The organism is Pinisolibacter aquiterrae, assembly GCF_019160155.1.
GTDB classification, from domain to species: domain Bacteria; phylum Pseudomonadota; class Alphaproteobacteria; order Rhizobiales; family Ancalomicrobiaceae; genus Pinisolibacter; species Pinisolibacter aquiterrae.
Window position 1 is genome coordinate 113,924 of sequence record NZ_JAFNIH010000030.1, and the last position, 55,798, is coordinate 169,721.

The 55,798-nt window shown below is 70.0% G+C and carries 56 protein-coding genes (2 of these 56 cut by a window edge); 20 read left to right on the plus strand and 36 right to left on the minus strand.

The window, feature by feature from the left end; all coding sequences use genetic code 11:
- From J3S89_RS12460 to J3S89_RS12475, 4 genes are all read right to left on the minus strand, one after another.
- Positions 1-136 carry the start of a D-amino acid dehydrogenase gene (locus J3S89_RS12460; RefSeq protein WP_217927878.1) on the minus strand. Its footprint begins 1,121 nt before the window's first position, so only the first 136 of its 1,257 coding nucleotides appear in the window; the start codon lies at positions 134-136; the stop codon falls past the left edge of the window.
- A gap of 29 nt (positions 137-165) precedes the next feature.
- Positions 166-1,356: an alanine racemase gene (gene alr / locus J3S89_RS12465; protein WP_217927879.1), complete on the minus strand. Its 1,191-nt coding sequence runs from the start codon at positions 1,354-1,356 to the stop codon at positions 166-168.
- 205 nt (positions 1,357-1,561) lie between these two features.
- Entirely contained in the window at positions 1,562-3,097 is a 1,536-nt protein-coding gene (locus J3S89_RS12470; protein WP_217927880.1) for a sigma 54-interacting transcriptional regulator, read from the minus strand.
- 143 nt (positions 3,098-3,240) lie between these two features.
- A complete protein-coding gene (locus tag J3S89_RS12475; protein ID WP_238481844.1) occupies positions 3,241-4,737 on the minus strand; it encodes a CoA-acylating methylmalonate-semialdehyde dehydrogenase in 1,497 nt (498 codons plus the stop codon).
- A gap of 127 nt (positions 4,738-4,864) precedes the next feature.
- On the opposite strand from J3S89_RS12475, the gene J3S89_RS12480 reads away from it, so the two are divergent.
- Positions 4,865-5,752, plus strand: coding sequence for a LysR family transcriptional regulator (locus tag J3S89_RS12480; protein WP_217927881.1), 888 nt, complete (start codon positions 4,865-4,867; stop codon positions 5,750-5,752).
- A gap of 86 nt (positions 5,753-5,838) precedes the next feature.
- On the opposite strand, the gene speB is transcribed toward J3S89_RS12480, so the two are convergent.
- Genes speB through J3S89_RS12515 form a run of 7 tightly spaced genes read right to left on the minus strand, consistent with a single transcriptional unit; the run spans position 5,839 to position 11,642 of the window.
- Positions 5,839-6,795, minus strand: a complete 957-nt coding sequence (gene speB, locus J3S89_RS12485; RefSeq protein WP_217927882.1) for an agmatinase — start codon at positions 6,793-6,795, stop codon at positions 5,839-5,841.
- An 11-nt stretch (positions 6,796-6,806) separates the two neighbouring features.
- Complete coding sequence (locus tag J3S89_RS12490) at positions 6,807-7,592, minus strand: creatininase (RefSeq protein ID WP_217927883.1); 786 nt, start codon at positions 7,590-7,592, stop codon at positions 6,807-6,809.
- Positions 7,589-8,296 (minus strand): SDR family NAD(P)-dependent oxidoreductase, encoded by a 708-nt coding sequence (locus J3S89_RS12495; protein ID WP_217927884.1) that lies wholly within the window; start codon positions 8,294-8,296, stop codon positions 7,589-7,591. The genes J3S89_RS12490 and J3S89_RS12495 overlap by 4 nt, the downstream gene beginning before the upstream one ends.
- Positions 8,290-9,045: an SDR family NAD(P)-dependent oxidoreductase gene (locus J3S89_RS12500; protein ID WP_217927885.1), complete on the minus strand. Its 756-nt coding sequence runs from the start codon at positions 9,043-9,045 to the stop codon at positions 8,290-8,292. Before J3S89_RS12500 ends, J3S89_RS12495 begins: the two co-directional genes overlap by 7 nt.
- On the minus strand, positions 9,042-9,815 hold the full coding sequence (locus J3S89_RS12505; RefSeq protein WP_217927886.1) for an ABC transporter ATP-binding protein: 774 nt from the start codon (positions 9,813-9,815) through the stop codon (positions 9,042-9,044). Before J3S89_RS12505 ends, J3S89_RS12500 begins: the two co-directional genes overlap by 4 nt.
- 7 nt (positions 9,816-9,822) lie before the next feature.
- On the minus strand, positions 9,823-10,602 hold the full coding sequence (locus J3S89_RS12510) for an ABC transporter permease (protein WP_217927887.1): 780 nt from the start codon (positions 10,600-10,602) through the stop codon (positions 9,823-9,825).
- A gap of 38 nt (positions 10,603-10,640) precedes the next feature.
- Positions 10,641-11,642 (minus strand): ABC transporter substrate-binding protein, encoded by a 1,002-nt coding sequence (locus J3S89_RS12515; RefSeq protein WP_217927888.1) that lies wholly within the window; start codon positions 11,640-11,642, stop codon positions 10,641-10,643.
- A 137-nt stretch (positions 11,643-11,779) separates the two neighbouring features.
- Here J3S89_RS12515 and J3S89_RS12520 point away from each other — a divergent pair, with 137 nt between their 5' ends.
- A complete protein-coding gene (locus tag J3S89_RS12520) occupies positions 11,780-12,766 on the plus strand; it encodes a LysR family transcriptional regulator (RefSeq protein WP_217927889.1) in 987 nt (328 codons plus the stop codon).
- On the opposite strand, the gene J3S89_RS12525 is transcribed toward J3S89_RS12520, so the two are convergent.
- Positions 12,736-12,879 carry a hypothetical protein gene (locus J3S89_RS12525; protein ID WP_217927890.1) on the minus strand — a complete coding sequence of 48 codons (144 nt, stop codon included), beginning with the start codon at positions 12,877-12,879 and terminating at the stop codon, positions 12,736-12,738. The two genes, J3S89_RS12520 and J3S89_RS12525, sit on opposite strands and share 31 nt — an antisense overlap.
- 290 nt (positions 12,880-13,169) lie before the next feature.
- Positions 13,170-13,658, minus strand: a complete 489-nt coding sequence (locus tag J3S89_RS12530; protein ID WP_217927891.1) for a hypothetical protein — start codon at positions 13,656-13,658, stop codon at positions 13,170-13,172.
- A gap of 283 nt (positions 13,659-13,941) precedes the next feature.
- Here J3S89_RS12530 and J3S89_RS12535 point away from each other — a divergent pair, with 283 nt between their 5' ends.
- Together J3S89_RS12535 and J3S89_RS12540 are read left to right on the plus strand one after the other, a co-directional pair.
- Positions 13,942-14,196, plus strand: coding sequence for a hypothetical protein (locus J3S89_RS12535; protein ID WP_217927892.1), 255 nt, complete (start codon positions 13,942-13,944; stop codon positions 14,194-14,196).
- Positions 14,197-14,233: 37 nt separating this feature from the next.
- Positions 14,234-15,199 (plus strand): MvdC/MvdD family ATP grasp protein, encoded by a 966-nt coding sequence (locus J3S89_RS12540; protein ID WP_217927893.1) that lies wholly within the window; start codon positions 14,234-14,236, stop codon positions 15,197-15,199.
- A 57-nt stretch (positions 15,200-15,256) separates the two neighbouring features.
- Here J3S89_RS12540 and J3S89_RS12545 read toward each other — a convergent pair whose 3' ends face one another.
- The 7 genes from J3S89_RS12545 to J3S89_RS23400 form a co-directional block, all read right to left on the minus strand.
- The gene (locus J3S89_RS12545; protein WP_217927894.1) at positions 15,257-17,632 is read right to left on the minus strand and encodes a molybdopterin-dependent oxidoreductase; all 2,376 of its coding nucleotides are present in this window, start codon (positions 17,630-17,632) and stop codon (positions 15,257-15,259) included.
- Between the two features lie 137 nt (positions 17,633-17,769).
- Positions 17,770-20,148 carry an FAD:protein FMN transferase gene (locus J3S89_RS12550; RefSeq protein ID WP_217927895.1) on the minus strand — a complete coding sequence of 793 codons (2,379 nt, stop codon included), beginning with the start codon at positions 20,146-20,148 and terminating at the stop codon, positions 17,770-17,772.
- 19 nt (positions 20,149-20,167) lie between these two features.
- Positions 20,168-20,668, minus strand: a complete 501-nt coding sequence (locus J3S89_RS12555; protein ID WP_217927896.1) for a DUF2271 domain-containing protein — start codon at positions 20,666-20,668, stop codon at positions 20,168-20,170.
- Entirely contained in the window at positions 20,665-21,207 is a 543-nt protein-coding gene (mobB, locus tag J3S89_RS12560; RefSeq protein WP_217927897.1) for a molybdopterin-guanine dinucleotide biosynthesis protein B, read from the minus strand. The genes J3S89_RS12555 and mobB overlap by 4 nt, the downstream gene beginning before the upstream one ends.
- 58 nt (positions 21,208-21,265) lie before the next feature.
- On the minus strand, positions 21,266-23,722 hold the full coding sequence (locus J3S89_RS12565) for a molybdopterin guanine dinucleotide-containing S/N-oxide reductase (RefSeq protein ID WP_217927898.1): 2,457 nt from the start codon (positions 23,720-23,722) through the stop codon (positions 21,266-21,268).
- A 105-nt stretch (positions 23,723-23,827) separates the two neighbouring features.
- Positions 23,828-24,448, minus strand: a complete 621-nt coding sequence (locus tag J3S89_RS12570; RefSeq protein ID WP_217927899.1) for a TorD/DmsD family molecular chaperone — start codon at positions 24,446-24,448, stop codon at positions 23,828-23,830.
- A 90-nt stretch (positions 24,449-24,538) separates the two neighbouring features.
- Positions 24,539-25,675, minus strand: coding sequence for a NapC/NirT family cytochrome c (locus tag J3S89_RS23400; protein ID WP_274383153.1), 1,137 nt, complete (start codon positions 25,673-25,675; stop codon positions 24,539-24,541).
- A gap of 162 nt (positions 25,676-25,837) precedes the next feature.
- On the opposite strand from J3S89_RS23400, the gene J3S89_RS12580 reads away from it, so the two are divergent.
- On the plus strand, positions 25,838-26,566 hold the full coding sequence (locus tag J3S89_RS12580; protein WP_217927901.1) for a response regulator: 729 nt from the start codon (positions 25,838-25,840) through the stop codon (positions 26,564-26,566).
- On the opposite strand, the gene J3S89_RS12585 is transcribed toward J3S89_RS12580, so the two are convergent.
- A complete protein-coding gene (locus tag J3S89_RS12585) occupies positions 26,539-29,289 on the minus strand; it encodes an ATP-binding protein (protein WP_217927902.1) in 2,751 nt (916 codons plus the stop codon). The two genes, J3S89_RS12580 and J3S89_RS12585, sit on opposite strands and share 28 nt — an antisense overlap.
- A gap of 160 nt (positions 29,290-29,449) precedes the next feature.
- Positions 29,450-29,737, minus strand: coding sequence for a fumarylacetoacetate hydrolase family protein (locus tag J3S89_RS23515; protein ID WP_217927955.1), 288 nt, complete (start codon positions 29,735-29,737; stop codon positions 29,450-29,452).
- On the opposite strand from J3S89_RS23515, the gene J3S89_RS12595 reads away from it, so the two are divergent.
- Both J3S89_RS12595 and J3S89_RS12600 read left to right on the plus strand, forming a co-directional pair.
- A complete protein-coding gene (locus J3S89_RS12595) occupies positions 29,649-29,999 on the plus strand; it encodes a hypothetical protein (protein ID WP_217927903.1) in 351 nt (116 codons plus the stop codon). The genes J3S89_RS23515 and J3S89_RS12595 overlap by 89 nt on opposite strands.
- A gap of 30 nt (positions 30,000-30,029) precedes the next feature.
- A complete protein-coding gene (locus J3S89_RS12600; RefSeq protein WP_274383163.1) occupies positions 30,030-30,452 on the plus strand; it encodes an autotransporter outer membrane beta-barrel domain-containing protein in 423 nt (140 codons plus the stop codon).
- Positions 30,453-30,622: 170 nt separating this feature from the next.
- On the opposite strand, the gene J3S89_RS12605 is transcribed toward J3S89_RS12600, so the two are convergent.
- The 5 genes from J3S89_RS12605 to J3S89_RS12625 form a co-directional block, all read right to left on the minus strand.
- Positions 30,623-31,531, minus strand: coding sequence for a TauD/TfdA dioxygenase family protein (locus tag J3S89_RS12605; protein WP_217927905.1), 909 nt, complete (start codon positions 31,529-31,531; stop codon positions 30,623-30,625).
- Between the two features lie 119 nt (positions 31,532-31,650).
- Positions 31,651-32,472: an ATP-binding cassette domain-containing protein gene (locus J3S89_RS12610; RefSeq protein ID WP_217927906.1), complete on the minus strand. Its 822-nt coding sequence runs from the start codon at positions 32,470-32,472 to the stop codon at positions 31,651-31,653.
- On the minus strand, positions 32,469-33,335 hold the full coding sequence (locus J3S89_RS12615; RefSeq protein ID WP_217927907.1) for an ABC transporter permease subunit: 867 nt from the start codon (positions 33,333-33,335) through the stop codon (positions 32,469-32,471). The genes J3S89_RS12610 and J3S89_RS12615 overlap by 4 nt, the downstream gene beginning before the upstream one ends.
- Positions 33,336-33,355: 20 nt before the next feature.
- Positions 33,356-34,321: an aliphatic sulfonate ABC transporter substrate-binding protein gene (locus tag J3S89_RS12620; RefSeq protein ID WP_217927908.1), complete on the minus strand. Its 966-nt coding sequence runs from the start codon at positions 34,319-34,321 to the stop codon at positions 33,356-33,358.
- A gap of 18 nt (positions 34,322-34,339) precedes the next feature.
- Positions 34,340-34,546 carry a hypothetical protein gene (locus J3S89_RS12625; RefSeq protein WP_217927909.1) on the minus strand — a complete coding sequence of 69 codons (207 nt, stop codon included), beginning with the start codon at positions 34,544-34,546 and terminating at the stop codon, positions 34,340-34,342.
- 528 nt (positions 34,547-35,074) lie between these two features.
- Here J3S89_RS12625 and J3S89_RS12630 point away from each other — a divergent pair.
- Positions 35,075-35,641, plus strand: coding sequence for an RBBP9/YdeN family alpha/beta hydrolase (locus tag J3S89_RS12630; RefSeq protein WP_217927910.1), 567 nt, complete (start codon positions 35,075-35,077; stop codon positions 35,639-35,641).
- 78 nt (positions 35,642-35,719) lie between these two features.
- On the opposite strand, the gene J3S89_RS12635 is transcribed toward J3S89_RS12630, so the two are convergent.
- The 8 genes from J3S89_RS12635 to J3S89_RS12670 all read right to left on the minus strand — a co-directional run bounded on the left by J3S89_RS12635 (position 35,720) and on the right by J3S89_RS12670 (position 44,223).
- The gene (locus J3S89_RS12635) at positions 35,720-36,805 is read right to left on the minus strand and encodes a sulfate/molybdate ABC transporter ATP-binding protein (protein WP_217927911.1); all 1,086 of its coding nucleotides are present in this window, start codon (positions 36,803-36,805) and stop codon (positions 35,720-35,722) included.
- Positions 36,806-36,814: 9 nt separating this feature from the next.
- Positions 36,815-37,708 (minus strand): sulfate ABC transporter permease subunit CysW, encoded by an 894-nt coding sequence (gene cysW / locus J3S89_RS12640; protein ID WP_217927912.1) that lies wholly within the window; start codon positions 37,706-37,708, stop codon positions 36,815-36,817.
- Complete coding sequence (gene cysT / locus J3S89_RS12645; protein WP_217927956.1) at positions 37,708-38,553, minus strand: sulfate ABC transporter permease subunit CysT; 846 nt, start codon at positions 38,551-38,553, stop codon at positions 37,708-37,710. The genes cysW and cysT overlap by 1 nt, the downstream gene beginning before the upstream one ends.
- A gap of 120 nt (positions 38,554-38,673) precedes the next feature.
- Positions 38,674-39,744, minus strand: coding sequence for a sulfate ABC transporter substrate-binding protein (locus J3S89_RS12650; protein WP_217927913.1), 1,071 nt, complete (start codon positions 39,742-39,744; stop codon positions 38,674-38,676).
- 244 nt (positions 39,745-39,988) lie between these two features.
- Positions 39,989-40,429 carry an RrF2 family transcriptional regulator gene (locus J3S89_RS12655; RefSeq protein WP_217927914.1) on the minus strand — a complete coding sequence of 147 codons (441 nt, stop codon included), beginning with the start codon at positions 40,427-40,429 and terminating at the stop codon, positions 39,989-39,991.
- Positions 40,430-40,581: 152 nt separating this feature from the next.
- Positions 40,582-42,027, minus strand: a complete 1,446-nt coding sequence (hydA, locus tag J3S89_RS12660; RefSeq protein ID WP_217927915.1) for a dihydropyrimidinase — start codon at positions 42,025-42,027, stop codon at positions 40,582-40,584.
- A 49-nt stretch (positions 42,028-42,076) separates the two neighbouring features.
- Positions 42,077-43,444 (minus strand): amidohydrolase family protein, encoded by a 1,368-nt coding sequence (locus J3S89_RS12665; protein WP_217927916.1) that lies wholly within the window; start codon positions 43,442-43,444, stop codon positions 42,077-42,079.
- Entirely contained in the window at positions 43,441-44,223 is a 783-nt protein-coding gene (locus J3S89_RS12670; protein WP_217927917.1) for a GntR family transcriptional regulator, read from the minus strand. Before J3S89_RS12670 ends, J3S89_RS12665 begins: the two co-directional genes overlap by 4 nt.
- Positions 44,224-44,395: 172 nt before the next feature.
- On the opposite strand from J3S89_RS12670, the gene J3S89_RS12675 reads away from it, so the two are divergent.
- Genes J3S89_RS12675 through J3S89_RS12700 form a run of 6 tightly spaced genes read left to right on the plus strand, consistent with a single transcriptional unit; the run spans position 44,396 to position 49,913 of the window.
- On the plus strand, positions 44,396-45,400 hold the full coding sequence (locus J3S89_RS12675) for an ABC transporter substrate-binding protein (RefSeq protein ID WP_420801297.1): 1,005 nt from the start codon (positions 44,396-44,398) through the stop codon (positions 45,398-45,400).
- A 21-nt stretch (positions 45,401-45,421) separates the two neighbouring features.
- The gene (locus J3S89_RS12680; RefSeq protein ID WP_420801298.1) at positions 45,422-46,228 is read left to right on the plus strand and encodes an ABC transporter permease; all 807 of its coding nucleotides are present in this window, start codon (positions 45,422-45,424) and stop codon (positions 46,226-46,228) included.
- A 3-nt stretch (positions 46,229-46,231) separates the two neighbouring features.
- Positions 46,232-47,005 (plus strand): ABC transporter ATP-binding protein, encoded by a 774-nt coding sequence (locus tag J3S89_RS12685; RefSeq protein WP_217927918.1) that lies wholly within the window; start codon positions 46,232-46,234, stop codon positions 47,003-47,005.
- 27 nt (positions 47,006-47,032) lie between these two features.
- Positions 47,033-47,761, plus strand: coding sequence for a maleate cis-trans isomerase family protein (locus tag J3S89_RS12690; protein WP_217927919.1), 729 nt, complete (start codon positions 47,033-47,035; stop codon positions 47,759-47,761).
- Between the two features lie 14 nt (positions 47,762-47,775).
- Entirely contained in the window at positions 47,776-49,158 is a 1,383-nt protein-coding gene (locus J3S89_RS12695) for an amidase (RefSeq protein ID WP_217927920.1), read from the plus strand.
- Positions 49,155-49,913, plus strand: a complete 759-nt coding sequence (locus J3S89_RS12700) for an aspartate/glutamate racemase family protein (protein ID WP_238481845.1) — start codon at positions 49,155-49,157, stop codon at positions 49,911-49,913. The genes J3S89_RS12695 and J3S89_RS12700 overlap by 4 nt, the downstream gene beginning before the upstream one ends.
- 24 nt (positions 49,914-49,937) lie before the next feature.
- On the opposite strand, the gene J3S89_RS12705 is transcribed toward J3S89_RS12700, so the two are convergent.
- Positions 49,938-50,645: a GntR family transcriptional regulator gene (locus J3S89_RS12705; protein WP_217927921.1), complete on the minus strand. Its 708-nt coding sequence runs from the start codon at positions 50,643-50,645 to the stop codon at positions 49,938-49,940.
- 274 nt (positions 50,646-50,919) lie between these two features.
- Here J3S89_RS12705 and J3S89_RS12710 point away from each other — a divergent pair, with 274 nt between their 5' ends.
- The 6 genes in view from J3S89_RS12710 to J3S89_RS12735 are tightly spaced (at most 1 nt apart) and all read left to right on the plus strand, a layout consistent with a single transcriptional unit that may run on beyond the window.
- On the plus strand, positions 50,920-51,966 hold the full coding sequence (locus tag J3S89_RS12710) for an ABC transporter substrate-binding protein (RefSeq protein ID WP_217927922.1): 1,047 nt from the start codon (positions 50,920-50,922) through the stop codon (positions 51,964-51,966).
- 1 nt (position 51,967) lies between these two features.
- On the plus strand, positions 51,968-53,044 hold the full coding sequence (locus tag J3S89_RS12715) for an ABC transporter ATP-binding protein (protein ID WP_217927923.1): 1,077 nt from the start codon (positions 51,968-51,970) through the stop codon (positions 53,042-53,044).
- A complete protein-coding gene (locus tag J3S89_RS12720) occupies positions 53,041-53,877 on the plus strand; it encodes an ABC transporter permease (RefSeq protein ID WP_217927924.1) in 837 nt (278 codons plus the stop codon). Before J3S89_RS12715 ends, J3S89_RS12720 begins: the two co-directional genes overlap by 4 nt.
- A complete protein-coding gene (locus J3S89_RS12725; RefSeq protein ID WP_230488954.1) occupies positions 53,874-54,674 on the plus strand; it encodes an ABC transporter permease in 801 nt (266 codons plus the stop codon). The genes J3S89_RS12720 and J3S89_RS12725 overlap by 4 nt, the downstream gene beginning before the upstream one ends.
- Positions 54,674-55,621, plus strand: coding sequence for a polysaccharide deacetylase family protein (locus tag J3S89_RS12730; RefSeq protein ID WP_217927925.1), 948 nt, complete (start codon positions 54,674-54,676; stop codon positions 55,619-55,621). The genes J3S89_RS12725 and J3S89_RS12730 overlap by 1 nt, the downstream gene beginning before the upstream one ends.
- On the plus strand, positions 55,618-55,798 hold the beginning of the coding sequence (locus tag J3S89_RS12735; protein WP_217927926.1) for an aspartate/glutamate racemase family protein. The gene runs 467 nt beyond the window's last position; 181 of the gene's 648 nt are visible here — the first part of the coding sequence; it begins with the start codon at positions 55,618-55,620; its stop codon lies beyond the right edge, outside the window. Before J3S89_RS12730 ends, J3S89_RS12735 begins: the two co-directional genes overlap by 4 nt.

Consider the following 55,798-nt stretch of genomic DNA (forward strand, 5'->3'; position numbering starts at 1 on the left):
CGCCGGCATTGGCGAAGCTCGTCTCCAGCGCCGGGGCCGGCTGGCGGTCGATCACCTCGACCTCGTGTCCGGCACGGGCGAGATACCAGGCGGTCGTGGTGCCGACGACGCCGCTGCCGAGAACGATGACCTTCATGGGCGTGATCCTTCGAAAAGACGATCGAGTCAGAATGCGGAGAGGTGGGAGATCCAGCGGCGCTGGTAGCGCGCGCCGAGCGAGGTCAGGATCTCGTAGCCGATGGTGCCGGCGGCCCGCGCCAGCCGGTCGATGTCGTCGGCATGGCCGCCGATCACGTCGACGAAGTCGCCCTCGCGGAGCGCGCCTTCGGCGAGCGCGGAGACGTCGACGGTGATCATGTCCATCGACACCGCCCCGACGATCGGCAGCTTCACCCCGGCGAAACCGGCGTTGGCCTTGCCCGCGAGCGCGCGAAGGAACCCGTCGGCATAGCCGACCGAGACGGTGGCGATGCGGGTCGGGCGGGAGGTGACGAAGCGTCCGCCGTAGCCGACCGGGACGACGGCCGGGAGATCGGCGAGGCGCAGCACCCGCGCCGAGAGGCGCACCACCGACATCAGCGGATTGGGCGCGTCGGCGCGCGGCGCGACGCCGTAGAGCGCGGCACCGGGGCGCAGGAGATCGAAATGCCAGGGCGCGCCGAGGAACACGCCCGAGGAATTGGCGAAGGAGGCCTTGGCCTTCGGAAGCCGCGCCCGGAGCCGCTCGAAGGTCGCGCGTTGGCGCTCGTTCGACGGGTTCTCTGGCTCCTCGGCCGAGGCGAGATGGCTGAGGACGAGGTTGAGATCGAGGCCGGCGAGCCGCGTGGGCTCGGCCGCGAGGGTCTCGACCTCCGCTTCCGAGAGGCCGAGCCGGGTCATGCCGGTGTCGAGGTGGAGCGCCGCCGGCAGGCGCTCGCCCACCCGCTCTGCCTCGTCGTGCCACGCGGCGATCTGATCGAGCGTGGAGAGCACCGGGGTGAGGTCGTGCGCCCGCATCGCCGCCTCCGCCCCGCGCGCCAAACCGTGCAGCACGTAGACGGTCGCGCCCGGAACGGCGGCGCGCAGCGCGATCGCCTCCTCGAGATGGGCGACGAAGAAATGCGCGCAGCCCGCCCGCGCCAGAGCGGCGGCGACCGGCGCGGCGCCGAGCCCATAGGCGTCGGCCTTGACCACGGCAGCGGCGGGAACCCCGCCGGCGGTCGCCGAGAGCAGCCGCCAATTGGCGACGATCGCGTCGAGATCGACGTCGAGGATCGCCCCGATCCCGGCGCGCGGCGCAGAGGCGCCGATCTCGAAGGTCGCGGCCGTGTCGGCGCGCGTCGCGGCAAGGGGGAGGCGGGGCAGGGGCTTCGTCATGGCTTCGATCCGTTCGGCGGCGGGACGGCGTCTCGTCCGCACGGATCGTGCCAATCGAAAAAGTCAACGAATACAAAGAGATGATTCGGTGTGGCTGGCCGATCGTACGAAATTCCTTACGATCGGCGCAGGATCGATGAAAAATCCCAATGAAACCAGCGCCGAAAGCCTATTGTAAGAAATTTCGTACGTCGTTCGAAACTGCTTACGCCTTCGTCAGGCCGTAGCGCCGCAGCCGGTCGGCGATGGTGGTGTGCGAGACCCTGAGACGCGCCGCGAGTTTGCGGCTCGACGGGAACTGCGGCAGCAGCCGCACCAGGAGCGCCTTCTCGAAATCGCGGATCGCGCCGTCCCAATCGTCGATCTCGCCCTCGATCACCGGCCCGCCGAGATCGGCGGGGCTGCCCGCCTGGAGGAGATCGGCCGGCTCCAGCACCGGCTGATCGGACATGGTCACGGCGCGGAAGATCACGTTCTCGAGCTGGCGCACGTTGCCGGGCCAGAGCTGGGCGAGGAGTTCGGCCTCCGCCGCCGGCGACAGCCTCGGCTCGGCGCGCCGGCATTGGGCCGAGGCGCGGGCGACGAAGTGGCGGGCGAGCCGGACGATGTCGTCGCCGCGCTCGCGCAAGGGCGGCAGCTCGAGCCGCAACACGTTGAGCCGATACCAGAGATCCTCGCGGAAGGTCCCGGCGGCGACCATCGCGGCGAGATCGCGGTGGGTCGCCGAGACGATGCGCACGTCGACCCGGCTCTCGCGATCGCCACCGACCCGGCGGAACGATCCGTCGTTGAGGAAGCGCAACAGTTTCGATTGGAGATAGGGCGACATCTCGCCGATCTCGTCGAGGAAGACGGTGCCCTTGTCGGCGAGTTCGAGGAGCCCCGGCTTGCCGCCGCGCTCCGCGCCCGAGAAGGCCCCGGAGGCATAGCCGAAGAGCTCGCTCTCGGCGAGGTTCTCCGGCACCGCCGCGCAGTTCAGCGCCAGAAACGGCGCCTTCGAGCGCCGGCTCATCTGATGGCAGGCCTGGGCGACGAGTTCCTTGCCGGTGCCGGTCTCGCCGAGGATCAGGATCGGCGCGTCGACGTCGGCGACGCGGGCGGCGCGTTTCTTCAGCGATTGGATCGCCGGGGACGCGCCGAGGATCGCCTCGAGCCCGCGTTCGGGCAGGCTCTGGAGGCCGCGAATGTGTTCGCCGAGCCGGTGCGGCGACAGGAGCGTCACGACGCCTCCGGCCGGAACCCCGTCGTCGAAGACCGGGACGACGTCGAGCTGGAACGGCACCCCGCCGAGCATCGCCTCGCGCGGCGCCGACCGAAAGCCCGAACGCACCAGCTCGACCTGGAGCCGGGCGTCGGCGAAGAGATCGCCGAGCGCGAGCCCGCCGATCTCCTCCGCCCGCCGCCGCGACACCGCGACGGTCGCGGCATTGGCGACGAGAATCGTGCCGTCGGCATCGAGCAGCAGCACCGGATCGGCCATCGCCGAGAGCAGCGCCTCGAGATGCAGCCGGTCGCGCGAGCCCGGCAGAATGTCGACGCGCGCCGCCGAGCGCGTGCCGGCGACCGCCAGCAGCGCCTCGCGCAGATCGACCCACGCCTCCTCGGCGAGATCGGGCGCGTCGACGAAGACGTGCGGCGGCGCGACCTCGACGGCGGTGACGTTGAGGCGTCGCTCCGCCAGAACCGCGAGGATCTCGTGGGCGATGCCGACCCGGTCGTGAAAGACGACGTCTATGCGCATGATGTCTCGATCGAACGCGTTCGAACGCGGCCCGTCGGCCCTCGGGCCGGCGAACCGCGTCCAGTCCTTCTGAGAATAGACCGACCTCGTCGGTTCTCCCAAGGGCGAAGGCGAGGGGGAGCCCCGCGTTCGCCCCGGGATCGTCACTTCATCGTCGGCATGACGAATTCGGCGCCGGCGCGGATGCCGGTCGGCCAACGGGTGGTGATGGTCTTGAGCTTCGTATAGAAGCGCACGCCCTCCGGCCCGTGCATGTGATGGTCGCCGAAGAGCGACGCTTTCCAGCCGCCGAAGGAGTGGAACGCCATCGGCACCGGGATCGGCACATTGATGCCGACCATGCCGACCTTGATCGAATGGGCGAATTCGCGCGCGGCGTCGCCGTCGCGGGTGAAGATCGCGGTGCCGTTGCCGAATTCGTGCTCGTTGATGAGCTTGGCCGCCGTCGCGTAGTCGGGCGCGCGCACCACCGACAGGACGGGTCCGAAGATCTCTTCCTTGTAGATGGTCATGTCCGGGGTGACCCGGTCGAACAGCGTGCCGCCGACGTAATAGCCGCCCTCGTAGCCCTGGAGGCTCTGGCCGCGCCCGTCGACGACGAGTTCGGCGCCTTCCGCGACGCCCGCGTCGATGTAGCCGACCACCTTGTCGCGATGCTGCGCGGTGACGAGCGGCCCCATCTCGCTCTCCGGATCGGTGCCGGGACCGACCTTGAGGGCGCGCACGCGCGGCGCGAGCTTGGCCATCAGCGCGTCGGCGGTCGCTTCTCCGACCGGCACCGCGACCGAGATCGCCATGCAGCGCTCGCCGGCCGAGCCGTAGGCGGCGCCCATCAGCGCGTCGACGGCCTGATCGAGATCGGCGTCGGGCATGACGATCATGTGGTTCTTGGCGCCGCCGAGGGCCTGGCAGCGCTTGCCGGTCTTCGCCGCGGTCTCGTAGATGTAGCGCGCGATCGGGGTCGAGCCGACGAAGGAGATCGCCTGCACGTCCGGATCGGCGAGGAGCGCGTCGACCGCCTCCTTGTCGCCGTTGACGACGTTGAAGACGCCGTCGGGCAGCCCCGCCTCCTTCAGCCATTCGCCGAGCAGGATCGCGGCCGACGGGTCGCGCTCCGAGGGCTTCAGCACGAAGGTGTTGCCGCAGGCGAGCGCCACCGGGAACATCCACATCGGCACCATCGCCGGGAAGTTGAACGGGGTGATGCCGGCGACGACGCCGAGCGGCTGGCGCAGCGCGTGGCTGTCGACGCGGGTGCCGACGCTCTCGGTGATCTCGCTCTTCAGAAGGCTCGGCGCGCCGGTGGCGAATTCCACCACCTCGAGGCCGCGCTGGATCTCGCCGATCGCGTCGGAATGAACCTTGCCGTGCTCGGCGGTGATGACGCGGGCGAGCTGGTCGATGCGATCCTCGGCGATCCGGAGGAAGGCGTTGAGGATGCGGGCGCGCTTCAGCGGCGTCGTCTCCGCCCAGGCCGGCGCGGCGGCGGCGGCGGCCTCGACCGCGGCGCGCACGTCCGCCCCCGAGGCGAGCGCGACCGATCCCGTCTGCTTCCCCGTCGCCGGATCGAAGACGGCGGCCGAGCGGCCGGTGCCGGCGACGCGGCGGCCGCCGATGAAGTGGGGGATGGTCTCGATCATGCTCGTTCCTCGCCGTGGCGTTCCGGTCCCGCGAGCGCGGGGGCCGTTGTGGATCGGGCGATCTTGCTTTATCGAAAGATGCACAGCAATTTCAGATCCACCGCAATGGATGTGCGGAAATCGAACAATGGATTGGGATCATCTCAGGGTCTTCCTGGCGGTTGCGCGCAGCGGCCAGATGCTCGCCGCCGCCACCCGGCTCGGGCTCAATCACGCCACCGTCGCGCGCCGTCTCGACGCGCTCGAAACCTCGCTCGGCTGCCGCCTGTTCGATCGCCGTCCCGCCGGATCGGTGTTGACCCAGGCCGGCGAGCGCCTGCTGCCGGCGGCCGAGCGGATCGAGACCGAGATGCTCGCCGTCCTCGACGCCACCCGCGAGACCGAGACCTCGATCTCCGGAACGGTGCGGATCGGCGCGCCGGACGGGCTCGGGAACTATTTCCTCGCCGCCGAACTCGGCCGCTTCGCCGCCGATCACCCGGATCTGGTGATCGAATTGGTGCCGCTGCCGCGCAGCTTCTCATTGTCGAAGCGCGAGGCGGATCTGGCGATCTGCCTCGATCCGCCGACCGAGGGGCGGCTGATGATCTCGCGCCTCGGCGACTATTCGCTCCACGTCTACGTCGCGCGCGCCTATCTCGAGCGCTGCGGCGCGCCGGCGGCCGTCGCCGATCTCGCCGCGCACACGATCGTCACCGGCGTCGAGGACTACGCCTATGCCTCCTCGCTCGATTATGTCGGCACGCTGGAGCGCCACGCCGGGCGGATGTTCCGCTGTGCCGGCGTGGTCGGTCAGATGGAGGCGGTGAAGGCCGGGGTGGGCATCGGCATCCTCCACGATTTCGCGGTGCGCGATGCCGGCGATCTCGTACGGGTGCTGCCGGACGTCGTCTTTCGCCGCAGCTATCACCTGCTGGCGCACCCCGATACGCATGCGCTGCGCCGCATCACCGCCTGCCGCGACTTCCTGGCGCGCCGCTTCCGCGAGGAGCGCGCGCGCTTCCTCCCCGATTGAGCGGGCGGCGAGGCGGGAGCCCGCCTCGCGCCGTCATGGGAGTGCCGTCATGGGAGCGCCGCCCGAGCGTCGGACGGCGCCCGCCGTCAGCCTTCCGCGACTTTGTTCGCGGCGATGACGCAGAGCAGCTCGAACATCATCGTCGCGCCGACCAGCGCGGTCATCCCCTGGACGTCGAAGGGCGGGGCCACCTCGACCACGTCGGCGCCGACGATGTCGAGGCCCTGGAGCCGGCGCAACATCAGCTGCGCCTCGCGGGTGGTGATGCCGCCGATCTCCGGCGTGCCGGTCCCCGGCGCCATCGAGGGGTCGAGACTGTCGACGTCGAAGGTGACGTAGGTCGGGCCGGTCCCGACGATCGCCTTGGCCTCCTCGATCACCGCCGCCGGACCGCGCTCGGTGAACTCCTCCATGTAGACGATGCGGATGCCCTGCGCGTGCGCCCAGGCATGTTCGCCGCGCTCGTAGATCGAGCCGCGAATGCCGATCTGGACGACCCGCTTCGGGTCGAGCAACCCCTCCTCGATCGCCCGGCGGAAGGGCGTGCCGTGGGTATAGGGGTTGTCGCCGAAATAGGTGTCGTTGGTGTCGGAATGGGCGTCGAAATGGATCATCCCGACCGGGCGATGCTTCGCGACGGCGCGCAGGACCGGCAGCGTGCAGAGATGATCGCCGCCCGCCCCGAGCGGGATCGCGCCGGCCGCGACGATTTCCGCGACGCCCGCCTCGATCCGCTTCAGACTGTCGAGAAGATCGATCGGATTGACCGAGACGTCGCCGACGTCGGCCACCTTGACCACCGAGAAGGGCTCGAGCCCGGTCACGTGATGGCCGCTGCGCATCAGGCTCGACAGGTTGCGGATCTCGCGCGGCCCGTGACGGGCGCCGGCGCGATTGGTGGTGCCGCCGTCCCAGGGCAGGCCGTAGAGCGCGATGTCGAGCCCGGCCGGCGAGGCGACCACCGGCAGGCGCATGAACGAAGCGATGCCTGCGAAGCGCGGCACCACGGCCGCGTCGACGGGTTGAAGATCGGCGATGTTCATCGTGAGACGTCTCACTTCCTCGGTTCGAGTGCGAATTCGCGAACGACGGCGGCCGTGAGCCCCTCGACCACGTCGTCGATCAGCCAGTGGCCCTTCTCCGCCGAGGAGCCCTCGGTCATGGAGAGCACGCCCGACGCCGGCACCTCAGGCGTGGCGACGCCGTAGCGCTCGTAGCGGACGAACTTCGCCGGTCCGTCGTGGACCGCGCGGGAGAGGTCGACCAGCTCCGGCCGGAGCGCCATCATCATCGAGGTCTCGATGACGCTGGCGTGCTCGAGTTCGATGCCGGGATAGCCGTCGGGGAAGATCCGATCGATCGTCCCCGGCTCGATCAAGTCCCAATGGTCGACCCGCAGCACGATCAGCCCGTCGGTGCGGTCGGGACCGATCGCCTCCAGCGCCAGTTCGATGCCCTCGATCGCCGGCCAGATGTTCTCGTAATGGCCGTTGACCACCACGATCCGCCGGACGCCGTGGCGGAAGAGCCCGAGGACGACGTCGCGCACCACCGCCGAGAGCGTCGAGGCGGCGAGATCGAGCGTGCCGGGAAAGCCGCGTCCGCCGCCGGTCTTCGGCTGCGAGCGATTGCCATAGGGGATGGTCGGGGCGACGAGCCCGCCGACGCGCGCGGCGACCCGCTCGGCGACCGCCGTCGGCAAGACCACGTCGACGTTCATCGCCATGTGGTGGCCGTGCTGCTCGGTGGCGCCGATCGGCAGGAACACCGGCGCCCCGGCGCGGATCCGCGCTCCGACCTCGGTCCACGGCAGTTCGGCGAGAAAGACGGTCTCGTTCATGGCATTGCGGCTCCACCGTTGGCACCGAGGCATTGACCCGTGAAGAGCGTCGCTCCGGGGCCCGCGAGGAAGACGATCGCGGCGGCGACCTCCTCCGGCCGGCCGATGCGACCGAGCGGATGAGCGGTCTCTTGCCGGCGCTGCGCCTCCGTCAGGGTCTCGAAGGCGAGGAGCGGCGTGTCGGTCGGCCCAGGCGCGACCGCGTTGACGAGAATGTCCGGCGCCAGTTCCCGCGCCCACGAGCGGGTGAGCCCGAGGATCGCCGCCTTGGTCGCCACATAGACCGAGGCGTCGGCCCGGCCGAGATAGGCGAGCTCGGAGGCGAGATTGACGATCCGCCCGCCCGGCCCCATGTGCGGCCGCGCCTCGCGCGTCACCAGGATGGCGCCGCGCACGTTGACCGCGAAATGGGCGTCGATCGAGGCCGCCGTGATCTCCGCGAGCGCGGCCTCGCGCAGGATGCCGGCGTTGTTGACGAGAATATCGATGCCGCCGAGCCGCCGCGCGGCGTCCGCGACGGCGGCGACGATCGCCGCCTCGTCGGCGAGATCGCAGGCGAGGATCGGGACGGGGCCGTCGGCGGCGGCGAGATCGAGGCCGATCACGGTGGCGCCGGCGTCCGCGAGAGCGATCGCGGTCGCGCGGCCGATACCGGCGGCGGCGCCGGTGACGAGCGCGCGGCGGCCGGCGAGGGGCTTCACCATGGCACTTCTCCCCGGTCGACCGAGATGCTCTGTCCGGTCACGTTGGCGGCGCGCGGCGAGGCGAGCCAGAGATAGAGCTCGGCGACGTCGTCGGGCTCCATCAGGCCGGGCAGGGCCTGGGCGCCGACGATCGCGTCGAGAAGCTCTTCCTCGGGCGTGCCGGAGCGTTCCGCCATCAGGCCGAGCGAGCGCATCGCCGCCTCGGTCCGGACCCAGCCGGGGCAGACGGCGTTGACGCGGATCCCACGCGGCCCGAGTTCCTTGGCCCAGGTCTTGGTGAGACCGATGATCGCGTGTTTGGAGGCGACATAGGCGCCGAACAGCGGCTCGGCGACCCGCCCCCAGATCGAGGCGGTGTTGACGATCGCCCCGCCCGCCGTCATGTGCGGCAGCGCCCGGCGGGTCACCAGATCGGTGCCGATCACGTTGATCTCGATGATCTTGCGGAACGTCGCCTCGATCATCGGATCGAGACTGTCGATCGGCGTCATCCGCTCGAAGCCGGCGTTGTTGACGAGCACGTCGACGTGGCCGATCTCGGCGAAGATGCCGTCGAGATCGTGCGGCCGCGAGATGTCGGCGACGAGACCACGCCCACCGAGTTCCCTCGCCCGGTCGCGGACGTGGGAATCGTCGGCGATCAGGACGAGATCGGCGCCGGTGGCGGCGAAGGCCTGGGCGACGCCGAGGCCGATGCCGCGGCTCGCCCCGGTGACGACGACGGTGCGCCCGAGAAAGCTGTCGCTCATTGGGGATCTCCGGTCTCGTGGCGGATCAGGTGCAGCACGTCGTTGCGCAGATCGAAGAACGGCCGGCTCTCGCGCAGATCGAGCGATCGCTCGACGCCGAGCACGGCGGTGACGTCGACTTGCGCGACGACGCGCGCCGGCCGCTGCGAGAAGACGACGATGCGATCGGCCAGGAAGACCGCTTCCTCGACGTCGTGGGTGACGAAGATGGTGGTCTTGGCCTCATGGGCCTGGATCCGGCGCAATTCGACCTGCAGGCGCTCGCGGGTGAGCGCGTCGAGGGCGCCGAAGGGCTCGTCCATCAACAGCACCTCCGACCCGGCCGCCAGCGTCCGGGCGATGGCGACGCGCTGGCGCATGCCGCCGGAGATGCGGTTCGGATAGTGGTCGGCGAAGGCCTCGAGGCCGATCAGTGCGAGGTGATGGGCGACGCTCGCCGTCTTCTCCTGCGGGCTCATGTCGTCGCGGTAGCGCATGCCGAAGGCGATGTTCTCGGCGACCGTCTGCCAGGGAAACGACGAATAGGATTGAAACACCATGCCGCGCCGCCGGTCGGGCCCGCCGACCGGGCGTGCCTCGAGCAGGATCCGGCCCGACGTCGGCGTGTCGAGGCCGCCGACCATGCGCATCAACGTGGTCTTGCCGCAGCCGGACGGCCCGAGAAAGGCGACGAATTCGCCGCGGCCGATCGAAAGGTCGGTCGGCGCGACCACCGGCACCGGGCCGAACTGCTTGGTGACGCCTTCGAAGCGGAGATAATCGTCGCTCATCGGGATCTCACAGATAGCGGAACAGGCGACGATGGAACGCGCGCAGGATCTGGTCGGTGACGAGGCCGATGATCCCGATGACGACCACGCCGGCCATCACCTCCGGCGTCTTCACGAAGCGCCGCGCCGACCAGATGACGTAGCCGAGGCCGCTGTCGGCGGCGATGATCTCGGCGAGGATCAGATAGGTCCAACACCAGCCGAGGGTGATGCGCAGATTGTCGACCAGCGTCGGCCCCATGGCGCGGAACACCACGTCGGTCAGGACCGCGCGCGAGGAGCCGCCGAGGGTGCGGGCGATCTCGACATATTCGTGCGGCACGCGGCGCGCGTCGTCGGCGACGAGCAGCACCAGCTGGAAGAAGGTGCCGAGCCACAGGAGGAAGATTTTGGTCTCCTCGCCGATGCCGAACCAGATGATCGACAAGGGCACCAGAGCCGGCACCGGCAGGTAGCGGATGAAGTCGATGGTCGGCTCGAGCGAGGCGCCGACGATGCGGTAGCTCGACATCAGAATGCCGATCGGAACCGCCATCGCCGCCGCGATCAGGAAGGCCACCCACACCCGGAGCGTCGAGACCCCCGCGTGCCAGAGGAGATGCTGCTTGGTGAGGAGCCCCCAGCCGGCGACCGCCACTCGCGACGGCGACGGCAGGAAGGTCGGCGCGATCCATCCGAGATCGGAGGCCGCCTCCCACACGCCGATCAGGGCGAGCGCGAAGCCGGCGCCGCACAGGATCTCGACCGTGGTCGAAGGCTTCCCTCGGAAGGTGAACAGGGGATTCATGCGCGCCGTCCTCGCCGGATGTCTCTCGGAAGCCGGGCTCAGAGCCCGCCCTCGACCACCTTCGCCATGACGGAATTGTCGATCTGCTGGTTCGCGACCAACTTGGTGTCGGCGGCGCCGTTCTCGAGGTTGAGCGCCATCACCGTGTCGAACACCTCGTGCAGCTTGCCGGTCGCGCCGGGCTTGCCGAGATAGGCGGCGGCCTCGGTGAGCGGGGTATAGGCGAGCGAGCCGGTGAGCACCTCCTCGACCTCGGCCGGGGTCATGCCGTAATGCGGCGCGGCGAGTTCGGCGAACTTCTTCGGGTCCTTCTTGGCGAACTCGATCGCCTGATAGATCCCCTTGAGGAAGCGGACATATTTGTCGGGATGGGCCTTCAGGTCGTCCTGACGGGCGGTGATCACGTCGGTGATGATGCCGCGATAGGCCGGATCGGCGGAGGAGATCAGCACCTTGGCGCCCTTGCGGGTCGAGGTCTTGACCGCCTGCGACATGAAGGGCTCGTAGGTGGCGATCGCCGCGATCGAGGCGTCGGCGAAGACCGCCGCCGTATCGGCCGAGGCGATGTCCTTGAGGTTCAGATCGCCGAGCTTCAGGCCGGCCTTCTTCAGTTCCATCTGCAACAGGAGACGGGCCGGAATGTTCGGCTCGGCGGCGACGGTCTTGCCCTCGAGGCTCGCGACGTTGGGCACCGCGTCGTCGGCGATGATGCCGTCGCCGCCGACCGACTGGTCGATGGTGGCGATGATCACGCCGGGGGTGGAGGCGTCGCGCGGCCGGCCCTGATGCTCGCCGACGGTGCGCATGTCGACGTCGATGTCGCCGCGCGCGTAGGCCGCCATGACGTTCGCTCGGTCGTCCTCGAACTTGTAGTCGACCTCGAGATCGAGCGCCTTGAAGTAGCCGAGGTCGGTGGCGACGTGCACCGGCGCGAAGCCGAGCCAGGTCGGCGCGAGCATGCGGATCTTGTCGGCCGCGAGCACCGGCGAGGCCAGCGACAGAGCGACGACGACGGCGGTGGACTGCAAGAGACGCTTCATGGAACGGTTCCCCCGGAGAGATCGTCTGGACGGTGAGATCGCCTTGACTTCGCGGGCAGTCTCGGCTCGATTTCTTTTCGTGTGAATCCAAATCTTTCGATGGGTACATCGGGAATTTTCAAAATAAGGAGCACCCCGTGCGCCGGCTCGACAACATCGATCTCCGCCTTCTCCGGGTCTATGTGGCGCTCGTCGAGGCGGGTGGCTTCGCCGGCGCCCAGGTGGTTCTGAACCTGTCGCAGTCGACCCTCAGCACCCATCTCTCCGACCTCGAGAAGCGGATCGGCGGCCCCTTGTGCATCCGTGGCCGCAAGACCTTCCGCCTGACCGACCTCGGCCGGGTGACCCTCGACGCGGCCCGCAAGCTCTTCGCCGACATCGAGGAATTCGGCCATCGGATCGGCACGGCGAGCGGCCGCCTGACCGGCCGTCTCAGGATCGGCATCGTCGACGGCGTCTTCACCAGCCCGGCGCTCGGACTCCAGGCGACGCTCGCCGGCCTGCTCGAGCCGGACTACGACGTCTTCATCGACCTCGTGCAGGCGACCCCGCAGGAGCTCGAACAGGCCGTCGCCGACGGCCGTCGCGACGTGGTGATCGGCCCCTTCGCCCAGAAGGCGCCCGGCGTCGTCTATCGCGAGGCCCATCGCGAACCCCATCACCTCTATTGCGGCAGCGGCCACGACTTCTTCGACCGCCCCGACGACACGATCTCGCGGGCCGACATCGAGGCGACGCGGCTCTCGGTGCGCGGCTATCGCCAGCTCGACGATCTCTTCCGCATCGGTCACCCCAAGGCCGCCGCCTCGGTCCTGAACATGGAGGCTCAGGCGATGCTGATCCTCTCCGGGCGCTACGTCGGCTTCCTGCCGTGCCACTACGCCGAACCGCACATCGCCGCCGGCCGCATGCGCGCGGTGCAGCCGAGCCGCTACGGCTTCTCCTCGCAACACCACGTCGCCTACCGCCGTAGCGATGCCGACCGGCCGCTGATCGGCGCCTTCGTCGCGGCCTTTCTCGCCCGCGCCCGCGCCGCCGATCAGGCGGGCGTCACCGAGCCGGACACGCCCGCCGTCGAACGTCGAGAGGAACCTCAGTCGGGCACGCAACGCTCGGGATTGTGAGCGCAGTGATAGCCGGTCGGGCAGGAGACGCAGGTCGGCGGCGGCGGCTCGGGCACTTGGGCGATCGAAATGCCGGCGAACATCACCAGCGCCGCCACCACGGCCGTCAGCAACGCCGACGATGCTCCACGTCGCCCGAGGAAGGGTCGATCCCCCCGACCGATCGGAGAAGATCGCGCGCCATCGAACATCTTCGACATGGATCCTCCTTTGCATTCGTGCCGAATGCCGTTGAAGTCGATCTCGAATGCGTCGAACCATGGATGACGTCGAGGATCGTATTCCTGTAAAAGATCAGAAACAATCAGCACAATGGATAGAAAGTGATACGAAATATACAACAATGAAGGGTGTCTATTCGAAGTATGATGAGGGAGTTGCCGGCTTCGATGAGATCAAAGTCTCACCGACTCCTTTCACAATCCCAGGCTGACCGCCACGAGGCCTCCGCCCGAACGACGGTGGCGAAATAGACGCCCCGCCGCAGCCGCCGCGCCTGATCGGCGTCGAGCCAGATCCGGAAGATCGGTCGATCCGGATCGCGCCTGACGCCCTCCTTGCCGTCGTCGCGGACCGGCACGAGGCTCATCGGTCGGCGGCCGGCGCGGTCGGGCGCCCCGAGCCGCACTTGGAGCAGGCCGGCATAATGGGAGCGACAGCTCCAGACCGGGCGTTCGCCGGTGACGTCGTTCCAGTCTTTCGGAAAGAGCGCGCGCTGTCTCTCGCATTCGTCGGCCGCCACCGCGCCGGCGTCGCGCGGCACCAGCGTCGAGACGAGGAGCGCGAGGCCGATCGCCGCGACGATCCCGCCGCGCGACGCCCGGCCGAGCGGGCCGGCGAGGACCGGCGCCCTCCTCCCCGATCGCGGCGGTGACCATCGAACCGGCGACATCGCACCAGCCTCCTCGAGTCGGCGCCCGGAGCCGGCCTCGGCCGGGTGAGACCACCCGAAACCGCAGGTCGCGACCCTTCCGCTCGCCTCCGTAGATCTTACGAGCCCCACGGGAAACCGCGTATCGGGAGAATTGCGTTCGCGGCATTCGGCCGCGATGCGCCATGCGCACTCGGAAATTTTGCGGAAACGCAATGCGAGGACCGGCGAAGAGCGAAGAGTGGCCGCCGCGAACGCCGTCCCGCTCCTCGATGGAGCGGCGTTTCGCAACGGGAGAACGACGATGTTGTTGTCTGCCAGCCTTCTGTTGCTCACCGCCGCCGCGCCGCAGGCCGCCGGCGACATCGTGCCCTCCGCGCTCGCGACGCGGCCCGGCGTCGTGCAACTCGGCGAGGAACCCTACGACTGGTCGCTCCAGCAGGGCCGCCGTCCGTCGAGCCTGAGGGTCGCGGACAACACCGCCAACTGCAGCACCGCGACCATCAAGACTCAGCGCAACAGCGGCTCCGACGAGGTCCACGACTGCGGCTTCGACTGATCGCCCCCGTCGCCCCTCGTCCGAAACGAATGACGGCGTGATCCGCATGTTGCTCCTGCTCACCAACGGCATCGACGGAACCGCGGACATCCTCGTCGAACTCTGCGCCGCGCGAGGGGTGCCGGTGTTCCGGTTCAACATCGATCTCTGGGCGCAGTATCGCTTCGCCTGGACTGCCGACGGCTTCGTCTTCCGGGATCCGACCGGACGCTCGGTGGACTCCGGAGCGATCGACGCGGTGCTCTGGCGCCGCCCCTCGCTCCACGAGACGCCGGAATGGGAGGGCGGCTCGCCCGAGGATCGCGCCGCGACCGAGGCCGAGCTGCAGACGATCGTGCGCGAGATCGCCGATTGGGCGCGGGGGCGTGGCCGCCTGCGCCTGATCGATCCCGCCGGATCGCGCCGGGTCGGACGATTGGCCCAGATGCGGGTCGCCCGCGACTTCTTCCGCGTGCCCGATTGGGCGGTCGGCTGGGGCGTGCGTTGGCCGGCCGGCCGCCGCATGGTCAAGCGCCTGACAGCCGAGCCGGTCGGCGCGGATCACGACCGTTACATCTACGTCCAATCCGTGGAGAGCGACCGCCTCGCGCCCGAATGGCCCTGGCTCCTCCAGGAGATCGCCGAGGGCGATCGCGACGCCACCGTGCTCTATGTGCACGGCCGCTGCTTCGGCTTCGAGATGGCGCACACGCGCACCGAATTGGGCGTCGAGGATTGGCGCATCCGCAACGTCGCTCACGACGATCCGTGGCGGCCCTGGATGCTGCCGGAGGGCGTGGCCGATCGCATCGACGCCTATATGCGCCGTCTCGGTCTGCGCTTCGGCCGGCTCGACTTCATCGCCGGCGGGCCGGAACTGGTGTTTCTCGAGGTCAATCCGAACGGCCAGTTCGGTTGGCTCGACGATCCCGAGGGCTGGCCCCTGCACACCGCCGTGCTGGACGCCCTGCTCGACCCCTCCTCGACGATCGACGGCCGCGCCGTGACCCTCGAGGAGGGATAGAACCGAAGGTCTCGCGCGCCGGCGTGGGGACACCGGCGCGCGGGAGATCGTCGGGCCTCAGCCGACCGCGTCGAAGGCGGTGACGGGCAGGGCCTCGCCCTTCCACTTCTCGACGTCGCAGATCGCCGTGCCGGCGATGGTCGCCTGGGCGAAGCGCGAGGTCAGCGGCACGTCGAGCGTCAGGAGGTTCGGCGAGCCGTATTTGTCGAGCGCGCCCTGCTTGCCCGGCTCGGCCGGATCGTACCAGGCGCCCTCGTGCAGGCAGATCGTCCCGGCGAGGATGTCGGGCGTGACGACCGCCCCGGCCAGAACCTGACCGCGATCGTTGAAGAGACGCACGATGTCGCCGTCGGCGATGCCGCGTGCCTTGGCATCGTCGGCGTTGATCACCACCGGCTCACGATCGGCGACGGTGTAGGTCGTGCGGGTCTTCGTGTTGCACATCTGCGAATGCAGACGGAACGGCGGATGGGGCGACACGAGCTGCAGCGGGAACTTCTCCGCCGCCTTCGAGCCCTTCCACTCGACCGGCTCCAACCAGGTCGGATGGGCCGGGCAATCGTCGTAACCGAGCTTGCGCACGTAGGGCGAGACGAACTCGATCAGGCCGGAGGCGGTCGAGACCGGCTTCAGCAGGGGATCCTCGCGGAAGTCGGCGAGATGGACGAAGTCGCCCTTGCCCATCGGGAACTCGATGATGCCTTCACCCGCCCAGAACTCGTCGAAGTCCGGCATCTTCACCGTCTTCGACTGCGCCTTGGCGGCGTCGTAGAAGAACCGCACCCAGTCCATCTCGCTACGGCCTTCGGTATAGGTCTGCTTGTAGCCGAGCCGATCGGAGAGTTCGGTGAGGATGTCGTAGTCGGTCCGCGACTTGAACTGCGGGTCGACCGCGGCATGCGACGCCGTGATCAGGTTCAGCATCTGCCCGAGGTCGTTGCGCTCGAGGTCGCTCGCCGCCGGCAGGACGATGTCGGCGAAACGGGCGCTCGGGGTCCACCACGGATCCTGGACGATGATCGTCTCCGGCTTGCGGAAGGCCTCGATCACCCGGTTGGTGTCCTGATGGTGGGTGAACTGGTTGCCGCCGGAGGTATAGACCAGTTGGATGTCGGGATAGGTGATCTTGCGGCCCTTGCACTCGATCGTCTTGCCCGGATTGAGATAGGCGTCCGAGAGACAGGCGATCGGGAAGGGATCGGGGATCGGGTTGGAGCCGGGCGAGGTGCCGCCGACCACCGGCATGGCGGCGCGCGGGAGGCCACCGTCGGCATAGTGCAGGCCGAAGGAGACGCCGCCGCCGGGAAGCCCGATCTGACCGAGCATGGCGCCGAGCGCGACGATCGCCCAGGGGGCCTGCTCGCCGTGATGCTGACGCTGGGTCGACCAGCCGGAGGCGATGGTGGTGCGGGTCTTCGCCATCTTGCGAGCGAGGCCGCGGATCGTCTCGGCCGGCACGCCGGTGATGCCGGAGGCCCATTCGGCGGTCTTCGGGGTGCCGTCCTCGGTGCCGGTCAGGTAGGGCTGGAAGTCCTTGAAGCCGCGGGTGTAGTCCTCGATGAACTTGGCGTCGTGGAGGTTCTCGGTGAGCAGCGTGTGCATCAGGCCGAGCGCCAGGGCGACGTCGGTGTTGGGCCGGATCGGGACCCATTCGCAGCCGAGTTCCTTGATCGTCTCCGACTTCATCGGATCGATCGCGATCACCTCGATGCCGCGTGCCTTGACCTCGTACCACGCCTTCGTGGCGTAGCGGCCGGAGAGGATGCGGGTGGTGGCGAGCGGATTGGCGCCCCACAGCACGATCAGCTTGGCGTTGGCGTGGATCACCGGCCAGTCGCTCGCCGCTCCCGGGCTCGACCAGGCGACCGCCGGCAGGATCTCCGAGACGGCCTGGTTCGAATAGTTGCCGAAGAAGGTCGACGACCCGCCGAACCCGTTGAGGAAGCGCTGCAACAGCGCCTCGGTGCGGTAGAAGTGGGCGTGGTTGGAGGCCCACGAGCTCTTGCCGCGATGGAGCGAGGCGTTGCCGTACTTGGTCTTCACCCGCGTCATTTCGTCGGCGACGAGCTTCAGCGCGTCGTCCCAGCTCACCTCGACGAAGTCGCGGCTGCCGCGATCGGCGCGGTTGCTCTTGTCGCGCTTGGCGAGGAAGTCGCGGCGCACCATCGGCGCCTTGACGCGGGCCTTGTTGTAGAGCCGGTCGGGCATGTCGCCGAGCAGCTTCCACGGCGCGCCGTCCTGCTTCAACTGTTCGATGCCGACGACCTGCCCACCCTTCTTCACCAGGAACATCGGGCCGAGGGAGGTGTTGACGAGAACCCGTCCGTCGGTGACGCCGCCGGCGCCGGAGGCGGCGCGGGCCAGATGTGGGAGCAGCGCGGCGCTGACCGCGCCGGGAATCAGGCTGCGGATGAAGGTACTGCGAGTGATCATCGGCTTTCCTTTCGTCGTTCGCGGCGAGCTCTGCCCGTCGTGACGATGCCTTTCGGTCCTCTCGGAGTTCGGGCGGTGGCCTTTCGGCGCGACGTCCGAAGCGTCGTCGTGTCTCGTTCTCGAGACCGTCCCGTGGCTCACGGGTGCGCCTCTCGCCACCCCCTTTCCGCCCAGGGTTCGGGGCTCTTCGCGGGTGACGGGACGACGGGCGCCGCGACCGGCGGACGCTCGACGAAGATCGCCTCGACCCCGGCGGCGCGCGCCGCCGCGAGCCCGGCCGCGCCGCGCACCATCAGCGCGGTCGCCCAGGCGTCGGCCTCGGCGCAGCCGGCGGCCAGCGTCGTGACCGAGGCCGGCCCGCCGACGACCGGGGCGCCGGTCACCGGATCGAGCGTGTGGCCGCCGTCGGCGCCGAAGCGGCGGTAGTCGCCGGAGGTCGCGATCGCGCGGTCGACCAGATCGATCCGTCCGAGCGTCGTGCGCAACCCGGTCGCCGGCGCCTCGAGGCCGATCGACCAGGGGCGCCCGTCCGGCCGGGCCGCGCCGGCGACGAGTTCGCCGTCGAGGGAGACGAGATGCGAGGGGAAGCCCGCCGCCGCCACGAGACGAGAGAGCGCGTCGGCGGCGTAGCCCTTGCCGATGCCGGCGAGGTCGAGATGAAGCGCCGCGCGCTTGACGAGGGTGCGGCCGGCGAGATCGAGCTCGATCGCCTCGTGGGCCGGAACCCGGCGCGCGCGCGGTTCGATCACCGAGGCCCAGCCCGCGCCGAAGCCCCGCGCCGCCACCTCCGCCGCCAGACCGAGATCGAAGGCCCCGCCCGAACGCCGGCCGACGTCGAGCCCGATCGCGAGGATCCGCGCCAGATCCGCCGAGACCGGCACGCGCTGCCCGAGCGGGACGGCGTCGAGGCGCGGCACCTCGCCGTCGGGACGAAACCGGGAGAAGGCCGCCTCGAGGTCCTCGATCCGCGCGGCGATCGCGGCGGCGAGCGGGTCGAGATCGCTGGCCTCGGGCGCATGGAGCACGACCGACCAACGCGACCCCATCGCCGGACCGGAGAGGACGCGGCGTTCGAGCGGACGGAGCGGGGTCGGCCGCGCGAGCCCCCCGGCTCCCGCGTCGCGGCGCGCGTCGTCGTGACCGAGAAGGGCGAGGACGGCGTCGGTCCAGGCGGCGAAATCCGCCTCCGAGCGGCGATGGATGCGCCGGAGCGGCAGCCGCCGAGCCGCGCCGCGCGCGGCGAGCGCCGCATCGACGTCTTCCGCGTAACCGCAGAACCTCCTCGCGCCCCGCTCGCCGAACCCGACCACGGCGAAGGGCGGCACGGCGGCGAGATCCGGCAGGCGGGCGAGGAAACGGTCGGCCGACCCCGGCGCGACGCCGTCGCCATGTGTCGCGGTCAGGATCAGCAGGCACCGGGCGCGCGGATAGGCACCGGCGACGTCGTTCATCGCGGCGACGTGGACGGCGTGACCATGGCGCTCGAGGATCGCGACCAGCCGGTCCGCGAAGACACGGGTGGTGCCGCCTTCGCTGCCGACGAGGACGATGGTGTCGGAGCTCTCGGCGGCGCGGCCGCCGGCGAAGCGGCGGCGGGCGCGGCGGGCGGCGAGAATGAGGGCGAGCCCCGAGAACGCCGCGACCGGCACCAGCGCGGCGGCGAGGCCGAGCCCGGCGGCGAGCGGCGCGGCGATCCGGCCGCCGTGGAGGCCGGCGAGCGCCGCAACCAGACGGTGCGCCCGGGGGCGATCGTGGAGCGTCGCCGGCAGGCCGGTGACCGGGTCGACATGGGCGAAGGCTCCGACCGTCGTCAAGCGATAGGTGTCCTCCGGGTCGTCGCGGCGCGGCAGCACCAGATCCTCGAGATCGGCGACCAGCACCGCCTTCAGCGCCGCGACCTCGCCGAAGGGAAGGCGCCGGCCCCCGGCGAGCGATTCCGGGAAAGGCGCGGCGATGCCGTGGACGTCGAGCGGACGGAAGGCGGCGACGGCGAGGCCGAGGCCGGTCGTCGCCAGGAAGACGAAGGGAACGACGAGCCCGAGGCCGAGACCGCGATGGAGCCGGCCGGCGAGCGTGGTCGCATGTTCCGGTCGCATCGCCGCGCCGAGCCCGCCCACGACGCCGATCAGCCCGAGCAGCGTGGCGAGCGCGAGCACGATGCGTCCGCCGTCGCCGGCGGCGAGCGTGCGGTGGATCTCGGTGGCGAGGCGGACGATCTCGCTCGGCGCGGGGGCGGGCGTGACCGCGAAGGTGGTGGGATCGACGACGACGCGCCGGCGCGGCTCTGAGAAGCGCGCGAGAATGGTTCCCCCGGCATCGACCGACACCTCGGCGAGGGTGCCGTGACGCTCGAGACCGGCGGCGAGTTCGGCGACCGTCATGCCGGGGGGAGGGGGCGGCGGCCGGAGCCGCGCGTCGGAGACGGCGTCGACGGCGAGCACCATCCCGGTCAGAGCCAGGACCACCCAGAGGAGGCCGATCGCCAGACCGAGCCGAAGGTGGAGGGTGCGCAACATCGTCGAAACTCCGGTCGCCTCACAGTTCGAAACGGAAACGAGCGACGAGCCCGCGTCCGGTCGCATCGCGACCGGCGGCGTCCCGCTCGAGCGGAAGAACGATTTCGGACGGCTCGTCGGCGATGTTCTCCGCCGCCGTGTCGACCCGGAGCTGGAGCCCGGCGTCGATCAGCGCGTCGGCGACTTCGACGGTGACGTCGAACCCGCGCCCGGAGCCGACCGAGGCGCCGGTGATGCCGTCGAGCGGCGTGCTCTGCGGGCCGGCGCCGCGCATCCAGTGGGCGAGGTGCGGGTAGAACTGCACCTTGTCGCCGAAGACCTGGATCGTCGCCCGGTAGTGCCCGCGCGCGTCGGTGACATAGACGGCGAGATAGGCGGCATTGCCCGAATAGCGCTCCATCGTTCCCTTCAGGCGCAGACGCGCGGCCTCGGCCGGCGCGGTGGGCACGAGCCCGAGCGCTAGGCAGAGGAGGGCGGTCGAGGCGAGCGTGGACGGACGGAGGGCGTGGGGCTCGCTCATGGCGCGCCACCCACGGCGAGCGCGAGCGCCTGCAGATCGTGGCGGCGCCGGACGCCCCGGGCGGCGATGAAGTCGGCGATCGCCTCGACGTCGTCGAGATCGAGCACCGGCACGGTGACGTCGGGAAGCGCCGCGTCGCTCGCCACCGCGACGATGTCGGAGCCCGGCCGCCACAGGAGATCCTTGCCGGTCGAGGGGCGGAAGACCTCGATCTTGGGATGGGAATGGGCGCGGAACCCTTCGATCAGCAGGAGATCGACCGGCCGCATCCGCGCCACCAGCGCGTCGACGTCGGGTTCGCGCTCGTCGCGCTGTTCGGCGAGCAGCGCCCAGCGCTCGCCCGAGACGACCATGACCTCGGCCGCCCCCGCCTCGCGATGGCGCCAGCTGTCCTTGCCCGGCCGGTCCATGTCGAAGTGATGGTGCGAGTGCTTCATGGTGGAGACGGTGAAGCGGCGGTCGAGAAGCGCCGGCAGCAGCTTCTCGATCAGGGTCGTCTTGCCCGACCCGGATCGGCCGACGAGACCGAAGACGCGCATGGGGAAGTCCTCCGAGGGAAGGGGCCGGGAGCGGGGACACCGCTCCCGGCGGTCGGCGTCAGGCGTTCTTCGGCGTGTCGAAGACGGCGACCTTCGGCGGCTCGCCCTTGAACAACTCGACGTCGGCCATGCAGGTGTGGGCCGAGGTGCCCTGCGCCAGACGCGAGGTCGGGATGTCCGGCGTCAGCACGTTGACGTCGCCGTAGCGGCACAGCGCGTTCGGCTCGTTGGCGACGATCGGGTCGTACCAACCGCCTTCCTGGAGCTGGATCACGCCCGGCCGGATGTCGTCGGTGACGACGGCGCCGGCGAGACACTGGCCGCGATCGTTGAAGACGCGCACCACGTCCCCGTTCTTGATGCCGCGCCGGGCGGCGTCCTCGGTGTTGATGGTGCAGGGCTCGCGTCCGGCGACGGCGTAGAGCGCCCGGACCTTGGTGCCGTTCAACTGCGAGTGCAGCCGGTAGTTCGGGTGGCTGGAGTCGACGTGGAGCGGATACTTCTTGTCCTTGGCGCCGAGCCATTCCATCGGCTCGAGCCAGGTCGCGTGCGGCGGGCAGTCGTCGTAGCCGTATTTCTCGATCGTCTTGGAGAAGATCTCGATCTTGCCCGAGGGGGTCGGCAGCGGGTTGAGCAGCGGATCCTCGCGGAACTTGTCGTATTTGGTGCGGCGCAGGTTCTTCTCGGGAATGGCGAATTCGACGATGCCGGCCTTCCAGAACGCGTCGAATTCCGGCATCGGGATCTTCTTGGCCTGAGCCTGGGCGAGGGCGGCGGCATAGACCTCGCGGATCCGATCCATCTCCGACTTGCCCTCGGAGAACGCCGGCTCGAGGTCGAGCTTCTCGGCGAGCGCCTGGAAGATCGCGTAGTCGGACTTCGCCTCCCACAGCGGCTCGATCACCTTGCGCAGCGCGAAGAAGGCCTTGCGGGTGACGACGCCGAGCCCCTCGATGTCGTCGCGCTCGATGCCGGTCGCCGCCGGCAGGACGATGTCGGCGAAGCGGGCCGAGGCGGTCCACTGGAAGTCCTGGACGACGATCGTCTCGAACTTCTTCCAGGCCGCGACCTGACGGTTGCGATCCTGATGGTGGTGCAACGGGTTGCCGCCGACCCAATAGGTCATCTTGACCTCCGGATAGATGAACGTCTTGCCGTTGTGCTCGTAGCTCTTGCCGGGATTGTTCAGCATGTCGACGATGCGGGCGACCGGGATCACCTGGGTGCCCTTCTCCGCCGGCCAGGGCATGTTCTCCTTGCGCTTGCCGGTCTGCATGGTGGTCGACAGCGCCGGGCTGAGCGCCTGGGGAATGCCGGCATTGTCGAGGTGATAGCGCTGGGTGAAGCCGCCGCCGGGCAGGCCGATCTGGCCGATCATCGCCGCCAGCGTGACGAAGACCCACGGGAATTGCTCGCCGTGCTGCTGGCGCTGCGGCGTCCAGCCGGAGACGAGCAGGGTGCGGCCCTTGACGAAGCGCCGGGCGAGATCGCGGATCGTGTCGGCCGGGATCTCGGACTTCTCCGCCGCCCATTCCGGGGTCTTGGGCGTGCCGTCGGTCTTGCCGGTGACGTAGTCGAAGAAGACCTCCCAGCCGGTGGTGTAGTCGGCGAGGAACTTCTTGTCGGCGAGGTTTTCGCTGATCAGCACATGGGCGATGCCGAGCGCCAGCGCCACGTCGGAATGCGGACGCACCGGCAGCCATTCGCCGTCGAGGATCTTGCAGCCCTCGGTCTTCAGCGGATCGATGAAGATCGACTTCTTGCCCGCCTTCTTCATCGCGTCGAAGAAGCCGTATTCGCCGTGATCCGGAACGTTGGTCGAGATGTGGTTGTCCTTGAGCGGGTCGGAGGCCCAGAAGACGATGAGATCGGTGTTCTCGAGCACCGTCTGATGCGAGGTCTGCGGTCCCTCGGCGTCGATCTGGCCGAGCACGTAGGGCATGATCGCCTCGATCGCGGCCTTGGAATAGTTCGACGACGAATTGACCGAGCCGCCCATCATGTTCATCAGCCGGCGCAGGGCGGTCTGCGAATTGAACAGGCGACCGAAGTGGCCCCAGCCGTAGGAGCCGGTGTAGATCGACCACGGGCCGATGGCGGCGCAGCGCTTGATCTCGCCGGCGACGAGCTCCAGCGCCTTGTCCCAGGAGACGCGGACGAAGTCGTCACGGCCACGGGTCTCCGGATCGGCGCCGGGACCCTTCTCGAGCCAGGCGCGACGGACCATCGGATAACGGACGCGCGAGGCCGAATAGGCGAGATCGACCGCGCCCTCGATGGTCGGAATGGGATGGGGGTCTCCCTCCCACGGCCGGACGCCGACGACGCGGCCGTCCTGAACCTTCGCCCAGAAGGCGCCGAAGTTGGAACAGCTCAGGATCTCGCCGTCCGGCGCGGCGGCGGAGGCCCGGCCGGCGCCGAAGACGAGCGGCGACAGCACCTGCGAGGCGGCGAGCGAGCTCGCGGCGGCGAGGAAACGGCGGCGGGAGAGGGCGGGAGAGGCGAGGGTGGACATCGTGGAGTCCTTCGGGTGTGACGCGCGACGGCGCGGAGCGGAAGAGGAGGCGGCCGGGACGGAGACCGGGAGCGGCGGCCCCGAGGACGGGGCGGCCACGCGGGCTCAGGCGGCGGACGCGATATCGGAGGTGCCGGCCTCGAGGAGGCGCACCAGGATGCGGGCGAGGGCGGCGTAGAAGCCGGTCCCGTCGTGTTCGCCGAGCGCTTCGGCGAAGCTCGGGGTCCATTCGACGAGCCGGCGATGGAGCGACGCCGTCGCCGCGTGTTCGTCGACGTCGACGAGGCTGGTCTCGAGACGGATGAACTGTTCGAGCAGCGACAGCTCGACGGAGAGATGATCGAGCGGCTCGGCGAAGCCGGCCGCCGGCACCAGGTCGTGGGCGCGCAGCAGGTCGCGCATCTGTCCGGCGGGCTCCTGGAAGAGCCGGCCGTCGCCGCGATGGGCGGACTCGATCGGCTGCGTCGTCGAGACCGGACCGAGGCCGAGGAAGAGCCGGCAGAAGGCGGCGTTGAGACGTGAGGTGGCGGCGTCGACGTCGCCCGCCGCCCGCGCCGCCGCCAGAGCGCCGCGCAGGTCGATCGCATGACGCGGGTCGCGGGCGAGTGTCTGCAGGGCGTCGAAACGGCCGTTCTCGATCAGCGCCACGACTTCGTCTCGCTCGAGGGGCGCGCCGAAGAGGCGGGCGAGCTCGCCGCAGCAATCGGCGAAGGTGGTGGGATCCATGGGTGCGGGTTTCATCGGTTCGGTTCCTGAAGAGGGGCCCCGGCACGGGACGAGGAGAGGGGCGAAGCCCGTGCCGGGGAGACGGAGCGGTCAGTGACCGCCCGCGACGTCCTGGGCGTGGTTCTGGAGGTAGGCCTGGAGGAAGCGGACCTCGTCTTCCTCGAGGGCGGTGTTCGCCTTCATGTCGTTGACGATGCCGACCCACTGGTTCGCCGGGTAATGGCCGGGAGGCGAGGGCGAATGGCAGGCGCCGCAGGCGGAGTCGAACATCTCCTCGCCGTAGGCCCACAGCGCCTTCTGGTCGCCGGTGAGGTTCGCCTTGGGCATCCAGAGGACGATCGAGGCTTCCTTCCAATCGAGGTCGGTGTCGTCGTCGTGACGGGTCGACTTGACCGTCGCGGTCTCGGCGAGGCCCGCGGAGACGGCCGCCAGCATGATCCGCTTGCCCGGCAGGGCGACGAAGAGACGCTCGGCGCCGGCCTGCTGCCAGCCGTCGATGCGCACCTCGGCGACGTCGCCGGAGGTCTTCAGCACGGTGACCGGCGCGGCGGGCAGAATGCGACCCTCGCCGGCGCCGCCGGCGGCCGCCTTCTCGGCGTCGGCCCAGGCGGGCGAGGTCACGAGCACCCAGCTCTTTTCGGCCTTGCCGCCGTCCTTGACCGCTCCCGCCTTCAGATCCCTCATCATGGAGCGGAAGCCGCCGGACATGTCCGGGAGCTTGTGGGCGATGCCCTTGTGGCAATCGATGCAGGTGCCGCCGTCCTTGTAGGCCTTCTGCATCTGCTGCGAGGCCTTGGGCCGCTGATGGGCGAAGTCCATCGCCGCGAAGGAATGGCAGTTGCGGCACTCGCGGCTGTCGGAGGCCTTCATCCGCGCCCATTCGTGCTTGGCGAGCTCGAGGCGGTGTTCCTCGAACTTCTCGGGCGTGTCGATGTAGCCGGTGACCTTGCCCCACAGTTCCTTCGAAGCCTGGACCTTGCGGACGATCTTGTGCGTCCAGTCCTTCGGAACGTGGCAGTCCGAGCAGATCGCGCGAACACCCGCCGGATTGGAGTAGTGAATGGTCTTCTTGTATTCCTCGAAGACCGTGTTCCGCATCTCGTGGCAAGAGATGCAGAATTCGAGACTGTTGGTCGCCTCCATGGCGGTGTTGAAGCCGCCCCATCCAATCACGCCGATGGCGATACCGGCAAAACCTGCAACGCCGAGCGCCACGGGCTTCTTCATGAATTGGACGACCGCTGTGAGAAGATTTGCCATTTGCAACCCCGGCAGGAAGGAAATCTGTTGCGCTGCGTATTGCCGGGAAGATGGCGCCGTGCTGTAAACTCCGTTTCGCCGAACCGTGAACGGCTCGAACTCAATTGTGAATGAAACGAGAATGGACCGATGCGAGCCGAACAGGCCCCGCGACCCGACGAACTGGTGATCGCGATCGTCGACGACGAACCGCTGATCCAGGCGACGCTCGTGAGTTATTTCGAGAACGCCGGCTTTCAGGTCCGTGCCGCCGATACGGCGGACGGCCTGCGGCGTCTGATGGCGCGCGAGAAGATCGACTTCGTGTTGCTCGACATCCGCCTACCCGACGGCGACGGCCTCTCCCTGATGCGCGACATCCGCGCCGAGAGCGACGTGCCGGTGATCCTGGTCACCGGCCGGACCGAGGAGGCCGATCGGATCATCGGCCTCGAGCTGGGGGCGGACGACTACGTCACCAAGCCGTTCTCGCCACGCGAGGTTCTGGCGCGGGTCAACACCGTGCTGCGGCGCACCCGCATGTCGCGCGACGAGGGCGCGGGCCGGCGCCTGCGCCGTTTCGCCGGCTGGTGCCTGGATCTCGACGAACATCGCCTGACCTCGCCCACCGGCGAGCCGGTGCGCCTGACGGCGGCGGAGTTCGAACTCCTCGCCGCCCTCGTCCGTCATCCCGGCCGGATCCTGAGCCGCAACGATCTCCTCGACGTGATGAGCAGCCGCGAGTGGGATCCGAACGATCGCACCGTCGACGTGCTGGTCGGCCGTCTGCGCCGCAAGATCGAGGTCGATCCAGGGCGGCCGCAGATGATCGTCACCGAATACGGCCTCGGTTACGTCTTCGCCGAGAAGGTTGCCTGATCGGCGCCGAAACGGCCGAGTTCCGCGTCGGCGTGACCGGCGAACGCATGGAAATGGGTGTGCCCGAGCGTCTCGAGCGCCAGCGCCGCCGCGCGCAACGCCGCCACGTCGTCCTGGCCGGTGGCGTGTTCGAGCGCCGCGGCCGCCGCCGCCATGTCGTCGGCGCCGACATGGGCCGCCGCCCCCTTGAGGCGATGGGCGAGCGCCCTGGCGCGGCTCCGGTCGCCGTGACGCGCCGCCGCGACCGCCTCGGCGAGAATGGCCGGCTGCGACGAGAGATAGAGCTCGACCAGCCGCCGCGCCCCTTCCACGCCGAGATCGCGCGCCTGTTCGCCGATCGCGCCGAGCCGTTCGCGGCGGCTCTCCCGGCGGCGCGGCCGCATGCCGACCGCCTCGGCGAGCGCCGCCCGTAGTTCGTCCGCGTCGAACGGCTTTTCCAGACGCCCGTCGAAGCCCGCGTCGACGTCGGCGGCGCTGGAACCGCCGGCCGAGACCGCCAGGATCGGCACCACCGAGCGGGTCGCGTGGACGCCGGCGCGAATCAGCCGACAGGCCTCGGCGCCGTCGAGTTCCGGCATCGACAGATCCATCAGGACGACGTCGAAATCCTCCTCGCCGGCGGCGGCGACGGCGGCCGATCCCGTCTCCACGTGGCGCACGGTGTGGCCGTCGCGCTCGAGCATGGTGCGGACGATCAGCGCGTTGACCGGATTGTCCTCGGCGACGAGAACCGAGAGCGGGGGCAGCGCCTCCTCGGCGTCGGCGTCGGCGGCCGCCTCGCTCGGCACGGCGGCCTCGCGCACGGGGAAGAGGACGGTGAAGGTCGTCCCCCGGCCGGGCTCGGTCGTGAGATCGATCGAGCCGCCGAGCACGTCGAGGAGCCCGCGACAGACGGCGAGGCCGAGCCCCGATCCGCCGAAGCGTCGGGCGACGGAGCCGTCGGCCTGGGAGAAGGGCTCGAAGATGTGGGCGAGCGCCTGCGGCGCGATGCCGATGCCGGTGTCGGCGATGGTGAAGCGCAGGCGGTCCGAGCGCTCGGGGTCGGCGTCGACGGCGAGGCGGACGCGGCCGCGCGGCGTGAACTTGGCGGCGTTGCCGAGGAGGTTGAGCAGGATCTGGCCGAGCTTGCCGGCGTCGCCGACCAGTGCGTCGGGAAGATCGGGCGCGACGGCGACGGTGAAGTCGAGCGACTTGCGCTCCATCGCCGGGCGGATCGTCGCCTCGACCATGGCGATACGCTCGCGCAGGGAGAAGGGCGCCACCTCGACGGTGACGCGGCCGCTCTCGAGGCGCGTGAAGTCGAGAATGTCGTCGAGAATGTCGCGCAGGAGCCGCCCCGAGCCGTCGAGCGCCTGCACCCAGGCGCGCTGTTCGGCGGTGACCTGACTGCCGGCGAGGAGCTGGGCCGTGCCGAGAATGCCGTGCAACGGCGTGCGGATCTCGTGGCTCATGGTGGCGAGGAACTGCGACTTGGCGCGGCCGATCTTCTCGGCGTGCTCGACCAGTTGGTCGCGCATCGCGTCGATGCGCAGGCGCATGCGGCGCGTCTCCAGCGCCTCGAGCCGGAAGTCCTCGAGTGCCCGCATGATCGCGCTCGGCTCGTCGTTCCACGGCGGCAGGCGGATCGGGGTCTCGAGATCCCCGGTCCGCAGCTTGGCGAGCGCGGCCTCGATGTCGTGCATCGGCGCGGAGAGGCGATTGCGCACGAAGCGCAGCGAGATGAAGCCGAGGACCACGACGAGGACGAGCACGCCCGTCGAGATCGCCCCGGTGAGGAAGGCCTCGGCGCGGCTGTCCTCGGCCTGACGCGCCTCGAGGTCGAGCGCGTGCGAGCCGATGCCGAGGATCGAGGAATAGGCGGAGATGCAGTTCTCCGACCACGCGGCGGCGTCGAAGGCGGGCTTGCCCGAGCCCGAGAGCCCCTCGATGGTGCGGGTCATGATCGCCTGCGCCGCCTCGGTGCGGTGCTGACCCTCGGCGACGAGGGGGGCGAAGCCCATGTCCTCGGGCAACTGCCGGGCGATCCGCTCCATCTGGGTCCACAGCGCCGAATAGGCGCCGATGTCCTCGCGCCAGCTGTCGCGCTCGGCCGGGGTGAGCGGGGTGTCGCGCTGAACCGCCGGGCGGAAGGCCGAGCACTGGCGCGAGTAGCGATCGCGGATCGTGAACGACATCTGGCGGATGGCGGCGAGTTCGCCGAGTTCGAGATCGAGCGAGCGCAGCGCCCGGCCGACCGAGATCGAGGTGGAATCGACGGTGGCCGCGAGCCGGTAGACCGCCTGTCGCCAGGGCTCGATCCGGTTGGTGTCGCGCGCGGCGAGCGGCAGCGCCGCCTCGGCGTCGACCCGGTCGCGGACGGCGTCGAAATCGGCGACGGCGTGGCCGAGACGGGCGACGAGCTGGTCGCGATCCGGCAAGGCCGACGCCGCCAGCGCCTCGGTCGCCCGGCGATGGGCCGCCGTCATCGTGCCGAGACCCTGGTCGAGACCGGCGCGCGGATCCTCGTCGCGCAGCAGGGCGACGCCGACCGTGCCGATCTCGAGGCGGATGCCGGCGGTCGAATCGAACAGGATCCGGTCGAGCGTGACGAAGTCGACCACCTGCCGCGCCCGGATGAGGTCGCGCCACGCGGTGACGGCGAAGGCGAGCGAGACCGCCAGGATCACCAGCACCGCGATCCAGTGTAGGACGAGAACCGAACGGGCGACCGAACTACGGACCAAGGACACCTCCGACCAGCGGTCGATCCGGCGAGGCCGGATCGCCGGCCGGAGCGGACCGCGATCCTAGAGGCCCGTCGGCCGCCTGTCATGGTCGGGTCGAGCCCTATGCGCGAAGGCCCGAGGGCGGCGCGCCGATCGGGCACGCCGCGCCGCCTCTTCCTCACGCCGCGGCGATGGTGAGGGCGATCGGCGGCAGACCGTCGATCGAGCCGGTGATCACGTCGCCGGCGACGACCCGGCCGACGCCCGCCGGGGTGCCGGTGTAGATGAGATCGCCGGGGACGAGATGATAGTAGCGCGAGAGATGCGAGACGAGTTCCTCGACCGACCACACGAGGTCGGAGAGATGGGCGTCCTGCTTGGTCGCGCCGCCGACGGCGAGCGTGATCCGCTGCGGCGCGACCGCGCTGGTAGCTCGAATGGACGGCCGGATTGCTCCATTCGGTATGGAGACACATCACCTTGTCGCGGTAGAAACCGCAGAGCATCAGGTCGAGGCCGGTCGCGCCCGAGGTCTCGTGCATGATCGCCCGGGCGACGCCGACCAGCGGATCGTGCAGGCGCTGCAGGCGGTCGAGTTCGACGATGCGCGGGCCGACGCCGTAACCCTCCTGGTAGGAGGCGCCGAGGAGACCCGACCCGGCGAGACACTTCAGGTACCGATGGGCGGTCGCGAGTTCTTCGGCTCGCTGACGGCGGGCTACGAATAGCGCGGCGTCTTCGAGGGTCACCCGTGGTTCCTGTCGCGCTATGCCCGCCTGGAGGTGATCGCCGGAACGCTCGACGGCTTCACCGAGACCTCGCCGGTCGTCGCCACGGCGCTCAAATACGGGGCCCAGTCGTTCGGCGACACGAGCCTCGACCTCGGCCTGCGCGGCAAGATGGCCTTCGAGACCGACTTCGGTTCGATCGCGCCGCACTTCCGCGCAGAGTTCCAGCACGACCTGCAGTCGTCCGGCTCCGCCTCGGTCTCCTGGGCGGATCGCGCCGGTGGCCGGGTCTGTTCGGTGCCGATCGAGGGCGCCGATCAGACCCGCGTCATGCTCGGCGCCGGCCTCGACCTCGATTGGTACGGGCATCTGGTCGGCATGGAGTATCAGAACACCTTCGGCGCCTCGAGCGAGACGCAGTCGGTGTCGATGAAGCTCCGCGAGCGCTTCTGATCGACGGCGGCCGGGACATGTCCCGGCCGCCGCATCCGGACCGCGCGAGACGGGCGTCGGACGCCCGGATCGTCCGGTGCCGGGGTCGCGATCCGCCGAGGCCGAACGGCCGAAGGGGCCACGCGCGGCATGCGCGGGCCCCTTCGTGGACGCGTCTTGGGGAATGGGCGTCACGCCGCCGGTCGCGCGCCGGTCACCACCGAGACGCGCTCGCCCCAGCGCTCGAACGGGTAGTAGTCCCAGATCGCGTGATGCTGGCTCGCCCAATTGTCCCACACCAACAGGGAATTCGGATGCCAGCGGATCCGCGTCTGGAAGGCGAGGTTGCGCTCGATGTGGCGGAACAGCAGCCCGAGCAGGGCGTCGCTCTCCTCGCGTGTCAGCTGGACGATGTGCGTGGTGAAGGCGGCATTGACGTAGAGATGCTTGCGGCCGGTGCGCGGATGCGTCGCCACCACCGGGTGTTCGCTCTGGGGATAGGTCCGGCCCGGATCGGGGCGGGAGCCGTAGCCGGCGGTCCAGGCCTGCGAGCCGTCGTGGATCGCGGTCAGGCCCTCGAGCGCGCGCTTGATCGGGTCGGAGAGCGATTCATAGGCGAGATAGGTGTTGGCGAAGGCGGTGTCGCCGCCGAAGGGCGGCAGCTTGGTGACGTGCAGCGCCGACCAGGCGATCGGGCTCGGATCGCAGGAGACGTCAGGGTGCCAGCCGTCTCCGGCGGTGAAGCGGCTGTCGCGGCCGGTGCGCCAGCCGAGGATCTCCGGATCGTAGGCCTTCGGGTCCCAGGCCCGCGAGGCGCCGAGTTCGTGGCGATGGAGCGTGCCGCCGAAGCGGCGGGCGAAGGCCTTCTGATCCTCGCGCGTCAGGGTCTGATCGCGGATGAGGACGGCGAGGTTCTCGTCGATGGCGCGGCCGATCTCCTCGAATTGGCGATCGGTGAGGGCGCGTAGGTCGACGCCGTGGATCTCCGCGCCGGCGGCCGGCGACAGACGCTCGACGCGGATCGTCTCGTAGGGCGCGCGCTCGGCGGTGTTCCAGCCTTCGATGGCGATCTTGTCGTTGAAGTCGCGATAGAAACTCATGGGATGTCCTCGTTCGTTCGTTCGGGCGGCACGACCCGACCGGCGCGGCCGTGTGGCCGTCCGGGGGCGATCGGGTCGGATGGGGAAGGGAGAAGGGGAAGTCGGCGCGGCGGGCGGGCTCAGATGACCCAGCCGACGTCCGGCGGTTCCTCGTGGACGAGGTGTCTCAGGATCTCGGCCTCGAGGCGGGCGGCCTCGGCCGAGCCGCGACGGCGCGGGCGCGGCAGGTCCACGGCGACGTCGAGCGCGACGCGGCCCTCCTCGATCATCACCACGCGATCGGCGAGCGCGATCGCCTCGCCGACGTCGTGAGTGACGAGCACGGCGGTGAAGCCCTGCGCCAGCCAGACCCGTTCGAGCAGCGACTGCATGCCGATGCGGGTGAGGGCGTCGAGCGCGCCGAGCGGTTCGTCGAGGGCGAGGAAGCGGGGCCTCGACACCAGCGCTCGGGCGAGCGCGACGCGCTGCTTCTGGCCGCCCGACAGGACCGCCGGCCAGGCCTCGGCCTTTTCCGCGAGCCCGACGGCGGCGAGCGCCGAGGCGACGCGTAGCCTGCCGTCGGGTGCGTCGCGGTCGCGGCCGAGACCGACGGCGACGTTGTCGACGACACGAGCCCAGGGCAGCAGGCGCGGCTCCTGGAACATCAGGCGCGGCACCACGTCGTCGTCCTCGCCGGCGCCGAAGGCGAGTTCGCCGCCGCTCGGCCGGTCGAGCCCCGAGAGGAGGCGCAGCAGCGTGGACTTGCCGCAGCCCGACCGGCCGACGATGGCGACGAACCGGCCGGCGGCAATGTCGAGATCGATCCCCCGCAGCACCTCGAGCTCGCCGAAGCGCCGGGTCAGTCCCGAGAGCCGGATGGAGACGCCGCGCGCGGCGCGGGCCCGCGTCGAAGGGTCGGCGAAGAGCGCGTCGAAGTCGCGATCGGCCGGTTTGACGGTCATTTGGAGGTCCTCGGATCGGCGAAGGCGGGATGCCAGGCGAGCGTGGCGCGTTCGAGCAGGCGGACGGTGGTGTCGGCGACCTTGCCGAGCGCGGCGTAGATCAGGATGGCGAGGACGACGACGTCGACCTGGAGGAACTCGCGCGCCTCCGTCGCCATGTGGCCGATGCCCGAGGAGGCGGCGATCGTCTCCGCCACGATCAGCGTCAGCCACATCACGCCGAGCGCGAAGCGCACGCCGACGAAGATCGAGGGCAGGGCCCCCGGCAGGATCACGCGGCGGAAGAGTTCGAACCGCGTCATGCCGTAGGAACGCCCCATCTCGACGAGCCCCGCGTCGACCGTGCGCACGCCGTGGAACGTGTTGACGTAGACGGGGAAGAACACGCCGAGCGCGGTGAGGAAGAGCTTCGCCTCCTCGCCGATGCCGAGCCACAGGATCACCAGCGGGATCAGCGACAGGTTCGGGATGTTGCGGATCATCTGGACGGTGGTGTCGGTGAGCCGCTCGGAGAGTCTCGAGAGCCCGTTGGCGAGACCGAGCAGGAAGGCGATGCCACCGCCGACCAGGAAGCCGGAGATCGCGCGGCGGAACGAGACGGCGATGTTCGCCGCGAGCTCACCGTCGAGGATCTTCGACCACGCCGCTTCGGCGATGGCCCAGGGCGGCGGCAGGAACTGCGGCGAAAGCCGTCCCGTGCCGCTCGCCGCCGCCCACAGGGCGAGGAGGGCGAAGGGCACGAGCCAGGGCGTCAGCCGCGAGGCGAGAAGCCCGCGGCCGGCCGTGCGCAGGAACCTCGCCGTCCGCGGCGGCTCGGCGGCGATCGAGGGAACGAGGGTCGCGAGACCTGTCGCGGACGTCATGGCGTCATCTCCACTGCGGTTCAGGCCGACTTCGGCTTCCAGACGATGTCGCGCACGACGATCGGTCTGGGGATGAGGCCGAGCCGGTGGAAGCGGTCGGCGATCGCCTGTTGCTGGGCGATCACCGCGTCGGAGAGCGGAGCGAAGGTGAATTCGGCCCGCGCGACCGCCCGCGACTGCGCGACGAGGGACACGCCGCTCGCTTCCGCATAGAGCGCCGCCACCTCGCCGCGATGGGCGCCGGCCCAGGCGGTCGTCGCGCCGATCTCCTCGTTCACCGCCGCGACCAGCGTGGGATAGGTGTCGGCGAAGGTCCGATTGGCGAGGAAATAGGAGTTCTGCTGCGCCACCGAGCGGTCGATCGGCAGAGGCCGGGCGCCCTTGGCCGAGAGCTCGGCCAGCGCGTAATAGGGATCCCAGATCGACCACGCGTCGATCGCCCCCTTGGCGAAGGCGGCGGCCGCGTCGGCGGGCGCCAGATAGGCGACCTCGAAGTCGGTCCATTTCAACCCCGCCGCCTCCGTCGCCGCGACGAGGAGATTGTGCGCCGAGGATCCCTTGGCGACGGCGACCTTCCGGCCCTTCAGGTCGGCGACGGACTTCGCGGTGGACTGGGGCGCGACGAGGATCGCCTGCCCGTCGCCGCGCGCCGGGATCGAGGCGACGTAATAGAGCTCCGACCGGGCCGCCTGCGCGAAGATCGGCGGCGCGTCGCCGGTATAGCCGTAGTCGACGGCGCCGGCCTGCAACGCCTCGAGCAGCGGCGGGCCGAACGGGAACTCGACCCATTCGACGGCGATGCCCTGGGGCTCCAACCGCGTCTCGATCTGCCGGCGCGCCTTCACGAGGAGGAGCGCGCTGGTCTTCTGATACCCGATCCGGAGCCGGTTCGGCCGGTCTTCGGCGCGGGCGCGCCAGGGGGCGAGGGGCAGGAGCGAGGCGCCGGCGGCGAGCGCGGAGGAGAAGAGAAAGTCGCGACGATGCATGGGATGTCTCCGATCGGTTCACGCGCCGACGGCGCGAAGGCGGGGGGCGCGGCTGACGACCACACGCTCGCGAGCGGCGGCGTCGACCTGACGCAACGAGGAGAAGATCCGACCCTCGAGCGCGTCGAAGGCGGGGGCGGAGGAGAAGAACTTGAAGTCGCCGGGCACACCGACCGCGACGCCGGCGGTCTGGTGGTGGACGTCGATGGCATAGGCTCTGAGCATGGGGGTGCATTCGCCGTGGAGACGGCGTCCTCGGATCGAAGGTTTCGGGCGCGCTCCGCCCTTCGGCGCGAAGACGCGCCGGCGGAGCGACGGGGACGGTCGAAATGGTCAGCCGAAGCGGCGACAGGTGGTGATCATCGGGTTCCCTCCGGGGTCGAGGAGCCCACGAAACCCTTCGTGGTGCTTTTAGCCTTGGTCACGCGGTGCAAGCTGCTCCGACAAATCCCGCGATCGAGCCGCAGGCCCGATGCTTCGATCATGCGGGGCGAGCGCCCCTTCGTCGACGAAGCGCATTGCGGATTTCGGCAATGCGACGAAATAAAATACTTTATTGATAGACTATAGCTACGGACCGCGCCTCGCCGTCCGGCGCGACCCCGCGCGATCACCCGTCCCGAGTGAGATTGCATTGGAAAAAGAATGACTTCTCGCCTGCGGATTTGGAATGGGCGACCACGCGGCGCGCCGCGCGCCGGCCTAGAGTCGATCCGAACCCGTTCCCGACATTCCATTCGACGCGAGGTCGCGATGACGACGCTGCTCCTGCCCGGCCTCCACGGCTCCGGGCCCGGCCACTGGCAGAGACGATGGCTCGAGGAGGTCGACGACGTCGTCCTCGTCGAGCAGGACGATTGGAGCCGGCCCGATCTCGAGGGCTGGCTCGCCCGCGCCGAGGCCGCCGTCGCGAACCATCCCGGCGCCTTCGTCGCCGCCCACAGCCTCGGCGCCGCTCTCGCGGTCCATCTGGCGACGCGCGGGCGCGATCTGCCGATCGCCGGCCTCCTGCTCGTCGCGCCGGCCGACGTCGATCGCCATGCCCGCAAGGTGCCGCTCGTCGCCTCCTTCGCGCCGCTTCCGGTGACGCCGCTCCCGGTCCCGGCGATCGTGGTGGCGAGCCGCGACGATCCGTGGATGACGATCGAAAGGGCCCGCATCCTCGCCGACATGTGGGAGGCCGGGTTCGTCGACATGGGCCGGGCCGGTCACATCAATGCCGAGAGCGGCCTCGGTGTCTGGCCCGACGGCCTGACGCTGCTCGGCCGCCTGCGCCGCATGGGTGGCGGCCTCACCACGCGGCGAAGGGCGGCTCGCTGAGGGCGGGACGACGAAGACGGCGGCGGAAAGGGGGACCCTCCGCCGCCGTCACGTCGCGCTTGCGCGTCGTCGCCGCGCTCAGCCGAAGGCGCGCGTCGTGCCGGGGGCCGCGTCGAGGGAGCCGCCGATCGAGCGGCCGTCCTCGAAGAAGATCCGCCAGCGCGCCGGCGTCAGCGTCAGCCGGTCGCCGGCGGCGACGGTGATCTCCGGCGCCAGATCGATCTCGACCGGGCCGGCGCCGTCGAGAGTGAGGTCGACCCGCCGCGCGGTTCCGTGCCGCCGGGTCGCGCCGACCGTGCCGGCGAGCCCGGTCTCTCCGAGACGCCAGTGCTGCGGCCGCACGAAGAGGGTCGCGGCACCGGCGCCGGCGAGGTCGACCCCGAGATCGAGCCGCCTCCCGCCGATCGCCACCCGTCCGTGCTCGACCGTGACGGGAATGCGGCTGGCGTCGCCGATGAAGTCGAAGACGAAGGGCGAGGCGGGCGCGTCGTAGATCTCGTCGGGGGTGCCGATCTGCTCGATCCGCCCCTTGTTCAGCACCACCACGCGGTCGGCGAGTTCCAGCGCCTCGTCCTGATCGTGGGTGACGAAGACGGTCGTGTAGCCGGTGCGGTCGTGGATGTCGCGCAGCCACTTGCGCAGATCCTTGCGCACCTGCGCGTCGAGCGCGCCGAAGGGCTCGTCGAGGAAGAGGACGCGCGGCTCGACCGCGAGCGCGCGGGCGAGCGCCACGCGCTGCCGTTGGCCGCCGGAGAGCTGCGAGGGATACCGCTTCGCGAGCGTCGGCAGTTGCACGAGGTCGAGCAGGTCGGCGACGCGCCGCGCGATCTCGGCGCGGCTCGGCCGCTCCGACTTGCGCCGGCTGGTGAGGCCGAAGGCGATGTTCTCGGCGACGGTCATGTGGCGGAAGAGGGCGTAGTGCTGGAAGACGAAGCCGACGCGCCGCTCGCGCACCGGCGTCGCCGAGGCGTCCTCCTCGCCGAAGAGCACGCGCCCGGCGCTCGGCTGCTCGAGCCCGGCGAGCACGCGCAGGAGCGTCGTCTTGCCCGAGCCCGACGGGCCGAGAAGCGCCAGGAGTTCGCCCGAGCGGATGTCGAGATCGAGCCCGTGCAGGGCGGGAAAGTCGCCGAAATCCTTGGCGAGGCCGCGAATGCGAATGTCCATGGGGGTGCCTCAGTGCCGGGCCGAACGGGCGAGTTCGTCGCCATATCGCCATTCGAGGAAGGTCTTGAGCACGAGGGTGACGAGGGCGAGGACCGCGAGCGCCGAGGCGATCGCGAAGGCGCCGACGAAATCGTACTCGTTGTAGAGGATCTCGACCTGCAGCGGCACGGTGTTGGTCAGGCCGCGGATATGGCCGGAGACGACCGAGACGGCGCCGAATTCCCCCATCGCCCGGGCGTTGCACAGCAACACGCCGTAGAGGAGGCCCCATTTGATGTTGGGCAGCGTCACCCGGGTGAAGATCGTCCAGCCCGAGGCGCCGAGCGTCAGCGCCGCCTCCTCGTCGGCCGCCCCTTGCGCCTGCATGATCGGGATCAGCTCGCGCGCGACGAAGGGGAAGGTGACGAAGATCGTCGCCAGTACGAGCCCCGGCACCGCGAAGATCACCTGGATCCCCTGCGCCTTGAGGAAGGGACCGACGAGCCCGTTCGCGCCGAACAGCAGCACGAAGACGAGGCCGGAGACGACCGGCGACACCGAGAACGGCAGATCGATCAACGTGACGAGGAGGTTGCGGCCGGGAAACGAGAAACGCGTGATCGCCCAGGCGGCGGCGACGCCGAAGACGAGGTTCGCCGGCACCGAGATCGCCGCGACGAGGAGCGTCAGCCGGATGGCGGCGCGCGCGTCGGGATCGGCGAAGGCGGCGAGCCACGCGCCCCACCCCTTGCGCAGGCCCTCGGTGAAGACCCCGGCGAGCGGCAGCGCCAGAATCAGCGCGAGGAAGAGGACGGCCGCCGCGACGAGGAGCCGCCGCGCCATCGCCGTCTCGCCGATCGGCGGCGGGACGGGGAGGGCGCGCGGGCGCGGCGGATCGAGGGGAAAGGTCTCGCCGGTCGCCATCACCACCTCTTCTCGGTCCAGTGTTGCAGGGCATTGATCGCGAAGAGCAGGGCGAAGGAGACCGCGAGCATCACCACGGCGATGCCGGTCGCCCCGACGTAGTCGAACTCCTCGAGTTTGATGACGACGAGCAGCGGGGCGATCTCGGTCACCCCGGGCATGTTGCCGGCGATGAAGACGATCGAGCCGTATTCGCCGACCCCGCGCGCGAAGGCCAGGGTGAAGCCGGTCAGCGCGGCCGGGACCAGCGGCGGCAGCAGCACCCGGAAGACGGTCGCCGCCCGGCTCGCGCCGAGCGTCGCCGCCGCTTCCTCCACCTCGCGGTCGAAATCGGCGAGGAGCGGCTGCACGGTCCGCACCACGAAGGGCAGGCCGACGAAGACCAGCGCCACCACGACCCCGGCGCGCGAATAGGCGACCTCGATGCCGAGCGGCGCGAGCAGGCCGCCGAGCCATCCGTTCCGCGCGAAGAGGGCGGCGAGCGTGATGCCGGCGACCGCCGTCGGCAGCGCGAAGGGTAGATCGACGGCCGCGTCGACGAGACTGCGGCCGGGAAAGCGGTAGCGGGTCAGCACCCAGGCGACGAGTACGCCGAAGACGGCGTTGATCAGCGCCGCGATCAGGGCTGCGCCGAAGGAGAGTTCGAGCGCCGCCCGGACGCGCGGGCTCGCAAGGAGCGCCACGAAGCCGTCGATGCCGAGCCCCGACGCCTTCCACGCCAGCGCGGCGAGCGGGAGGAGCACGATGAAGGAGAGCCAGACCAGCGTCCAGCCGAAGGCGAGGCCGAAGCCCGGCAACACGCCGGTGACGAGCGACCGCGCCGGACGAGCCGGCGCCGGGGACATCGTGAGATCGGTCATTCCGCCTCCTCTCCGGGCGCGTCGCGCGGAGGCGCTCCGCGCCCCGGACGTTCGGGAGCGCCCGCCCCGGGGGCGGGGCGGGCGTGGTCTCGTGGGGCCGGGCCGTCAGCGCGCCGGCTTGTAGAGCTGGTCGAAGGTGCCGCCGTCGCCGAAGTGGAAGGCCTGCGCCTTCGTCCAACCGCCGAAGAGTGGATCGTCGATCGAGATCAGCTCGACCTTCGGGAAGCGATCGAGCAGGGCCTTGTCGACGGCTTCGGGGCGCGATGGCCGATAGTGATGCTTGGCGGCGAGGCTCTGGCCGGTCTCGGAATAGAGGAAGGCGAGAAAGGCCTCGGCCTGCCGGCGCGTGCCCTTGGCGTCGACGTTGCCGTCGACCAGCGCCACCGGCGGCTCGGCGAGGATCGAATAGGGCGGCACGACGATGTCGAACTTGCCGGCGCCGAATTCGTCGAAGACCAGATAGGCCTCGTTCTCCCAGGCGAGCAGGACGTCGCCGAGGCCGCGCTGGGCGAAGGTCGTGGTCGAGCCGCGCGCGCCGGTGTCGAGCACGGGGACGTGGCGGAAGAGCTCGGTGACGTAGGCGCGCACCTTGGCGTCGTCGCCGCCGTAGGTCTTGGCGGCCCAGGCCCAGGCGGCGAGATAGTTCCAGCGCGCCCCGCCCGAGGTCTTCGGATTGGGCGTGATCACCTCGACGCCCGGCTTCACCAGATCGCCCCAGTCGGTGATCCCCTTCGGATTGCCCTTCTTCACCAGGAACAGGATGGTCGAGGTGTAGGGCGAGGAATTGTGGGGCAGCCGCTTCTGCCAATCGGCCGGGATCTTCGACGTGGTCTTGGCGATGGCGTCGATGTCGGCGGCAAGGGCGAGCGTCACCACGTCGGCGTCGAGCCCGTCGATGACGGAACGCGCCTGTTTGCCCGAACCGCCGTGCGAGGCGCGGATCGTCACGGTCTCCCCGGTCTTCGCCTTCCACTCGGCGGCGAAGGCCTGGTTCACCTCCTTGTAGAACTCGCGCGTCGGGTCGTAGCTGACGTTCAGGAGCGTCGTGTCGGCGCGGGCGAAGATCGTGGTGCCGAGCACGACGCCGAAGGCGGTGGCGACGATCGCGAGATCGCGCAGGCGTCGAAGGGCGAATCCGGTCGGAGCGGTTCGCGAGGGGATCGAAGCAGTGGTCATGGCACGAAATCCTCGAAGGCGTTGCGTGCCGAAAAGACTACTTTTTCGATGGATGATGTCTATCCCATAGATTTCCGCGCTTTGGCATCGCTTGCCGCGCCCGCCCGCCGGCGTGGAACATCGTTCCCGCCGGCGATCGCCTCGGCGGGTCGTCCGGAGGGGCGCCACGGCGCCCGGGGCATCGGCGTGAACGGAGGGGAAGAGGCGAGGGGGGCTGCGCTTCGGCCGGGTCTCGATTCCGGCGTCAGACGGCGATCGCGTCGACGGCGCCGACCTTCCCCGCCATGTCGGCGAGCGAGAGGCGATCGAGGACCTCGGCCATGGCGTCGCGCACCTCGAGCATGGTGAGGCGTACCGCGCAGGCGGTGAGATCGTCGCAGTCGTCGCAGGGCTGGTAGGCGGTGCGGCTGGCGCAGGCGATGGGGGCGAGCGGCCCGTCGAGCGCCCGAACGATCGCGCCGACGACGATGTCCTCCGCCGGACGCGCCAGCGTGTAGCCGCCGCCCGGCCCCTTCTTCGAACGCACGAAGCCGGCGTTCTTCAGATCGAGCAGGATGGCGTCGAGGAACTTCTTGGAAATGTGCTCGGTGCTCGCGATCTCGGCCGACTGCACCGTCGCGCCGACGGGTAGACGCGCCAGATGCACCATGGCCTTGAGGCCGTATTTGCCTTTGTTGGTCAGCACCGCGAACGCCTCCGATCGACTTGGTCCTAGTCGGTTCGCGGCGCCTGTTCAATCGGGGAACGCCGCATCGGACCACGCTCCTTCCACCGATCCGGCGAAATCACCGGATCGGCGGTCCCCTTCGGCCGATCGTCACGCGCCCGGCGCTCGCCTCACTCCGCGCGGAATCCGAAGCTGCGGCGGCGCATCGTCTTCGGCCGGGCCGGCGCCGGCCGCTCGCAGGGCAGGAAGAGGCCACGGCCGGCGGCCCCCGAGAGGGTGCCCCGTTCGGCCACCACCTCGCCGCGCGAGATCACCACCTCCGGCCACGCCGGCACCTCGATCCCCTCGTAGGGGGTGTAGTCGCAGTCGTGATGGAGATCGGCGTTGGCGATGGCGCGCGGCGCTTCGGTGTTCCACAGCACGACGTCGGCGTCGGAACCGACGGCGATGACGCCCTTCCTCGGATAGAGGCCGTACATGCGGGCCGGGTTGGTGGCGGTCAGCTCGACGAAACGGTCGAGGTCGAGCCGCCCGTCGACGACACCGGCGAAGAGCAGCGGCAGCCGAGTCTCGACGCCGGGAATGCCGTTCGGCACCCAACGGAACGAGGCGGTGTCGCCCTTGAGCTTCTTGCCGGCGGGATCCTCGTAGCGGAAGGGGGCGTGATCGGAGGAAACCACGTCGAAGACGCCGTCGGCGACGCCCTGCCAGATCGCTTCCCTGTTGGCCGCCTCGCGCGGCGGCGGCGAGCAGATGCACTTCGCCCCCTCGAAGCCCGGGGCGTCGAGATCCTCGGTCGAAAGGAAGAGATATTGCGGGCAGGTCTCGGCATAGAGCGACAGGCCGCGCGCCTGGGCGCGGCGGATCTCCTCCATCGCGTCGGCGCCGGAGACGTGGACGACCAGGATCGGCACGTCGACCAGCTCGGCGAAGGAGATGGCGCGATGGGTCGCCTCGCGCTCGATCACCTTGGGCCGCGACGCCGCATGGAAGAGCGGCGCGGTCTTTCCTTCCGCCTCGAGCCGGTCGGTGAGCCAAGCGATGCAGTCGGCGTTCTCGGCGTGCACCATGACCATGGCGCCGTTGTCGCGGGCGACCGACAGAACGTCGAGGATCTGGCGATCGGAGAGCTTCAGATCGTCGTAGGTCATGTAGATCTTGAACGAGGTGTAGCCCTCGGCGATCAGCGCCGGCAGTTCGACCTCGAGCACCTCCGGCGTCGGGTCGGAGACGATCAGATGGAAGGCGTAGTCGATGATCGCCTTGCCGTCGGCGCGGGCGTGATAGTCGTCGACCGCCGCGCGCAGGGATTGGCCGCGCGCCTGGGCGGCGAAGGGGATGATCGTCGTCGTGCCCCCGAAGAGGGCCGAGCGCGAGCCCGACAGGAAGTCGTCGGCCATGCGGCTGCCGTCGCCGGTCGGCTGATCGAAGTGGCAATGGCCGTCGACTCCGCCCGGCAGCACCAGCCGGCCGGAGGCGTCGACGTCGCGGACGCCCGGGGCGAGCCGGTCGGCGATGGCGACGATGCGGCCGTCGCGGATGCCGAGGTCACAGGCGACGAGCGATCCGGCGGTCGCCACGCGGCCGCCACGGATGGTGAGGTCGAAGTCTTGCACGTGTGGTCTCCTCTCGACGGAGGGCGCGGCCGGGCCGCGCGAGGATGGGTCAGGCGATGCGCGGCGCGTGGCCGTGACGGCGCCAGAGCGAGCGCGCCACCGCCTCGGCGGTGGCGATCACCTCGTCGCCGTCGAAGAGCGTCGGCCGTCCGCCCTCGACGAGGACGCGGCCGTCGACCACCACCGTGTCGACCACCGCCCCGCTCGCCGAATGGACGAGGAGGCCGGGGCCGTCGACGAGGGGCGCGAGGTTCGGCGCGCTCGCGTCGAGGAGCAGGAGGTCGGCCTTGCGACCGACGGCGATCTGCCCGATCTCCTCGGCGAGACCGAGCGCCGCCGCCCCGCCGCGCGTCGCCCAGGCGAGCACGTCTGCGGCGGACTTGACGAAACCGCCGCCGCGAATGCGGGTCGCCGCGAGCGCCATCCGCATCGCCTCGAACATGTCGCCGGACTTGGTGTCGGTCGCGAGCGTGATCCCGGCGCCGGCCGCCTCGTGGGCGAGGATCGGCGCGACCGACCCGTGCGCCGCATTGCCGACCGGAACATGCGCGACGTGAGAGCCGGACCGGCCGAACCGGGCGATGTCGCCGTCGGTCATGTGGATGCAGTGGCCGGCGACGAGCCGGGGGCCGAGCAGGCCGACCTCCTCCATCAACTCGACCGGCCGCATGCCGTCGCGCGCCAGAACCACGTCGACCTCCATCGGCGACTGATGGAGATGGGTGTGCAGGATCAGATCCTTCGCGGCGGCGATACCCGCGACCTCGCGCAGGAGATCGGGCGAACAGGTGTCGGGCGCATGCGGCCCGAGGATCGGGGTGACGAGCGAGCCCGGCGCCCGCCGCCGCTCGACCACGTCCATCGCCTCGGCGAGCGTCGCCCGGCCGCGCGACGCGTCGGCGCGCCATTCGCCGCGCGCCAAGGCGGCGTTGTCGGCATCCATGACGCGGCCGCCGACGAAGGCGCGCAGGCCCGCCTCTTCCGCCGCCCGGGCGAGCGCCTCGGGGTGGCGATAGAAATCGACGATCGTGGTCGAGCCGAAGCGCAGGAGTTCGTAGACGCCGAGCCGGGCGAGCGCATGCGCCTCCTCGAAGGAGAGCGCGTCGCCCTGCGGGATGCCGGGCGTATAGGCCGGGGCGAAGCTCAGATCCTCCACCATGCCGCGCACGATCATCAGGGGTGTGTGGTTGTGCGTGTTGACGAGGCCCGGCATCAGCAGGTGCCGGGCCGACCCGAGCCGGCGCGCCGGCTCCCAGGCCGCCTCGATCTCGGCGCGCGGGCCGATCGCGGCGATACGGTCGCCGGCGATCGCCACGCCGACGTCGGAGACGATCGTCCCGGCGTCGTCGAGGAGAAAGGCGGCGCGGGCCGTGATCACGAGATCGCAGGGGAGGGGCGTGCGGTCGGGCGTGGTCATGCGGCGTCTCCGGTCGTGCGGGCGGCCTCGAGACCGGCGAGCACGGCGCCAGCGGTCATGCGGGTGTGGGCGGCCATGGCCTCGGCGAAGGCCTCGGTGTCGACCCGGCGGAAATGCGCCATGAACACCTCGTGCTCGTCGAAGGATTCCTCCCAGCGCGAGCCGACGTAGTTGGCCTGGGCGCGGGCGCGGTAGATCTTGGCGGAGAGCGCCGTCCAGGTCGTCGCCAGCACAGGATTGCCGGCGAGGCGGACGATCTCGGCGTGGATCTCCTGGTTGCGGCGGAAATAGGCGCGGCGATCACCGACGCGGTGCTGTTCGGCGAGATCGGCGTGCAGCGCGTCGAGGCCGGCGCGCTCGGCCGGGGTCGCGCGGGCGCAGGCGAGGGCGGCGGAGAGCCGGTCGAGGGCGATCGAGACCTCGAAGACCGCGGCGATCTCGTCGCGGGCGACGGGGGTGACGATCGGCGTGCGGTGCGGCCGCAGCTCCATCAGCCCCTCGGTCGCCAGAACCTTGAAGGCCTCGCGCAGCGGCGTGCGCGACACGCCGAACGTGTCGCAGAGCATCTTTTCCGGCAACGGCGTGCCCGGCGCCAGCTCGCCCTCGAGCACCATCTCGCGCAGGCGGGCGACCAACTGATCGTGCAGAGAGGCCGTCACCAAGGGCTGGCGCGCCTCGGCGACCGAGAGCTTCAACCGGCCGGGCTGGAACTTGTAGCGCGCCTTGGGGCGGGTGCTTGCACCCTCGGCAGTCGGCCCACTTGCCTCATATTTCGGCATTCACACCCTCTTTCGCCTACAGAAGCGGCTTTCCCAAAAGTCGATAACGGCATTATATCTCGGAAAAGACAGAAGAAAACAAAAATCGCATACCGAATGTAAAATCCCTTCCACCTCGACGGCCGGTGCCGTCGGCGTGGAGATCGAGCCCGCTTTCATAGGAGTGATGTCCATGAAGACCCTGTTCTCCCGCCTCGCGGCGATGGTTCTCGTCGTCGCCGGCCTCACCGGCGCCCCGGCCCGCGCCGAGGATGCCGTCAAGGTCGGCTACGCCAAATGCGCGCATTGCGTGCCGATGTCGCTGCTGCCGAAATACACGGAAGGCGCCACGGTCGAGGCCTTGGGCTTCAACACCGGCAACGACGTGCTGACCGCGCTCCTGTCGAAGAGCATCGACGTCGCCCAGGTGACCTACCTCCATTACGTCACCGGCCTCGACAAGGGCTTCGACCTCGTCGCCGTCTCCGGTCAGATCTCCGGCGGCTCGACCATCGTCGTGCAGAACGATCTCCCGGTCGCCGCCGACGATTGGGCCGGCCTGAAGGCGCTGATCGCCAAATACAAGGCCGAGGGCAAGCCGTTCCGCATCGCCGCCTCGCGCGGCAATGCCCAGGACATCCACATGCGCGGCGCGCTGATGAAGCAGGGCATCGATCCGAACAAGGACGTCCAGTTCATCAACATCCCGAACCCGTCGGATCACATCCAGGCGCTGCGTCGCGGCGAGGTCGAACTGATCTGCACGGTCGAGCCCTTCGCCACCCAGATCCTCCAGGCCAAGGCCGCCAAGCTCTTCGCCTACCCTTATGATCAGGCGGCCGGCAAGCTCACCAACCTCATCGTCACCCGTTCCGACGTGGTGAAGGACAAGCCCAAGGCGGTGGAGAGCGTGGTGCGCGCCGTGGTCAAGCTCGACGACGCGCTCGACAAGGATCACGCGCTGTGGGCGACCACGATCTCCTCGGTCACCGGCCTCGACAAGGCGGTCGCCGAAGGCGCCATCGCCAACCTCTACCCCGACCCGCTCATGCATCGCGCCTCGGCCGTCGCCATCGCCGACATGATGCGTGACCTCAAGTACATCCAGCACGACGTGACCGGCCCGGTTCAGGAGCGCATGGACTTCCGCTTCCTCGAGGCGGTGACCGGCAAACCCAAGACCGAACTCGGCTATTGATCGACCCGAAGGATGGACGGCATGCGCAAGATGCTCTCGTTCCGGCCCGAACGTTTCGTCGTTCCGGTGCTGATCCTCGTCGGCTGGGAGCTGTTCTCCCGGTCGGGGGCGCTGCCGCCCGCTCTTCTCCCGGCACCCTCCACCGTCGTCGTCGCCTGGGCCGACTGGGTCTTCGGCATCGACGGCAACACCCAGAACTACACCGGCCACTGGATCGGCGATGCCGCCTCCAGTGCCTGGCGGGTGGCGGCGGGCTTCGCGCTCGCCGCACTGGTCGGGATCATGCTCGGGGTGGCGATCGGCTGGTCGCGCTTCGTCGAGGTGACGATCGAGCCGACCCTGCAGATGCTCCGGCCGATCCCGCCGGTGTCGTGGATCCCGCTCGCCATCATCTGGTTCGGCATCGCCGACAAGCCGGCGATCTTCCTGGTGTTCCTCGGCGCCTTCTTCCCCGTGCTGCTCAACACCATCCACGGGGTGAAGACCGTCGACCGCAATCTGATCCGCGCCGGCGCCATGGCGGGCGCCGATCAGCGCCGTCTCTTGCGCCACATCGTCCTGCCGGCGGCGATGCCGTCGATCTTCGCGGGGCTCCGTATCGCCATCGGCTCGGCCTGGATGCTGACGGTGACGGCGGAGATGGTCGCGGTGAAGAGCGGCGTCGGCTACGTGCTGTGGGACAGCTACTACTTCCTGCGCTACGACATCGTCATCGCGGCCATGGCCTCGATCGGCCTCCTCGGCTACCTGAGCGACCTCGGCATTCGCCTCGTCATGGCGCGGGTCCTCCATTGGCAGCGCGGCACCACTCTCCAGGGCGAGGGCTGAGACATGAGCAACATCCTGATCGAGGGCGTGACCAAGATCTATGCCGACAAGGCGCGCGGCCGCGAGGTGACGGCGCTCACCGAGGTGAGCCTCGAGGTCCGGCGCAACGACTTCGTCTGCCTGCTCGGCCCCTCCGGCTGCGGCAAGTCGACCCTGCTCAACATGATCGCCGGTTTCGAGAAGCCGACGACCGGCCGCATCGTCGTCGACGGCATCGAGGTCTCCGGCCCCGGCGCCGATCGCGGCGTGGTCTTCCAACAGGCGAACCTGATGCCCTGGCTGCCGGTCTGGGAGAACGTCGCCTTCCACCTGAAGATGCGCGGCGCGATGAAGGCGGTCCGGCGCGAACAGGCGCAGATCTACATCGATCTCGTCGGCCTGACCGGCTTCGAGAACCATTACCCGTCCGAGCTCTCCGGCGGTATGAACCAGCGCGTCGGCATCGCCCGCGCGCTGCTGATGAACCCGGGCGTGATCCTGATGGACGAGCCCTTCGGCGCGCTCGACGAGCAGACCCGCATGGACATGCAGACCGAGCTCCTGCGCATCTGGGAACGGAGCCAGGGCACCATCGTCTTCGTCACCCACGGCATCGACGAGGCGCTGACCCTCGGCGACCGCGTCGTCGTCATGTCGGCGCGCCCCGGCCGCATCGCCGAGGTGTTGCCGATCGACCTGCCGCGTCCGCGCGACATCACCTCGCCGCACTTCAACGACGTCAAACGCCACATCCTCTCGCTGCTGCGCTCGGCCCCGGCCGAGCCCGCCGCCGCCTGATCCTCGTCCTCGATACGGAACCGATCGATGTCCCGACGCATCCTCCTCGGCATGCTCACGCCCTCGTCCAACACCATCCTCGAGCCGGTGACCCAGGCGATGGTGGCGGACCTGCCGGAAGTCACCGCTCATTTCGGCCGCTTCAAGGTGACCGAGATCGCGCTCTCCCGCGAGGCACTGTCGCAGTTCGACGACAGCGAGATCCTGCGCGCCGCCGAGCTTCTCGCCCACGCCAAGGTCGACGTGATCGGCTGGAACGGCACCTCCTCCGGCTGGCTCGGCTTCGACGCCGACCATCGCCTGATCGAACGCATCGAGAGCGCGACCGGCATCCGCGCCACCACCTCGATGCTGGCGCTGAACGAGATCCTCGAGACGCGCGGCGTCCGCCGCCTCGGCTACGTGACGCCCTATCTCGACGACGTCCAGGCGAAGATCGTCGGCAATTACGAGGGCCTCGGCATCTCCTGCGGCGCCGAGCGTCACCTCGGCATCCGCGACAACTTCACCTTCTCCGAGATCGACGCCGAGACCATCTCGCGCCTCGTGCGCGAGGTCGCGGCCGACCGGCCGGAGGCGATCGCCATCATCTGCACCAACATGCGCGGCGCCCCGCTGGTCGAGGCGCTGGAGCGGGAAATCGGCCTGCCGATCTACGATTCCATCTCCACCGTCGTGTGGAAGAGCCTGAAGCTCGCCGGGGTGGATCCGAGCCGGGTCGCCGGCTGGGGCTCGCTCTTCCGCGATCTGCCCTGAGCGAAAGGCGCGCCATGAGCCCGACCCCGCCCGATGCCCTCGCCGTCGCCCAGGCCGTCCGCGCCGGCCGCGAGACCGCCGCGTCGGTCGCCGAGGCCGCGATCGCCCGCATCGAGGCGGGGGCCGATCTCGTCGCCGTCGTCGATTTCGATCCCGCGCCCGTGCGCGCCGCGGCGGCGGCGGTCGACGCTCGGCTCGCGGCCGGCGAGGACCTGCCGCTCGCCGGCGTGCCGGTGGCGATCAAGGACGTGATCTGGGTGAAGGGCCGCCGCGTGACGCAAGGGTCGCGGCTCTTCGCCGATTTCCTCGCCCCCGCCGATGCCGTCGCCGTGGAACGTCTGCGCCGCGCCGGCGCGGTGATCGTCGGCATGTCCAACACCTCCGAATTCGCCTGCAAGGGGCTGACCACCAACCGCGTCTACGGCACGACCCGCCACCCCCTCGACCCGCGCCTCACCCCCGGCGGCTCCTCCGGCGGCCCGTCGGCGGCGGTCATGGCGGGCCTCGTGCCGCTCGCGCTCGGGACCGATGCCGGCGGGTCGAGCCGGCGGCCGCCGGCCCATGTCGGCGCGGTCGGCTTCAAACCCTCCTTCGGCGCGATCCCGCATGCCCCGGGGTTCGCCGGTCCCGTCCCCGGCATCGAGGTCCTCGCGCCGATCGCCCGCACGGTGGCCGACGCGGCGGCGATGTTCGCGGTGTTGCGCGGTCCCGATCCGCGTGATCCGGACTCGCTTCTCGCCCCCGTGCCGTCCCGCGCGACGGCCGCGCCGCGCATCGCCTACACCCGCCGCTTCGGCATGGCGGTTCCGGTCGAGCCGGCGATCGAGGCCGGCATCGAGTGGGCGGTCGAGGTACTGCGCCGGGCCGGCTTCGTGGTCGAGGAGGGTGATCCGCCGTGGCCGGCGGGCGTCGACGAGGCGACGCTGATGCCGCTCCAGCACGCCGGCCTCGCCGCTCTCCACGGCGACGCCTTCCGCCGCGACCCCGACGTCTTCGACCCCGACATCGCCGTGCAGATCGAGCGCGGACTGTCGCTCGATGCGGCGACCGTCGCCCGCGCCCGCATCCTCGCCCGCGAGGTCGCCCTGGCGCTCGCCGGCTTCTTCACGCGGGTCGATCTCCTGGTCGGGCCGACCGTGCCCTGCCTCGCCTGGGCCGCCGACCGGCTCGGGCCGGAGACGATCGCCGGCATCGCCGTGCCGCCCCGGGCGCATGCCGCCTTCACGCCGCTCTTCAACCATGCCGGGGTGCCGGCGCTGTCGCTGCCGGTCGGAAAAGGCGAGGGCGGTCTGCCCTTCGGCCTGCAGATGGTCGCGGCCCGTGGCGCCGACGATCTCCTCCTCGCCACTGCCGCCCGGGCCGAGGTCCTCTTCGCCGAGAGGGGACTGTGGCCATGACGCGCGCGCCGATCCGGATCCTCGTCGCCAATCCCAACACGACCGAGGCGGTCACCGAGCGGATGCTCGCGACCGGCCGCGTGGTGGCGAGCCACGGCACCGAACTGGTGGGTCATACCGCGCCGCGCGGCGTGCCTTACGTGTCGAGCCGGGCCGAGGCGCAGATCGCCGGCGCCGTCCTGCTCGAGACGCTCGCCGAGCGCGCGAGCGGCTTCGACGCGGTCATCGTCGCCGCCTTCGGCGATCCCGGCCTCTTCGCGGCGCGCGAACTCTTCGACGTGCCGGTCGTCGGCTATTCGGAGGCCGCGCTGGTGACCGCGCTGATGCTCGGCCGGCGCTTCTCGGTCGTCACCTTCGCCCGCGCGCTCGAGCCCTGGTACGCCGAGACGATCGAGGCGCACGGGCTTTCCGGCCGCTCCGCCGGGGTGCGCTGCGCCGATCGCGCCTTCTCGAGCGTCGAGACGGTGGGCGGCGAGATGGAGGACCACCTCGTCGACCTGGCGCGCCGCGCCGTCGAGGAGGACGGCGCCGACGTGATCGTGCTGGGCGGCGCTCCGCTCGCCGGCGTCGCCGAACGCGTGAAGCACCGCATTCCGGTCCCTTGCGTCGACGCGATGGCGGCGGCGGTGAAACAGGCCGAGGCGATCGCCGCCCTCGCGCCCGTCGCGCCGACCGCCGGCCGCTTCGCCCGTCCGCCGGGCAAGCCGAGCCACGGCCTCGCGCCCGCGCTCGCCGATCGCATCGCGGGGGGCTGACATGGACCGCCGCGCGCCGCCCTCTCAGCCGACGGAGACCTCGCCGCCCAGCTCGGCGGCATATTCCCCGATCAGGCTGTCGAGGTCCGGCCCGGCGTCGGTGCAGGCGAAGGGCTTCAGCCGCGTCTCGACCTGGGCGAGGTGGCTCGACATGGCGCGCACCGCCCGCCCGCGTTCCCCGGCGGCGAGCGCCCGGAACACGGCGCGATGCTCGTCGCAGCCGCATTGCGACCCCGACGAACTCTCGAAGAAAGTCGCCAGCATCGTCGTGCGGCCGACCAGCTCGCGCGCCTGTTGCACGATGATCGGGTTCTCGGTCAGCTCGGCGAGGAGAACGTGGAATTCGGCCGAGAGCTTCAGCCAGGTGGCGCGGTCGCCGGACCGCAACGCCTCCGCCTCGCGCTCGACATGCTCGCGCAGCCGCAGCATCCCGGCGTCGGTCAGACGCTCGGCGAGATGGGCGGCGATGCCCCCCTCGAGGATCCGCCGCGCCTCGAAGACGACGTGGATCTCGGAGAGATCCGGCGCCACCGTGAACGCGCCCCGGTTCTTGACCACGTCGATCAGCCGTTCGTGGCCGAGCCGGTGCAGCACCTTGCGGATGCGCTCGCGGCTGACCCCGAAGAGTTCGGCGAGCCGCACTTCGCCGAGCTTGGTCCGGCCCGGCAGGCGTCTGGAGAGAATGACCCGCGAGAGGATCGCGTGGATCGCGGCTTCGTCCATCGGCGGCATCGGTGGTCCCTCTGAAGTCCCGTGAAAATGCATCCGAAGCGGCCGCGCTGTCCATCCGTTCCCGACGAAATAGATTGCACAATGATACGGCAATTGTGCACAATTTGCGCCGAAAGAGCGCCGTCCGCATGGATGCCGTAGATCGGAGGTCCGGAAATACGTCATTGATTTCACGGGGAATTCGAACGCGCGACCGTCCGGTGATCGGATGGCATGCGCCTTGCGAAGCATGACCGGTCGCCCAGAGAGGCGTCGCCAAAATGAGGCTCGATCAATGGACGTGAACTCCATCCGCCCCTCCCGCCGGACCCTGCTCCGCGGCGCGGTCGCCGGTACGGCTCTTCTCTCCGCCCCCGCGATTCTCAGGGCGCAGACCAAGGAACTGGTCGTCGGCGGCGCCGCCGGTCACAAGCCGTGGGTCGAGAGCATCGTCGTCCCCGCCTTCGAGAAGAAGTACGGCGCCAAGGTGATCTTCGAGGGCACCCGCTCGTTGGTGAACCTCGAGAAGATGCAGAAGAACAAGGGCAGCCAGTACATGTCGGTCGTCCAGATGGACGATCCGGTGATGATCCTGGCGGTCAAGGAAGGCCTGCTCGAGCCGCTCACCCCGGCAAAGGTGCCGAATCTCGCCGAGATCACGCCGGCGGCGATCCACATGGACGGCATGTGGGCGAATTATCTCCAGCCCTGGCTCGGCATCGCCCACAACACCAAGACCATGCCGACCCCGCCCAAGTCCTGGGCCGAGATGTTCGACCCGAAATACAAGGGCCGCATCGTCATCCCGTCGCTGCAGAACACGGAAGGGTTGCCGCTGCTCTTCGTCGCGGGTCTCCTCTCCGGGCTCGGCATCGACGCGGCTCAGGCGGACGTCGACGCCGGCTTCAAGAAGCTCGCCTCGCTGAAGCCCAACCTGCTGACGATCTACACGCAGCAGCCCCAGGCCTACAATCTGCTCGAGCAGGGCGAAGCCTCGATGATCGGCCCGGCGATGTCGTCCTATGCGCTGGAGCGCAAGGCGGCCGGCGCGCCGATCGACCTCGTCGCCCCGGCCGAGGGCGTCTTCGCCATGCCCTCGGGCATCGCGGTGATCAAGGGTGGCCCCCAGTCCGACCTCGCCTTCGCCTATGTGAACGAGCTGCTCGGCGCCGAACTTCAGGCCCAACTCGCCGGCCCGACCCATTCGCTCGCCACCAACACGGCCGTGCCGCGTCCGGCGGGCCTGTCGGCGGACCTCGAGATCCACCAGATCGACTGGGCGAACGTCGCGGCCAAGCGCAACGACTGGATCTCCCGTTGGGATCGGGAGATGGCGCTCTGACATGACGACGACACCCGGCTTTCTCGATGTCGCCGCGGCGGCGAAGACCTTCGGCGCCGCCACCGTGCTCGACGGCGTCGATCTCGCCGTCGCGCGCGGCGAGTTCGTCTCGCTGCTCGGCCCCTCCGGCTGCGGCAAGACGACCCTGCTGCGCATCGTCGCCGGGTTGATCGCGCCGGACGGCGGGCGTGTCGTCCTCGATGGGGACGACATCACCCGGCGTCCGCCACACCGCCGCGACGTCGGCGTGGTCTTCCAGAACTACGCCCTCTTCCCCCACCTCGACGTCGCCGGCAACGTCGGCTTCGGCCTCAAGGCGCGCGGCCGCAAGACGGCCGAGATCGGGCCCTCGGTCGAGCGCCATCTCGATCTCGTGCGCATGGGCGCCTTCGCCGATCGTCCGGTCAAGGCGCTCTCCGGCGGCCAGCAACAGCGCGTCGCCGTCGCCCGCGCGCTCGCCATCGAACCGAAGCTGATGTTGCTCGACGAGCCCTTCTCGGCGCTCGATCGCAAGCTCCGCGAGGCGATGCAGATCGACCTCAAACGCATCCTGCGCGAGGTCGGCACCACCGCGATCTTCGTCACCCACGATCAGGACGAGGCGCTGACCATGTCCGATCGGATCGCCGTGATGCATGCCGGCCGCATCGAACAGCTCGGCACCCCGTCCGAGATCTATCACCGTCCGGCGACCGCCTTCGCCCTCGACTTCGTCGGCCTCTCGACCCGCCTCGCCGGGCGCGTCGTCTCGGCCTCGGGCGGCGAGGTCGTGGTCGAGACGGCGCTCGGCCGCATTCCGGCCCGCGCCAACCTCTATCCCGGCAGCGCCGCCGTGGTCGGCGTCCGCCCCGAACGCATCCGCCTCGACGCGGCCGGCCCCTGCACCGTCGCCGCGACGCTCACCGACGTCGCCTTCCAGGGCGCCCGCGTCCTTCTCCACGGTGCCGCCGCCGAGGGCGACCGGGTGCTGGTGGAGGCGCCGAGCCTGCCCGACGGGGCAGGGCAGGGGACGCGCCTCACCCTCTCCTGGGCGCTCGAGGACACGCTGGTCTTTCCGGCCGAGGGGGAGGCGTCATGACCGGGTTCCGTCGCCTCGATCCGGTGAGCCTGCTGGTCGCCCCTGCGGTGGGCTATCTCGGGCTCGTCTACGGCCTGCCGCTGCTGCTGCTCCTCGGCCATTCCTTCGTGGTCGACGGCACCCCGTCGATCGCCTCCTTCGTGCGCTTCTTCGCCGATCCCTTCGACTGGATGGTGATCGCCAACACGCTGCGCATCGCGCTCGCCGTGACCCTCGTCTCGCTGGTGATCGGCTGGCCGACGGCGATCGCGCTGGCGCGGGCCAAGGGCGCCGCCCAGGCGGCGATCCTGGTGGCGATCATTCTGCCCTTGTCGGTCGGCGTGGTGGTCAAGGCCTTCGCCTGGCAGATCGTGCTGCGGCGCGACGGCGTGGTGTCCCAGGCGCTCGTCTGGCTGCACGTCTGGGACGAGCCGCAACGCCTGCTCTTCACCGAGACCGGCCTCGTCGTCGGCGCCGTCAACGTCTTCGTGCCCTTCATGATCCTGCCGATCTATTCGGTGCTGAAGCTGGTCGACCCGCGTCTCGACGAGGCGGCGGCGACGCTCGGGGCGGGACCGTTCTTCCGCTTCTTCCTCGTCGCGCTGCCGCTGTCGCTGCCCGGCATCGTCACCGGCGTCGCCTTCGTCTTCTCCATGGCGGTGTCGATGTACGTGGTGCCGAGCCTCCTCATCGGCGATCGCTTCCAGACGCTGGCGACGCTGACCGGCCGCTCCTTCCTCTTCATGCGCAACCCGCAACTCGGCTCGACCACGGCGGTCGTCCTGCTCGTCCTCGCCGTCGCGGTCGTGGTCGGCAGCGCCAAGCTGTCGCGCCGCTTCGGAGGTGCCTCGTGACCACGACCGAACGCATCGCCCGCATCCTCGTCTGGTGCACCGCCGGCGCGACCGTCCTCTTCCTGATGACGCCGCTCTTCGTCGCGGTCGCCGTCTCCTTCGGCTCGAGCGCGGTCTTCACCCTGCCGGCGCCGAGCTGGTCGCTGCGCTGGTACGAGGCGCTCGGCCGCTCGCGCGAACTCTGGAGCGTGGTGGGAACCTCGGTGCAGATCGCCTTCCTCTCGACGCTGATCGCCCTGGTCCTCGGTACGCTGGCGGCGATCGGCCTCCTGCGCGGCGAGTTCCGGGCGCGTGAGAGCATCGTCACCTTCCTGGTCTCGCCGCTGATGCTGCCCGGCCTCGTCGTCGGCATCGCCATGCTCGAGGCCTATCGCGCCGCCGGCCTCACCAACGTCTGGACGAGCCTGCTCGTCGCCCATGTGGTGATCACGCTTCCCTACGTGGTGCGCACGGTCTACGCCTCGCTGGCGCTCTTCGACTTCACGCTGATCGACGCGGCGCGGACGCTCGGCCTCTCCTATCCGCGCGCGGTCGCCAAGGTGCTGGTGCCCTCGCTCGCGCCCGCCTTCGTGACCTCCGGCATGTTCGCCTTCCTCGCCTCGATGGACAATTATCCGATCTCGATCTTCTTCACCGACGCCTGGACCAAGACCCTGCCGATCCAGATGCTGCAGATGGTCGAGGAGAGCCCGGATCCGACCATCGCCGCGGTCTCCACGCTCCTCATCCTGCTCGCCGCCGCCGTCCTGGTGATCGGCGATCGGATGGTCGGTCTCCGGCGGATGGCGGATCTGTGATGACCGAGACTCTCACCACCGATCGCGATTTCCGTGGTTACGGCGGCCGTCCGCCGAAGGTCTCCTGGCCGGGCGGCGCCCGGCTCGCCGTCTCGGTCGTCGTCAACGTCGAGGAGGGCGCCGAGCTCTCGATCGGCCAGGGCGACGAGGCGAACGAGGCGACCTACGAGGTCGTCGAGCAGATCGAGGGCGCCCGCGATCTCTGCATGGAATCGCATTTCGAATACGGCACCCGCGCCGGCTGGCCGCGCATCCGCGCGATGCTCGCCCGGTTCGGCACCCCGGCGACGCTCAACGCCAACGGCCGCGCGCTCGCGCTCTCGCCCTGGATCGCCGAGGAGGCGGTCGCCGACGGCCACGAGGTCGCCGCCCACGGCTGGCGCTGGGAACGCCACGCCCACATGGGCGAGGCGGAGGAACGGCTGGCGATCGCGCGCACCGTCGAGGCGATCACGGCCGCTGCCGGCACCCCCCCACGCGGCTGGCACACCCGCTCCGCAACCTCGCCGGCGACCCGCCGCCTGTTGCTCGAGAGAGGCGGGTTCCTCTATGATTCCAATGCCTACAACGACGATCTTCCCTATCTTGTGGAAGTCGGCGGCGCCGATCACCTCGTGCTCCCCTACGCCTTCGACACCAACGACATGCGCTTCCAGCGCTCCGGCGGCTTCGTCTTCGGCGACGACTTCGCCCGCTACTGCATCGATGCCTTCGATCGCCTGTGGGAGGAAGGCGCCGACGCCCCGCGCATGCTGTCGATCGGCCTGCATCTGAGGATCATCGGCCGCCCCGGCCGTATCGCCGGGCTCGAACGCTTCCTCGATCATGCCACCACGCGCGGTGGCGTCTGGTTCGCCCGGCGCGACGCCATCGCCCGCCATTGGCTGGAGGCGATCGGCCGCCACGACCTCGTCGCCCGGGCGCTCGGCAGGGCGGCCGCCGAATGAGGCTCCTTCTCGTCAATCCCAACACCAATCCCGCCACGACCGAGACGATGCGCCGGATCGCCGCCCGCGCCGCCCCGGCGGGCGTCGACGTCGAGGGCCTGACGGTGACGCGCGGCGCCGCCCTGATCACCGACCCCGAGGCCTTGGCGCGCGCCGCCGAGGCGGTCGCGGAGGCGG

Coding starts and splice junctions, on each gene's coding strand:
- alr (WP_217927879.1), bottom strand. CDS start 1,356: ATGACGAAGCCCCTGCCCCGCCTCCCCCTTGCCGCGACGCGCGCCGAC.
- J3S89_RS12470 (WP_217927880.1), bottom strand. CDS start 3,097: ATGCGCATAGACGTCGTCTTTCACGACCGGGTCGGCATCGCCCACGAG.
- J3S89_RS12475 (WP_238481844.1), bottom strand. CDS start 4,737: ATGATCGAGACCATCCCCCACTTCATCGGCGGCCGCCGCGTCGCCGGC.
- J3S89_RS12480 (WP_217927881.1), top strand. CDS start 4,865: ATGGATTGGGATCATCTCAGGGTCTTCCTGGCGGTTGCGCGCAGCGGC.
- speB (WP_217927882.1), bottom strand. CDS start 6,795: ATGAACATCGCCGATCTTCAACCCGTCGACGCGGCCGTGGTGCCGCGC.
- J3S89_RS12490 (WP_217927883.1), bottom strand. CDS start 7,592: ATGAACGAGACCGTCTTTCTCGCCGAACTGCCGTGGACCGAGGTCGGA.
- J3S89_RS12495 (WP_217927884.1), bottom strand. CDS start 8,296: ATGGTGAAGCCCCTCGCCGGCCGCCGCGCGCTCGTCACCGGCGCCGCC.
- J3S89_RS12500 (WP_217927885.1), bottom strand. CDS start 9,045: ATGAGCGACAGCTTTCTCGGGCGCACCGTCGTCGTCACCGGGGCGAGC.
- J3S89_RS12505 (WP_217927886.1), bottom strand. CDS start 9,815: ATGAGCGACGATTATCTCCGCTTCGAAGGCGTCACCAAGCAGTTCGGC.
- J3S89_RS12510 (WP_217927887.1), bottom strand. CDS start 10,602: ATGAATCCCCTGTTCACCTTCCGAGGGAAGCCTTCGACCACGGTCGAG.
- J3S89_RS12515 (WP_217927888.1), bottom strand. CDS start 11,642: ATGAAGCGTCTCTTGCAGTCCACCGCCGTCGTCGTCGCTCTGTCGCTG.
- J3S89_RS12530 (WP_217927891.1), bottom strand. CDS start 13,658: ATGTCGCCGGTTCGATGGTCACCGCCGCGATCGGGGAGGAGGGCGCCG.
- J3S89_RS12535 (WP_217927892.1), top strand. CDS start 13,942: ATGTTGTTGTCTGCCAGCCTTCTGTTGCTCACCGCCGCCGCGCCGCAG.
- J3S89_RS12545 (WP_217927894.1), bottom strand. CDS start 17,632: ATGATCACTCGCAGTACCTTCATCCGCAGCCTGATTCCCGGCGCGGTC.
- J3S89_RS12550 (WP_217927895.1), bottom strand. CDS start 20,148: ATGTTGCGCACCCTCCACCTTCGGCTCGGTCTGGCGATCGGCCTCCTC.
- J3S89_RS12555 (WP_217927896.1), bottom strand. CDS start 20,668: ATGAGCGAGCCCCACGCCCTCCGTCCGTCCACGCTCGCCTCGACCGCC.
- mobB (WP_217927897.1), bottom strand. CDS start 21,207: ATGCGCGTCTTCGGTCTCGTCGGCCGATCCGGGTCGGGCAAGACGACC.
- J3S89_RS12565 (WP_217927898.1), bottom strand. CDS start 23,722: ATGTCCACCCTCGCCTCTCCCGCCCTCTCCCGCCGCCGTTTCCTCGCC.
- J3S89_RS12570 (WP_217927899.1), bottom strand. CDS start 24,448: ATGGATCCCACCACCTTCGCCGATTGCTGCGGCGAGCTCGCCCGCCTC.
- J3S89_RS23400 (WP_274383153.1), bottom strand. CDS start 25,675: ATGAAGAAGCCCGTGGCGCTCGGCGTTGCAGGTTTTGCCGGTATCGCC.
- J3S89_RS12580 (WP_217927901.1), top strand. CDS start 25,838: ATGCGAGCCGAACAGGCCCCGCGACCCGACGAACTGGTGATCGCGATC.
- J3S89_RS12605 (WP_217927905.1), bottom strand. CDS start 31,531: ATGAGTTTCTATCGCGACTTCAACGACAAGATCGCCATCGAAGGCTGG.
- J3S89_RS12610 (WP_217927906.1), bottom strand. CDS start 32,472: ATGACCGTCAAACCGGCCGATCGCGACTTCGACGCGCTCTTCGCCGAC.
- J3S89_RS12615 (WP_217927907.1), bottom strand. CDS start 33,335: ATGACGTCCGCGACAGGTCTCGCGACCCTCGTTCCCTCGATCGCCGCC.
- J3S89_RS12620 (WP_217927908.1), bottom strand. CDS start 34,321: ATGCATCGTCGCGACTTTCTCTTCTCCTCCGCGCTCGCCGCCGGCGCC.
- J3S89_RS12625 (WP_217927909.1), bottom strand. CDS start 34,546: ATGCTCAGAGCCTATGCCATCGACGTCCACCACCAGACCGCCGGCGTC.
- J3S89_RS12630 (WP_217927910.1), top strand. CDS start 35,075: ATGACGACGCTGCTCCTGCCCGGCCTCCACGGCTCCGGGCCCGGCCAC.
- J3S89_RS12635 (WP_217927911.1), bottom strand. CDS start 36,805: ATGGACATTCGCATTCGCGGCCTCGCCAAGGATTTCGGCGACTTTCCC.
- cysW (WP_217927912.1), bottom strand. CDS start 37,708: ATGGCGACCGGCGAGACCTTTCCCCTCGATCCGCCGCGCCCGCGCGCC.
- cysT (WP_217927956.1), bottom strand. CDS start 38,553: ATGTCCCCGGCGCCGGCTCGTCCGGCGCGGTCGCTCGTCACCGGCGTG.
- J3S89_RS12650 (WP_217927913.1), bottom strand. CDS start 39,744: ATGACCACTGCTTCGATCCCCTCGCGAACCGCTCCGACCGGATTCGCC.
- J3S89_RS12665 (WP_217927916.1), bottom strand. CDS start 43,444: ATGACCACGCCCGACCGCACGCCCCTCCCCTGCGATCTCGTGATCACG.
- J3S89_RS12670 (WP_217927917.1), bottom strand. CDS start 44,223: ATGCCGAAATATGAGGCAAGTGGGCCGACTGCCGAGGGTGCAAGCACC.
- J3S89_RS12675 (WP_420801297.1), top strand. CDS start 44,396: ATGAAGACCCTGTTCTCCCGCCTCGCGGCGATGGTTCTCGTCGTCGCC.
- J3S89_RS12680 (WP_420801298.1), top strand. CDS start 45,422: ATGCGCAAGATGCTCTCGTTCCGGCCCGAACGTTTCGTCGTTCCGGTG.
- J3S89_RS12685 (WP_217927918.1), top strand. CDS start 46,232: ATGAGCAACATCCTGATCGAGGGCGTGACCAAGATCTATGCCGACAAG.
- J3S89_RS12690 (WP_217927919.1), top strand. CDS start 47,033: ATGTCCCGACGCATCCTCCTCGGCATGCTCACGCCCTCGTCCAACACC.
- J3S89_RS12695 (WP_217927920.1), top strand. CDS start 47,776: ATGAGCCCGACCCCGCCCGATGCCCTCGCCGTCGCCCAGGCCGTCCGC.
- J3S89_RS12700 (WP_238481845.1), top strand. CDS start 49,155: ATGACGCGCGCGCCGATCCGGATCCTCGTCGCCAATCCCAACACGACC.
- J3S89_RS12705 (WP_217927921.1), bottom strand. CDS start 50,645: ATGCCGCCGATGGACGAAGCCGCGATCCACGCGATCCTCTCGCGGGTC.
- J3S89_RS12710 (WP_217927922.1), top strand. CDS start 50,920: ATGGACGTGAACTCCATCCGCCCCTCCCGCCGGACCCTGCTCCGCGGC.
- J3S89_RS12715 (WP_217927923.1), top strand. CDS start 51,968: ATGACGACGACACCCGGCTTTCTCGATGTCGCCGCGGCGGCGAAGACC.
- J3S89_RS12720 (WP_217927924.1), top strand. CDS start 53,041: ATGACCGGGTTCCGTCGCCTCGATCCGGTGAGCCTGCTGGTCGCCCCT.
- J3S89_RS12730 (WP_217927925.1), top strand. CDS start 54,674: ATGACCGAGACTCTCACCACCGATCGCGATTTCCGTGGTTACGGCGGC.